Source organism: Pseudohaemophilus paraphrohaemolyticus, assembly GCF_003253115.1.
Taxonomy (GTDB): Bacteria; Pseudomonadota; Gammaproteobacteria; order Enterobacterales; family Pasteurellaceae; genus Haemophilus_A; species Haemophilus_A paraphrohaemolyticus_A.
On record NZ_QEQF01000002.1, the window covers coordinates 169,980 to 227,650 of the forward strand.

46 protein-coding genes and 1 pseudogene (2 of these 47 cut by a window edge) are annotated in these 57,671 nt (G+C 40.6%); 35 read left to right on the top strand and 12 right to left on the bottom strand.

What is annotated here, in order from left to right:
* The 8 genes from uvrC to trxA form a co-directional block, all read left to right on the top strand.
* Nucleotides 1–1,706: the 3' portion of an excinuclease ABC subunit UvrC gene (gene uvrC, locus DPV92_RS03735; RefSeq protein WP_111353744.1), read on the top strand. The gene continues 130 nt to the left of window position 1, outside the view; 1,706 of the gene's 1,836 nt are visible here — the last part of the coding sequence; its start codon lies beyond the left edge, outside the window; its stop codon occupies nt 1,704–1,706.
* A 47-nt stretch (nt 1,707–1,753) separates the two neighbouring features.
* Nucleotides 1,754–2,719: an o-succinylbenzoate synthase gene (gene menC / locus DPV92_RS03740; protein ID WP_111353745.1), complete on the top strand. Its 966-nt coding sequence runs from the start codon at nt 1,754–1,756 to the stop codon at nt 2,717–2,719.
* 42 nt (nt 2,720–2,761) lie between these two features.
* A complete protein-coding gene (gene rsuA, locus DPV92_RS03745) occupies nt 2,762–3,454 on the top strand; it encodes a 16S rRNA pseudouridine(516) synthase RsuA (RefSeq protein WP_111353746.1) in 693 nt (230 codons plus the stop codon).
* Nucleotides 3,454–4,650, top strand: a complete 1,197-nt coding sequence (locus DPV92_RS03750) for a Bcr/CflA family multidrug efflux MFS transporter (RefSeq protein WP_111353747.1) — start codon at nt 3,454–3,456, stop codon at nt 4,648–4,650. The genes rsuA and DPV92_RS03750 overlap by 1 nt, the downstream gene beginning before the upstream one ends.
* Before the next feature lie 86 nt (nt 4,651–4,736).
* On the top strand, nt 4,737–4,898 hold the full coding sequence (locus DPV92_RS09840; RefSeq protein WP_192574172.1) for a hypothetical protein: 162 nt from the start codon (nt 4,737–4,739) through the stop codon (nt 4,896–4,898).
* 261 nt (nt 4,899–5,159) lie between these two features.
* Nucleotides 5,160–7,814: a DNA topoisomerase (ATP-hydrolyzing) subunit A gene (gene gyrA, locus DPV92_RS03755; protein WP_111353748.1), complete on the top strand. Its 2,655-nt coding sequence runs from the start codon at nt 5,160–5,162 to the stop codon at nt 7,812–7,814.
* 141 nt (nt 7,815–7,955) lie between these two features.
* A complete protein-coding gene (locus tag DPV92_RS03760) occupies nt 7,956–9,248 on the top strand; it encodes a nucleobase:cation symporter-2 family protein (RefSeq protein WP_111353749.1) in 1,293 nt (430 codons plus the stop codon).
* Nucleotides 9,249–9,378: 130 nt separating this feature from the next.
* Nucleotides 9,379–9,696: a thioredoxin gene (gene trxA, locus DPV92_RS03765; RefSeq protein ID WP_005708771.1), complete on the top strand. Its 318-nt coding sequence runs from the start codon at nt 9,379–9,381 to the stop codon at nt 9,694–9,696.
* A 68-nt stretch (nt 9,697–9,764) separates the two neighbouring features.
* Here the strand turns inward: trxA and DPV92_RS03770 are convergent, their stop codons facing one another.
* A complete protein-coding gene (locus DPV92_RS03770; protein WP_111353750.1) occupies nt 9,765–12,053 on the bottom strand; it encodes a TonB-dependent hemoglobin/transferrin/lactoferrin family receptor in 2,289 nt (762 codons plus the stop codon).
* A 137-nt stretch (nt 12,054–12,190) separates the two neighbouring features.
* Between DPV92_RS03770 and DPV92_RS03775 the strand changes: the two genes are divergently transcribed.
* From DPV92_RS03775 to hutZ, 3 genes are read left to right on the top strand one after another with little or no spacing between them, the layout of a single operon-like run.
* Nucleotides 12,191–13,387, top strand: coding sequence for a transferrin-binding protein-like solute binding protein (locus tag DPV92_RS03775; protein ID WP_111353751.1), 1,197 nt, complete (start codon nt 12,191–12,193; stop codon nt 13,385–13,387).
* 21 nt (nt 13,388–13,408) lie between these two features.
* Nucleotides 13,409–13,903 carry a heme utilization cystosolic carrier protein HutX gene (hutX, locus tag DPV92_RS03780; RefSeq protein WP_111353752.1) on the top strand — a complete coding sequence of 165 codons (495 nt, stop codon included), beginning with the start codon at nt 13,409–13,411 and terminating at the stop codon, nt 13,901–13,903.
* A gap of 23 nt (nt 13,904–13,926) precedes the next feature.
* Complete coding sequence (hutZ, locus tag DPV92_RS03785) at nt 13,927–14,445, top strand: heme utilization protein HutZ (RefSeq protein ID WP_111353753.1); 519 nt, start codon at nt 13,927–13,929, stop codon at nt 14,443–14,445.
* A 64-nt stretch (nt 14,446–14,509) separates the two neighbouring features.
* Here the strand turns inward: hutZ and fdhD are convergent, their stop codons facing one another.
* Nucleotides 14,510–15,319: a formate dehydrogenase accessory sulfurtransferase FdhD gene (fdhD, locus tag DPV92_RS03790; protein WP_111353754.1), complete on the bottom strand. Its 810-nt coding sequence runs from the start codon at nt 15,317–15,319 to the stop codon at nt 14,510–14,512.
* Between the two features lie 259 nt (nt 15,320–15,578).
* Here fdhD and fdnG point away from each other — a divergent pair, with 259 nt between their 5' ends.
* From fdnG to fdhE, 4 genes are all read left to right on the top strand, one after another.
* On the top strand, nt 15,579–18,656 hold the full coding sequence (gene fdnG, locus DPV92_RS03800) for a formate dehydrogenase-N subunit alpha (RefSeq protein WP_145958652.1): 3,078 nt from the start codon (nt 15,579–15,581) through the stop codon (nt 18,654–18,656).
* The gene (gene fdxH, locus DPV92_RS03805; RefSeq protein ID WP_111353756.1) at nt 18,656–19,579 is read left to right on the top strand and encodes a formate dehydrogenase subunit beta; all 924 of its coding nucleotides are present in this window, start codon (nt 18,656–18,658) and stop codon (nt 19,577–19,579) included. The genes fdnG and fdxH overlap by 1 nt, the downstream gene beginning before the upstream one ends.
* A complete protein-coding gene (locus DPV92_RS03810; protein WP_005708747.1) occupies nt 19,572–20,252 on the top strand; it encodes a formate dehydrogenase subunit gamma in 681 nt (226 codons plus the stop codon). The genes fdxH and DPV92_RS03810 overlap by 8 nt, the downstream gene beginning before the upstream one ends.
* Nucleotides 20,253–20,404: 152 nt before the next feature.
* The gene (fdhE, locus tag DPV92_RS03815) at nt 20,405–21,316 is read left to right on the top strand and encodes a formate dehydrogenase accessory protein FdhE (RefSeq protein WP_111353757.1); all 912 of its coding nucleotides are present in this window, start codon (nt 20,405–20,407) and stop codon (nt 21,314–21,316) included.
* Nucleotides 21,317–21,393: 77 nt separating this feature from the next.
* On the opposite strand, the gene hrpA is transcribed toward fdhE, so the two are convergent.
* From hrpA to pepB, 3 genes are all read right to left on the bottom strand, one after another.
* Nucleotides 21,394–25,332, bottom strand: a complete 3,939-nt coding sequence (gene hrpA / locus DPV92_RS03820) for an ATP-dependent RNA helicase HrpA (RefSeq protein ID WP_111353794.1) — start codon at nt 25,330–25,332, stop codon at nt 21,394–21,396.
* Between the two features lie 300 nt (nt 25,333–25,632).
* Nucleotides 25,633–26,112, bottom strand: a complete 480-nt coding sequence (greB, locus tag DPV92_RS03825; protein ID WP_111353758.1) for a transcription elongation factor GreB — start codon at nt 26,110–26,112, stop codon at nt 25,633–25,635.
* Nucleotides 26,113–26,120: 8 nt separating this feature from the next.
* The gene (gene pepB, locus DPV92_RS03830; protein WP_111353795.1) at nt 26,121–27,416 is read right to left on the bottom strand and encodes an aminopeptidase PepB; all 1,296 of its coding nucleotides are present in this window, start codon (nt 27,414–27,416) and stop codon (nt 26,121–26,123) included.
* Between the two features lie 162 nt (nt 27,417–27,578).
* On the opposite strand from pepB, the gene sucC reads away from it, so the two are divergent.
* The 3 genes from sucC (at nt 27,579) to purB (ending at nt 31,116) form a co-directional block, all read left to right on the top strand.
* On the top strand, nt 27,579–28,745 hold the full coding sequence (gene sucC, locus DPV92_RS03835) for an ADP-forming succinate--CoA ligase subunit beta (RefSeq protein ID WP_111353759.1): 1,167 nt from the start codon (nt 27,579–27,581) through the stop codon (nt 28,743–28,745).
* Between the two features lie 26 nt (nt 28,746–28,771).
* On the top strand, nt 28,772–29,641 hold the full coding sequence (gene sucD, locus DPV92_RS03840; protein ID WP_111353760.1) for a succinate--CoA ligase subunit alpha: 870 nt from the start codon (nt 28,772–28,774) through the stop codon (nt 29,639–29,641).
* Nucleotides 29,642–29,745: 104 nt separating this feature from the next.
* Complete coding sequence (gene purB / locus DPV92_RS03845) at nt 29,746–31,116, top strand: adenylosuccinate lyase (protein WP_111353761.1); 1,371 nt, start codon at nt 29,746–29,748, stop codon at nt 31,114–31,116.
* Between the two features lie 60 nt (nt 31,117–31,176).
* Here purB and argA read toward each other — a convergent pair whose 3' ends face one another.
* From argA to DPV92_RS03860, 3 genes are all read right to left on the bottom strand, one after another.
* Nucleotides 31,177–32,487, bottom strand: coding sequence for an amino-acid N-acetyltransferase (gene argA / locus DPV92_RS03850; RefSeq protein WP_111353762.1), 1,311 nt, complete (start codon nt 32,485–32,487; stop codon nt 31,177–31,179).
* A gap of 68 nt (nt 32,488–32,555) precedes the next feature.
* Nucleotides 32,556–33,863 (bottom strand): 3-phosphoshikimate 1-carboxyvinyltransferase, encoded by a 1,308-nt coding sequence (gene aroA / locus DPV92_RS03855; protein ID WP_111353763.1) that lies wholly within the window; start codon nt 33,861–33,863, stop codon nt 32,556–32,558.
* 123 nt (nt 33,864–33,986) lie between these two features.
* Entirely contained in the window at nt 33,987–34,757 is a 771-nt protein-coding gene (locus DPV92_RS03860; RefSeq protein WP_111353764.1) for a Nif3-like dinuclear metal center hexameric protein, read from the bottom strand.
* 251 nt (nt 34,758–35,008) lie between these two features.
* Here DPV92_RS03860 and DPV92_RS03865 point away from each other — a divergent pair.
* Nucleotides 35,009–35,626, top strand: a pseudogene (locus DPV92_RS03865) (PTS transporter subunit EIIC); the annotation flags it as partial.
* Nucleotides 35,627–35,652: 26 nt separating this feature from the next.
* Here the strand turns inward: DPV92_RS03865 and DPV92_RS03870 are convergent.
* A complete protein-coding gene (locus DPV92_RS03870) occupies nt 35,653–37,365 on the bottom strand; it encodes a DUF3413 domain-containing protein (RefSeq protein WP_111353765.1) in 1,713 nt (570 codons plus the stop codon).
* A gap of 3 nt (nt 37,366–37,368) precedes the next feature.
* Nucleotides 37,369–37,590 (bottom strand): YejL family protein, encoded by a 222-nt coding sequence (locus DPV92_RS03875; RefSeq protein WP_005708797.1) that lies wholly within the window; start codon nt 37,588–37,590, stop codon nt 37,369–37,371.
* 115 nt (nt 37,591–37,705) lie between these two features.
* Here DPV92_RS03875 and DPV92_RS03880 point away from each other — a divergent pair, with 115 nt between their 5' ends.
* The 6 genes from DPV92_RS03880 (at nt 37,706) to DPV92_RS03905 (ending at nt 47,140) form a co-directional block, all read left to right on the top strand.
* Nucleotides 37,706–38,347 carry a TetR/AcrR family transcriptional regulator gene (locus DPV92_RS03880; RefSeq protein WP_225791955.1) on the top strand — a complete coding sequence of 214 codons (642 nt, stop codon included), beginning with the start codon at nt 37,706–37,708 and terminating at the stop codon, nt 38,345–38,347.
* Nucleotides 38,348–38,383: 36 nt separating this feature from the next.
* Nucleotides 38,384–39,589: an efflux RND transporter periplasmic adaptor subunit gene (locus DPV92_RS03885; RefSeq protein ID WP_111353767.1), complete on the top strand. Its 1,206-nt coding sequence runs from the start codon at nt 38,384–38,386 to the stop codon at nt 39,587–39,589.
* Nucleotides 39,590–39,601: 12 nt separating this feature from the next.
* Complete coding sequence (locus DPV92_RS03890; protein WP_111353768.1) at nt 39,602–42,727, top strand: efflux RND transporter permease subunit; 3,126 nt, start codon at nt 39,602–39,604, stop codon at nt 42,725–42,727.
* 129 nt (nt 42,728–42,856) lie between these two features.
* A complete protein-coding gene (glmU, locus tag DPV92_RS03895; RefSeq protein ID WP_111353769.1) occupies nt 42,857–44,224 on the top strand; it encodes a bifunctional UDP-N-acetylglucosamine diphosphorylase/glucosamine-1-phosphate N-acetyltransferase GlmU in 1,368 nt (455 codons plus the stop codon).
* 61 nt (nt 44,225–44,285) lie between these two features.
* Nucleotides 44,286–45,074, top strand: a complete 789-nt coding sequence (gene fabI, locus DPV92_RS03900; protein WP_111353770.1) for an enoyl-ACP reductase FabI — start codon at nt 44,286–44,288, stop codon at nt 45,072–45,074.
* Nucleotides 45,075–45,148: 74 nt separating this feature from the next.
* Nucleotides 45,149–47,140, top strand: a complete 1,992-nt coding sequence (locus DPV92_RS03905; RefSeq protein ID WP_111353771.1) for an exoribonuclease II — start codon at nt 45,149–45,151, stop codon at nt 47,138–47,140.
* A gap of 48 nt (nt 47,141–47,188) precedes the next feature.
* Here DPV92_RS03905 and DPV92_RS03910 read toward each other — a convergent pair whose 3' ends face one another.
* Nucleotides 47,189–47,932 (bottom strand): YdcF family protein, encoded by a 744-nt coding sequence (locus DPV92_RS03910; protein WP_111353772.1) that lies wholly within the window; start codon nt 47,930–47,932, stop codon nt 47,189–47,191.
* A 141-nt stretch (nt 47,933–48,073) separates the two neighbouring features.
* Here DPV92_RS03910 and DPV92_RS03915 point away from each other — a divergent pair, with 141 nt between their 5' ends.
* From DPV92_RS03915 to DPV92_RS03945, 7 genes are all read left to right on the top strand, one after another.
* Nucleotides 48,074–49,045 carry a polysaccharide pyruvyl transferase family protein gene (locus DPV92_RS03915; protein ID WP_111353773.1) on the top strand — a complete coding sequence of 324 codons (972 nt, stop codon included), beginning with the start codon at nt 48,074–48,076 and terminating at the stop codon, nt 49,043–49,045.
* Nucleotides 49,029–50,225 (top strand): lipopolysaccharide biosynthesis protein, encoded by a 1,197-nt coding sequence (locus DPV92_RS03920; protein ID WP_192574173.1) that lies wholly within the window; start codon nt 49,029–49,031, stop codon nt 50,223–50,225. The genes DPV92_RS03915 and DPV92_RS03920 overlap by 17 nt, the downstream gene beginning before the upstream one ends.
* Nucleotide 50,226: 1 nt before the next feature.
* Entirely contained in the window at nt 50,227–50,997 is a 771-nt protein-coding gene (locus DPV92_RS03925) for a glycosyltransferase family 25 protein (RefSeq protein ID WP_111353775.1), read from the top strand.
* A complete protein-coding gene (locus tag DPV92_RS03930) occupies nt 50,997–52,199 on the top strand; it encodes a hypothetical protein (protein WP_111353776.1) in 1,203 nt (400 codons plus the stop codon). The genes DPV92_RS03925 and DPV92_RS03930 overlap by 1 nt, the downstream gene beginning before the upstream one ends.
* Nucleotides 52,192–53,073 (top strand): glycosyltransferase family 2 protein, encoded by an 882-nt coding sequence (locus DPV92_RS03935; protein ID WP_005708900.1) that lies wholly within the window; start codon nt 52,192–52,194, stop codon nt 53,071–53,073. The genes DPV92_RS03930 and DPV92_RS03935 overlap by 8 nt, the downstream gene beginning before the upstream one ends.
* Nucleotides 53,073–53,873 carry a glycosyltransferase family 2 protein gene (locus DPV92_RS03940; protein ID WP_005708677.1) on the top strand — a complete coding sequence of 267 codons (801 nt, stop codon included), beginning with the start codon at nt 53,073–53,075 and terminating at the stop codon, nt 53,871–53,873. The genes DPV92_RS03935 and DPV92_RS03940 overlap by 1 nt, the downstream gene beginning before the upstream one ends.
* 113 nt (nt 53,874–53,986) lie before the next feature.
* Nucleotides 53,987–55,765 carry an AMP-dependent synthetase/ligase gene (locus DPV92_RS03945; RefSeq protein WP_111353777.1) on the top strand — a complete coding sequence of 593 codons (1,779 nt, stop codon included), beginning with the start codon at nt 53,987–53,989 and terminating at the stop codon, nt 55,763–55,765.
* 12 nt (nt 55,766–55,777) lie between these two features.
* On the opposite strand, the gene DPV92_RS03950 is transcribed toward DPV92_RS03945, so the two are convergent.
* On the bottom strand, nt 55,778–56,089 hold the full coding sequence (locus DPV92_RS03950) for a substrate-binding domain-containing protein (protein ID WP_111353778.1): 312 nt from the start codon (nt 56,087–56,089) through the stop codon (nt 55,778–55,780).
* Nucleotides 56,090–56,183: 94 nt separating this feature from the next.
* Between DPV92_RS03950 and DPV92_RS03955 the strand changes: the two genes are divergently transcribed.
* The 3 genes in view from DPV92_RS03955 to galK are tightly spaced (at most 19 nt apart) and all read left to right on the top strand, a layout consistent with a single transcriptional unit that may run on beyond the window.
* On the top strand, nt 56,184–56,342 hold the full coding sequence (locus DPV92_RS03955; protein ID WP_404810737.1) for a hypothetical protein: 159 nt from the start codon (nt 56,184–56,186) through the stop codon (nt 56,340–56,342).
* Between the two features lie 19 nt (nt 56,343–56,361).
* Nucleotides 56,362–57,414: a galactose-1-phosphate uridylyltransferase gene (gene galT, locus DPV92_RS03960; protein ID WP_111353779.1), complete on the top strand. Its 1,053-nt coding sequence runs from the start codon at nt 56,362–56,364 to the stop codon at nt 57,412–57,414.
* A gap of 11 nt (nt 57,415–57,425) precedes the next feature.
* Nucleotides 57,426–57,671, top strand: the 5' portion of a protein-coding gene (gene galK / locus DPV92_RS03965) for a galactokinase (RefSeq protein WP_111353780.1). The gene runs 912 nt beyond the window's last position; 246 of the gene's 1,158 nt are visible here — the first part of the coding sequence; it begins with the start codon at nt 57,426–57,428; its stop codon lies off the right edge, out of view.

The window sequence follows — 57,671 nt, forward strand, 5'->3', positions numbered from 1 at the left end:
GCTATTTTCGCACCAACCTCGCCAGCCGAAAAACGGAAGCATTAGTTTCACAAATTGCCCATATTGAAACCACCATTACCCATTCCGAAACAGAAGCCCTGTTGCTAGAGCACAATTATATCAAGGAAAATCAGCCTCGCTACAATGTGTTGCTTCGCGATGATAAATCTTACCCTTACATTTTGCTTACCAAACATAAGCATCCGCGATTAACGAGTTTCCGTGGCAGTAAAAAAATTGCAGGCGAATATTTCGGCCCTTATCCGAACGTAGGTGCAGTGCGAGAAACGCTGAATTTACTACAAAAAATTTTCCCAATTCGTCAATGTGAAGATAATTTCTACAAAAACCGCTCCCGCCCTTGCTTGCAATATCAAATTGGGCGTTGCCTTGCACCTTGTGTGGAAGGCTATTATTCGCAACAGGAATATGATCAACAAGTCAATCTGGTGCGACTCTTTCTGCAAGGCAAAGATAGCCAAGTGGTTGAGCATTTAATCGGCAAAATGGAAAAGGCTGCGGAAGATCTGGATTTTGAAGCAGCAGCACGTTTTCGCGATCAAATCCAGCAGGTGCGAGCGGTGCAAGAGAAACAGTTTGTCTCAAACGAACGTTTAGACGATTTGGATATTATCTCCATTGCCTACCAACACGGCATTGCTTGCGTGCATATTTTATTTGTGCGTCAGGGTAAGATTTTAGGAAATCGAAGTTACTTCCCGAAAGTGCCAAGCCATACCGAATTTGAAGAGCTGAGTGATACCTTTATCGGGCAATTTTATTTGCAGATGAACCAGCATCGCACCATTCCGAACCAGATTATTATTGATCATCAAGTGAGTGAAGCGAAGGCGTTGGAAGAGGTACTTTCTGAGCAATCAGGGCATAAGGTCAGTATTACCGCGAATGTGCGCGGCGAAAAAAACCGTTATCTTGCCTTAGCGAAAACCAATGCTCAAGCCGCACTCACACTGCAATTACAACAAGATGCTCACATTAAAACCCGCTACGAAGCCTTACAAGCGGTGCTTTCTTTGCCGAAAATTGCAAGAATGGAGTGCTTTGATATTAGCCATACGATGGGCAATCAAACTGTCGCGTCTTGCGTGGTGTTTAACGAGAATGGGCCACTTAAATCGGATTACCGCCGCTTTAATATTGAAGGTATCACAGGCGGGGACGATTATGCTGCAATGGAACAAGCCTTGCTGAAACGTTATGATAAGCCACTTGAGCCAGAGAAAATCCCAGATATTATTTTTATTGATGGTGGCAAAGGGCAACTAAACCGTGCGTTGGAAACTTTTGCCAATTTGAAGGTGTCGTGGGATAAATTAAAACCGCTTTTAATTGGTGTGGCAAAAGGTGTGGAACGTAAAGCCGGTTTGGAAACCTTGTTGATTAGTAAGTGGGATAAGGAAATTCATCTCCCGCCCGACAGCCCTGCATTGCATTTAATTCAGCATATTCGCGATGAGTCTCACAACCATGCCATTACAGGACACCGCAAAAAACGCCAAAAAGCCTTTACCGAAAGCGGTTTGGAATCCATTGCAGGCGTAGGAGCAAAACGCCGCCAAGCCTTGCTGAAATATTTAGGCGGAATGCAAGGTGTGAAATCGGCAACGTTGGAAGAAATTGAATCTGTACCAGGAATTTCCAAAGCCTTGGCGGAAGTGATTTTTGATACGTTGCAGAATGGGTAAATTAAACTCATTTCTCTATAAATAGTAGATATTCACAAGTTTATCAAATGAAAATAAAACTCTACCACTACACTATCCCTTGTCGCACAGGCGTCGTGCTTCGCAAACAGCCTTTAACCGAACGGCAAGGCTTGATTATTCGCCTAGAGAAAAATGGCAATATCGGCTGGGGAGAAATCGCCCCATTACCAACTTTTAGCTGTGAAACCTTGGCAGAATGTGAAGCCGATGTTCGGAAATGGCTTAAAAAGCCAACTGATTTGATGGATAACTTCGCCCCGTCTGTTGCCTTTGGCATCAGCTGCGCATTGGCAGAATTAAACGGAACATTACAGCCCGAAGGCGATTTTCGCTCTGCGATTTTATGCGATGGTGATGTTGCAAAATTTTCAGCAAAATTAACCGCTTGTCAGGCTCATTTAGGCAAAATCAAAATCGGGTTTAATGCAGAGAAAGAGGGCGAACTTGCCAATCAGTTGTTTATGCAGTTCCCTGATTTACAACTTAGATTAGATGCAAATCGAGCTTTCTCGCTCGAACAAGCGGTAAAATTTGCCGAGAAAATTGCAAAGCCACTGCGATCTCGCATTCAATTTATTGAGGAACCTTGCCAAACGCCAGCGCTTTCCCGACAATTTGCAGAGATCACAGGCATCAATATTGCGTGGGATGAAAGCGTGCGTGAGCCTCATTTGGGGTTAAAAGCTGAACCGAATTTGACCGCTATTGTAATTAAACCAACATTAACAGGTTCGCTTGAAAAATGCGTTTCACTGATTCAACAAGCCCATTCGCAAGGGATAAGTGCAGTAATTAGCTCCAGTATTGAAAGCAGTTTGGGCTTAACGCAGTTGGCACGCATTGCCAAACAATATACGCCTGACATGGTGGCAGGACTGGATACGTTACATTTGATGCAGCGGCAATTGTTACGGTGCTGGCAAGGATCAGATTTGCCTTTAATTGATGAAAACAGCGAATTTTTGCGTTTAATTTTAGAAAGTGAAGATTAGGGCGTATAATAAATTCAAATGAAATAAAAATAAGAGAATACAATGCGTTTAGATAAATTTATTGCAGAAAACACAGGCTTAACCCGCTCACAGGCAGTGAAGGCATTGAAAGGCGGTTTAGTGACCGTAAATGGTGAGATTGTAAAAAGTGGTTCGGCTAAAATTACCGAACAAGATCAGATTTGCTACGAGGGTGAGTCACTTGAGTGGATGGAGGAAGGGCAATATTTTATGCTCTACAAACCACAGGGCTATATTTGTTCGAATGATGATGGCGAATATCCAACCGTTTATCAATTTTTTGATTATCCGCTAATGACCAAATTGCACACCGCTGGGCGTTTGGACGTGGATACCACAGGCTTGGTACTTTTAACCGATGATGGCAAATGGTCGCATCGAGTGACTTCGCCGAAACATCATTGTGAGAAAACGTATTTGGTCACATTGGCAGATCCTGTTGAAGATTTTTATGCAGAAAAATTGGCAGAGGGGATTTTATTGCGTGGCGAGAAAGAACCGTGCTTGCCTGCTCAATTGGAAATTATTGATGACTATAATGTGAACTTAACCATCAGCGAAGGGCGTTATCATCAAGTAAAACGAATGTTTGCAGCCTTGGGCAATAAGGTAGAAGCCTTGCACCGTTGGCGAATTGGCGATGTGGTTTTAGATGAGACATTAGAAGAAGGCGAATTCCGCCCGCTTACAGACGAAGAAATTGGGAGTTTTTAATGAGTGAGAAAAAACCGCATCCGTGTTTTTTTATTATTTTAGGAATGATGGCAATGCTTCCACCGCTTGCCATTGATATGTATTTACCGTCGTTTTTGGATATTGCGAGAGATTTAGCCGTTTCACAAGAAAAAGTACAAACTACCTTGGCGGTTTTTACCTTTGGCTTTGCAGTCGGTCAGCTTTTCTGGGGGCCTGTTGCTGATAGCATCGGGCGTAAACCGATTATTTTGATTGGTTTGGCAGGTGCAGCATTAGCCGCCTATTTTTTAACGCAAGTAGAAGATATTAACACCTTCTATTTTTTACGTTTAACTCAAGGTTTGTTTGGAGCAGCACCCGCGGTAGTGCTTGGTGCGTTAGTTCGCGACTTGTTTGAGCGTAACCGCTTCGCACAAATGATGTCAGTGATTATGATTATTACCTTGCTTGCTCCGCTCGTTGCACCTGTATTGGGCGGCTATATCGCGAAATATCTGCATTGGCACTCTATTTTCTATACGCTGGTTGCAATGGGAATTGCTTGTGTGGTGTTGGTGACGTGGAAAATTCCAGAAACGTTAGTGCCTGAAAAACGCCAACCAATAAATTTTAAACAGGTTCTCATCAACTATGCAAAATTACTTTCGCATAAACCAACTTTGGGTTATGTGATGGTTGGCGGGCTTACTTTTGCGGGAATGTTCTGTTTCTTAACTTCGGGCTCGCTGGTTTACATTGGAATCTACGGTGTTTCGCAAGAGCACTTTGGTTACTTCTTTATGCTCAATATGGTGGTGATGATTTCCATGACGGCAATTAACGGTAAGTTAGTCACTAAACTTGGCTCTGAAACCATGCTCCGAATTGGTTTAATCACCATGTTAACAGCAGGTATTTGGTTGGCGATTGTGGCTACTTTTGAACTAAATTTCTGGCTAATGGTAGTTGGAGTGCCATTCTATGTAGGAATGCTTTCAACAGTAGGTAGTAATGCAACGGCAGCCGTGCTTGATAAATTCCCGCAAATGGCAGGCACGGCAAATGCGGTTGCAGGAACGGCTCGTTTTGGTATCGGCTCAGTGGTGGGTGCATTGCTTTCACAAATTACAGTAACTAGTGCTAAACCAATGCTTTATGCGATGGCTCTTTGCGTAGTTTTAGCTGCGATAATCTATTATGTTTGTTGTGTGAAAGCGGTTGAAAAAGCAGAGTAGTTTGCAAATTAACTCTATTAAGCTATAGAGGTTGAGAATTTACTATATAAACAATACAATGCCCTCAAATAACGGAGGGCATTTTTATGTTTAAAGAAAAAGGTTATGATGAAATTTTAGCTAATGTTTACGACTTTACAGGATTTGTTTCTACCCTACAAAAATCACTCGCTGAATTTAATAAAACTTTTGAATTAATTGCATTTATGCTTACGGCTATTAGTGGAAAACGAGAAGATGGAGAGTGAGAAGCATTTTGCTGTGGATATCGCATTGTTTATCAATAACAAAGTAATGATATTATTGTTATTTCCGTGATCCATTCTCGACGTTTATATCCTCGTCCATAAATAATCTTTTTATCTGTTTAATACTCAGAAACAGCAGTGTTTTCTATAATATAAAATCCCCTTTTGCTCCCTTTTTATGCTATAATCCGCTCAATTTTTGCCTTTAGAAATAAATGAAATGAAGGCTATCTTTTTCACAAACTTGATTAGGAAATTTCAATGAGCGAATTAGCCAAAGATATTACCCCCGTCAGTATCGAAGACGAACTGAAAACGTCTTATCTCGACTATGCAATGTCCGTGATTGTTGGGCGTGCATTACCTGATGTGCGTGATGGATTAAAACCTGTTCACCGCCGTGTGTTGTTTTCGATGGATCAAAACAACAATACTTATAATCGCCCACACGTTAAATCAGCGCGTGTGGTAGGGGATGTAATCGGTAAATACCACCCGCATGGCGATTCTGCGGTATATGACACCATTGTGCGTATGGCGCAGCCGTTCTCATTGCGTTATATGTTGGTAGATGGGCAAGGTAACTTTGGTTCGATTGATGGCGATGCACCAGCTGCGATGCGTTATACCGAAGTGCGTATGCAAAAAATCACGCAGGAATTGCTCACTGATTTAGATAAAGAAACCGTAGATTTCTCTCCAAACTATGATGGCAAAGAGATGATCCCCGATGTGCTTCCAACCAAAATTCCAGCCTTGTTAGTCAATGGTTCATCAGGGATTGCGGTGGGTATGGCAACTAACATTCCTCCACACAACTTAAACGAAGTGTTAGATGGCTGCTTGGCTTATATCGAAAATGAAGAAATTTCGATTGATGAGTTGATGCAATATATTCCTGGCCCAGATTTCCCAACTGGGGCGTTAATCAATGGTCGTAAAGGCATTGTAGACGCCTATCAAATTGGTCGTGGTAAAGTATATGTGCGAGCGAAAGCAAGCATTGAAACGACTGATAAAGGTCGCGAGCATATTGTTGTGACTGAGCTGCCTTATCAAGTTAATAAAGCCAAATTAATTGAAAAGATTGCTGAGCTCATTAAAGATAAAAAAATTGAAGGCATCAGCAAAATTGATGACTATTCCGACAAAAAAGGGATTTCTATTGTTATCGAAGTAAAACGCGATGCAGTTGCGGAAGTGGTGTTAAACCATCTTTACTCGCTTACGCAAATGCAGGTAACTTTTGGTATCAATATGGTCGCACTAGACAACGGTCAGCCAAAAGTATTAAATCTCAAGCAGATCATTGCAGCCTTTATCAAACATCGTCGCGAAGTGGTGACGCGCCGTACTATTTTTGAACTTCGTAAAGCACGCGAGCGCGCACATATCTTAGAAGGTTTGGCAATTGCATTAGCGAATATTGACCCAGTTATCGCCTTGATCCGTAATTCAAAAACGGCAGAAGAAGCGCGCGAAGGTTTGCTTTCTCGCTCTTGGGCACTAGGTAATGTAGCTGCAATGTTAGATGCAGCAGGTGTTGATGCCTCTCGTCCTGAAGATCTACCTGAACATTTAGGCGTGCGTGATAGTGAATATTACCTTTCTGAAGCGCAAGCTCGTGCAATTTTAGAATTACGCTTACACCGTTTAACAGGTTTAGAGCACGAAAAAATTGTTGATGAATACAAAGAATTACTCACTGAAATTGCGGAATTATTACACATCTTAAATAGTGCAGATCGCTTAATGGAAGTGATCCGTGAAGAGCTAGAAGCTGTAAAAGCAGGTTTTGGGGATGAACGTCGTACAGAAATTACGGCAGCTTCAGGCGATATCAATCTTGAAGATTTAATTGCCCAAGAAGATGTAGTGGTAACTCTTTCTCACGCAGGTTATGTGAAATATCAACCACTTTCAGACTACGAGGCACAGCGCCGTGGTGGCAAAGGTAAATCAGCAACGAAGATGAAAGAGGATGACTTCATCGAGAAATTATTGGTGGCGAATACCCATGATACCATCCTTTGCTTCTCAAGCCGTGGTCGCTTATATCAATTGAAAGTGTATCAATTACCGCAAGCAAGCCGTGGGGCACGTGGTACGCCAATCGTGAATATTTTACCGCTTGTAAAAGAAGAAAATGAACGTATTACCGCAATTTTACCAATTCCAAATGGTGAGTTCTCGGCAGATAAATTTGTCTTTATGGCAACCGCAAGTGGCGTAGTGAAAAAAGTTGCATTAGACGCATTTAGCAATGTGCGTGCGAACGGCCTTATTGCACTCACACTCCGCGAGGGTGATGAGCTTATTGGTGTTGATATTACTAACGGCGAAAGCGAAATTATGTTGTTCTCTGCACAAGGTCGCGTGGTTCGTTTCGAAGAAAAAGCCGTGCGCGCAATGGGACGAACCGCAACAGGGGTGCGCGGTATTAAACTGGCAACAACTGAAATCAGCGATGAAGTGGAAGAAGCGGAAATCGTTGATATTGAAAGCGAAGAGAGTGATGAAAGCATCAATCTCAACACCGATAAGGTTGTTTCACTTGTCATTCCACATACTGAAGGCGACATCTTAACCGTCACACAAAATGGTTATGGTAAACGTACTGCATTAACGGAATATCCTGTGAAATCCCGTGCGACCAAAGGCGTAGTTTCTATCAAAGTGAATGAACGTAACGGTAAAGTGGTTGCAGCAGTTCAAGTGGAAGAAACTGACCAAATTATGTTGATTACCGATGCGGGTACATTAGTGCGTACTCGTGTTTCAGAAGTAAGCCTTGTTGGTCGTAACACCCAAGGGGTTCGCATTATTCGCACTGCAGAAGACGAGCAAGTGGTAAGTCTTGAGCGTATTTGTGATGCGGATGATGAAGAAATAGATGAAACTGTATCGGAAGAGTAAACTATCTATTTTTATTCGTTAAATAAAATAGCCCGTAAAGGGCTATTTTTTAGCTAACGATAGCAAACGTTTGCGTAACCGTTTGCTTAAAAGGTTGCAAATCCGTATAATCCGCCTCAGTTTTTTTACTTTGAGGCTTATATGCAAACTTTACGTTATCCTGTTGATTCAAAACCTCCTTTCGGATTAACCCTTCTCTTAGCTCTTCAACATCTTCTTGCTGCACTTGGCGGCATCATCGCCGTTCCTCTTGTTATTGGCAACGTGTTAAAACTTCCAACGCCAGACACCATTGTACTTGTGAATGCTGCCCTCTTAGTTTCAGGCATTGTCACCATCATTCAATGCCGTGGGATTGGCCCTATTGGTTTACGTTTGCCAAGCGTAATGGGCACCAGTTTTACGTTTGTAGCGGCGGCATTGGCAATTGGTTTTAGTGAGCACGGTGTAGCGGGCATTTTAGGGGCTTCATTAGTGGGCTCATTGGTGATGATTATTGGTAGCTTCTTTATGCCTTATGTGCGTAAATTATTTCCACCAGTCGTAACTGGCGTAGTGGTGGTGATGATTGGTTTAAGTCTCATTCCTGTGGCGGTAGACTGGTTTGCAGGTGGTCAAAAAGGTGATGCTAATTATGCCGATCCCTCTAATCTTGCGATGGCAACTTTTGTGCTTGTGCTCGTGGTCATTTTGGTGCAATGGGGTAAAGGAATTTTCTCGGCTGCGGCTATCGTTATTGGGATGATGGTAGGTTATGTGGTGGCATTAACTTTAGGTTGGATCAACTTTGAAGCGGTTAAAAATGCAGAAATTGTTGCAATTCCTCAACCTCTGCACTTCGGTTTAGCGTTCCCAATTTCGGGGATTATTGGGATGTCGATTGCTTATTTAGTTACCATTGTGGAATCAAGTGGTAACTTCTTAGCATTGGGTAATGCCACTCAAACAGAGATTACAGGCAAGCATTTACGCGGTGGCGTATTGTGTGATGGGGTAGGCTCAGCCTTTGCAGCAATTATGTCTACCACTCCATTTTCATCATTCGCTCAAAATATTGGTGTGATTTCATTAACGGGTGTGGCAAGCCGCCACGTCGTGACGGTAATGGGCGTATTACTCATTTTCGCAGGTATTTTCCCCTGGTTTGGGGCGTTAATTGTTTCTATACCAAGTCCTGTATTAGGGGGCGCTGGCTTGATGATGTTTGCAATGATTATCGCCGCTGGTATTCAAATGCTCGATAAAGTAGAGCGCTCAAAACGTAATGGTTTAATTATTGCTATTTCCATCGGCTGTGGTTTAGCAGTTACCACTCGTCCAGAATTGCTTGATAAATTGCCAAGTTTCTTTAAAGAAGTCTTTGGTTCAGGCATTACCGTAGGTTCTGTGTTAGCTCTTGTGCTTAACCTAATTTTACCTAAAGATAAAGAGTAAAATTATCAAAGCAATTGGAAAAATAGACTTGAAATCAGTTGGTTGAAACCTTATCTTAACGCCAACCGAACACCACTGATTTCTCGGTGGTGTTTTTCTTTATTTAAATAATGTAAACAAGGAATTAATTATGACTTTACAAGTTACCGATGCAACATTTGAACAAGAAGTACTAAAATCTGATGTGCCAGTATTATTAGATTTCTGGGCACCTTGGTGTGGTCCTTGCCGCATGGTAGCCCCAATTTTAGATGAGTTAGCAGAAGAGTTTGCAGGTCGTGCGAAAATTGCCAAAGTGAACGTAGATGAAAATCAACAAGTGCCAGCCCAATTCGGTATTCGTTCAATCCCAACATTAATTCTTTTTAAAGATGGTCAAGTGGTTGCAACACAGGTAGGTGCATTACCAAAATCTCAATTAGCGGCTTTTGTTGAACAAGCGTTATAATTTCAGTAAAGATTAAATAAAAATAGCTAGGATTTATTTCCTAGCTATTTTTTTATGTAGTTGGCAAACTAGAAACGAATTTCAACCGCTCCTGCAAAATTGCGACCTGGGGCATAGAAACGTTCTAAGCCTTTGCGTTGTGGGTCAACGGCATCGGTTGTGCTGAATTGGTTGATGCCGCGTAATACGTCCCAAGTGTGGTATTTACGGTTTAGAATATTGTAGATACCTGCACGCAGAATGACATGTTTATTGATTTTATAGAAACCGTACACATCGAATAAAGTAGCAGAACCATTTAGATATGGATAGGTTTTGATCTCTTTATAGCGACGAGATGAATAGTCAATAACTTGAGCATCTTTTGCTTTTTTCGCCCCTAAATAGGTCATTCTTGCGTTTAATCCCCAACGGTCTTCAGGATCTTCATAACCAAAACCTAAAATTACTTTAATTGGTTGAATAGAAAGCATGCTTGCTTCAGTGCCTTTTAAGCGACCTTTTGAATAACCTAAATTCGCCAAAAATTTCCAGCCTTCAGGAATAAAAGAAATCACCTGATCTAAGTTTGTTTTAGTAGTTAGTTCCACGCCCGAAACAGTGGCTCTATCAATATTAACCGCTTGTTGAGCAATTGTTGTATAGAACGGTTCTCCACTTCGAGAATCTTCAAAATAGTAAGAGTTAATTTTCTCAAAAAGAGATTCTTGCTCAGTTAAGAAGTTTTTATAACGACTATGGTAAACATTCAAATTATACGTACCAACAGAATGTTCGGCTTGAATATGAATTGAATTATTTAATGCTTGCTCCGCTTTTAATTTTGGATTTGGGAACCAGTTTCCTTGCGGATGCTCAAATGAGAAATACATCTCTGAAGCAGTTGGTACTCGATAACCGGTTGAAATATTGTAGCCGACTTTCCAAGTTTCATTAACTTGAGCATCAAGCCCTAATGAGCCGCTTACGCTTTGGAATGTGTTAGAAGCAGGTTTTGCGGAGCAAGCTCGGCAAGTTGCTTTTAGATCTTGTGGTACAAGTTGATCCCAATCATAACGTACACCCAATTGGCTTGAGAAAATCTCATTCCAAATCACATTATCCTGTAATTGAGCCATAAAAGAGCGTGTTCTTACTGGGTGCTGGATACTTTCTTCAGTTCGTTCTCCAGTATAAAAAGTTTTGTTATTTTCATTTTCAAAATCTTTTTGTGAAACTGAAGTTCTTACTGTGAATTGGTGTGTTCCCCATAAAATATCTAAAGGTACAGAATCTACACGTAATGAAGCTCGTTTGAACTTGTTTTTCATATTCGTGGTTTGAATTTCATCTGCTTTTCTTTCAGGTTTAAGAGGTTTTGGCCAGTAAGGTACTGAGAAATCATATTGCTGATTCCCTTTCGTATTTTCAGAACCAATTTCCGTTTTTTGTAAATCAATATCCGCTTTAATGTAGCTTAACAAGCGGTTATTTTCTGGAAAATATTCGTAAGCAAGGTTACTGTTATAACGCTTCCCAAAATCTCTGACTTCACGCCATGAACTTTGTGTCAAGCTGTAAGACTCTTCATCCACCCAATTGTTATCACGTTGAGCATTAAACGAGAGGCTTACTTTATGCGATGGCGTAATAAAATAGCCAAATTTTGCTAAATAACTGCGGTTTTTGTGTGTGGCAGGATCAGGTACACCACGTTCACGCCCCCGAATAGCCTCACCAGCGCCATTACTTTTCATCTCATGACCATCACGATAAGAATAGAGTAATGCCATATCAAATTTTTCATCTTTATAGCCTACCCCTGCCGTATGTGTCCATTCACGGTTTTTGCTTGTATAACTATTTTTCAGCAATATCCCCCAGTTGTTTTCAGGGAAGACAATATCATCCGCCCCCAGCGTACGATAGTTAACCGAACCACCTAATGAGCCACTGCCCGAATTAAACGAATCTGAACCTCGCATAATATCAATGCCTTGAACCAATTCAGGATCTATCGCTAAACGTGAGCTGTTGAAGTTGCCATAACGGGCATAAAGAGAGTTTTCTTCAGAATCAGGTAAATTTACGCCATCAACGCTAATCCCTACACGATTACCCTCAACACCTCGCATTGCAAAACCTTTTGCTCGACGACCATTATCGCTAATCCCAACATCCGTTGTATAACGTACTAAATCGTGGTTATTCGCAATCAGTTCTTCTTGAATTGCCTTACGCGTTTTTTTAATTTGATTCGCTTTTACTTGCGTACCCTCTACATGCACAGTGCCAAGCGTTGTTTCTTCTTCTGCATAGCTATTTAATGCTACTGCAACACAGATTGCACCCAATGAAAGAGCAAATTGACGAGCCATATTTTCACCTAAAATGTAAATAAGATATGAAACCAGTTTACGAAAATTTAATAAGTTTTACAAGAAGTATTGAAAATCATTTTTATTTGTTTTATTCTAATTAAAATTTTTCTCTACTCTCAAAATAGGTCTTTACTATGAATAAATTTAAACTCTCTCTCATCTATCTCTCTTGTTCTGTTTTTTTAGCTGCTTGTTCTTCAAGTTCTGGTGGCGGTTCTGATAATTCTGAACAAATTCGCCAAACTGAAACTGCTCTAACTAAAAGACTGGTTGAATTAAATCAACAAGTAAAAGCAGCACAAACTCAAGCACAACAAGCGCAAGCTAAGTATGACGAAGCTCGTAAATTATCTAATGCTTCAGAAACCCAAGCTGCCAAGCTAGCACTTGAAGTAGCAAATTTGAAAAAAGCTCAAACTGAACTAGCTCTTGCTCAAGCCGAACAAAGCAAAGCAAGTGCACAAGATATTCAAAAATTAAAAGCTGATCTTGAAAAAGCTAATCAGTCTGTAAATGATGCAAATAAAACTATCGAAAAAGTCGCTGAAGAAAGCAAGAAAAAAGAAGCGGCTGCTCAAAAAAGAATTGAGGATCTTGAACGTTATAAAAATCTTCAAGATGCAGAAAAAGCAAGAATTCCAATTAGCCCTATAGCTTTTGGTAGTATTAGTGGTTTAATGACAGATGAGATATCTGGAATCAATTTAAGTTTAAAAGATGGTAAAGAGGTTATATCAATTCCAACTTTAACTACCTATTATAAAGCAATTGTTGTAGCTGATGATAATGGTGCAAGAGAACAAAATTTATCAACTGCAGATTCTGATTTCAATACTTATTTAGGTAAGTCAGGAAATCAAATTCTCAATACTAATTTATTTGATAGAGATGTTTCCTTTGGCGTGTATTATTCTGATCCTTATAATACTCAAAAATCCGCTAAACTAATTTATGTGCAAGGTAAGCCTACAGACATGTCTCAAATTCCTAGTGGAAATGTTAAATATACAGGTGGATTGGCTTACATAAAAGATGGTCAACGAGCGGATTACGTTACTGATGAGGGCTTAACTGCAAATGCTGATTTCGCTAATAAAACTATTAGTATTGATGTAGAGAAAAAAGAAACAACTCGTAATGGATTAGAAATACCAGAAATGCATTTTGGTGGCAAAATTACAAATAATAGCTTTGCAGGCAACGTCAACAACATTAAGACCCAAGGTGGTTTCTTCGGCGAAAATGCAAGAATACTTTCTGGGGTATTTACCAATGATAACGATAAATCACGCGGTGTATTTGGTGCAATTAAACAAGAGGCAGCTCAATAAGTGGTAGGATTTTATTGAAAAATGACAAATCTCACAGAAAAGATCACCGCTTATATTGCGGAAAATCCACAGGCGATCACTCTTGATATGGCAGCTCATTTTGGGCTGCCTGAAGGTAAAATTTTAGTGGCACTGCCAGAACAATTTGTGCGTGTGTTTGAGGCAAATCGTGCCGAAGAGATTTTTGCCCAAATCGCCCAATGGGGCACGTTTACCACCATTATTGAAAAATGCGGTTCGATCTTTGAAATTAAAGATCGTTTCCCAGAAGGTATTGTAGGACGTGGCTACTACAATCTGAATATGAAAGGCGACCAAGGTGCACTGCACGGGCATTTGAAATTAGATGGCATTGCTCAAATTGCCTTTGTTAGCCTGCCTTTCCGTGGTAAAGAGAGCTACAACATCGCTTTTATTGCTCATAACGGCGAAACCATTTTTAAAGTATATTTAGGGCGTGATGAGCAACGCCAACTTTTCCCTGAACAAGTGGAAAAATTCAATGCCTTTCAATAGGGATTTTTATTAAGGAGAAAATAATGACTGCTCGTCAAGAAGTACTACAGAACCGCTTAGGACCACAAATTCAAGAGTTGAAGGAACAATGCCGTACGATTATGTTGGCAACCTTAGATGAAGAAGGCAACCCAAACGTAAGTTATGCACCGTTTGTGATTCATAATGGCAAATATGTGGTGTTAATTTCAGAAATCGCTCGCCATGCCCGCAATCTGCAAAAAGTACAGAAAGTATCGTTGATGTTGATTGAAGATGAGAGCTTAAGCCGTCAAATTTTTGCCCGTAAGCGGTTAAGTTTTGATGCAACTTCGCAAGTGATTGATAAACTTTCAGAAGAAGGCCAGGCTTGTTTAGCAGAACTTAAAGCCCGCCACGGTGATTTAATTGATGAATTAGCACAAAATGCCGACTTTAAAATCTTTGGCTTCACACCAAGCCAAGGCTTATTCGTTAAAGGGTTCGGTCAAGCGTTCCAAGTGAGCCCATCTGATTTAGTGGATGTGGTGCATTTAGAGATTGGTCATCTTAAAGAAGAGTAGAGAAAAGAATTTACTCAATGTAAAGGCTGGATGCTATATTTTGTAGCATTCAGCCTATTATTTTTTAAATAATCAATCGCCCAATTCCCGAATAAACCGTTGCTTTGCCTTTTCGGGTAAAGCCGAGTAAAGTCAATCCGTTTTCTTGTGCCATTTGGGCTGCCATTTCGGTGGTGGCGGAAATGGCGCATAGCATTTCAATGCCTGCTGCAACGCATTTTTGCACCATTTCAAAACTGGCTCGGCTGGTGACAAACACAAAGCCAAGTGGTTCGTTATTTGAAACGTACCAACCGATAAGTTTATCTAAAGCAACGTGTCTGCCGACATCTTCTCGAATGGCAAGTAATTCACCCTCGGGGCTAAAAAATGCGGCGGCGTGGCTTGCCCCCGTTTCTTTGGAAAGTTGTTGCATTTGTTCGAGTTGCTCAAGTGAGTGGTTAAAAATAAGTGGGTTGATATTCGACAAGCGGTCAGATTTTTTAGCTAAATTGCAACTCTGTTTTACCTGTTCTAATTGTTCAACGCCACAAATGCCACAGCCAGTTCTGCCTGTCATTGAGCGGCGTTTTTCTTTTAATTCAACAAAACGACGAGTGCTAATTTCTAATTGCACTTCAATACCATCGCATTGTCCAATAATATCGATGCCATAAATTTCTGATTTGCTAGAAATAATTCCTTCCGAAAGCGAAAAGCCAATCGCAAAATCTTCTAAATTATTTGGCGTACACATCATCACCGCGTGAGAAATGCCGTTATAAACCAGAGCAACAGCAATTTCACTAATTAGGTTATCTTCGCACGGTTTGGCTGTTATGAGTTGATCAATTAAGGTTAAACGGGTAGCATTTATTTTGTGTAAAATATTCATATATTTTTTAATATTTAATTTTAATAAATAAGAATTATTCTCAATAATTTAATTTTAATAAATTAAATTTTAAATAGATCAAAAAATAATTAGATTTATTAAATTTACTAAAGATGGGGTATGGTTTATTATAGCCAAAGGTAAAATAATTGTTAAATAATACAACTCGATACAATTGGGGTTGTAATATGACGATGTATTTTACATTTTAAACATCACATTGGCAAAATGTTGCTAATGTTACTAGTAGGAGTGATTTATGCAGGTCTCAAGACGTAAGTTTTTCAAGATCTGTGCAGGTGGTATGGCAGGGACTTCTGCAGCAATGCTTGGTTTTGCACCAAGTGAAGCGTTAGCAGCCCCTCGCGAGTACAAGCTTTTACGAGCTAAAGAAACTCGCCAATCCTGTACTTATTGTGCCGTAGGCTGCGGTATGTTGATGTATAGTCTCGGTGATGGGGCAATGAATTCACGTGGTAAATTGTTCCACGTGGAAGGTGACCCAGACCATCCAGTTAGCCGCGGGGCATTATGTCCAAAAGGTGCAGGGGTGTTGGATTATGTAAACAGTCCAAACCGCTTGCAATATCCAGAATATCGTGCGCCAGGTTCTGACAAGTGGGAACGCATTTCTTGGCATGATGCGATTCATAAAGTTGCGAAATTATTGAAAGAAGACCGTGATGCCAACTGGGAAGCCACCAATGCGGAAGGTACTCCAGTTAATCGTTGGGCAACCACAGGTTTCTTGACAGCTTCAGCTGCAAGTAATGAAACGGCTCTTTTAACCCAAAAATTTGGTCGTGCCTTTGGTATGTTGGTTTTAGATAACCAAGCGAGTACCTGACACGGACCTACGGTAGCAAGTCTTGCTCCTAGTTTCGGTCGCGGTGCGATGACCAACCATTGGGTTGATATTAAAAATGCGGACGTTGTGGTGGTAATGGGCGGTAACGCTGCAGAAGCTCACCCAGTTGGTTTCCGTTGGGCTATTGAAGCGAAAAAACAAAATGGTGCGAAGTTAATGGTGGTTGATCCACGCTTTAACCGTACGGCTTCAGTGGCTGATTTCTACTCTCCAATTCGTTCAGGTACAGACATCACCTTATTATTAGGTGTGATTAAGTATCTTTTAGATAATGATAAAATCCAACACGAATATGTAAAACATTACACCAATGCAAGCTTCTTAATTCACGAAGGCTTTGGTTTTGAAGATGGCTTATTCACGGGCTATAACCCTGAAACACGTTCTTATGATAAATCAACGTGGTCTTATCAATTGGATGAAAATGGTCAGCCAAAACGTGATATGACACTTCAAGATCCACGTTGTGTCATCAACTTATTGAAAAAACACGTGGAACGTTATACGCCTGAAATGATTGAGCGTGTTTGTGGTACAAAACAAAAAGCATTCCAAGAATTTGCAGAAACCATTGCTTCAACTGCTGATCCAAAACGTACGACGACATTCTTGTACGCATTAGGTTGGACGCAACATACGGTGGGTGCACAAAATATTCGTTCAATGGCGATGATCCAGTTGCTTTTAGGTAATATCGGTATGTCTGGCGGTGGCGTAAACGCATTGCGTGGTCACTCGAATGTACAAGGTACAACAGATATGGGCTTATTCCCATCTATGTTACCAGGCTATATTCCATTACCAATTGAAACAGATACTACTTTAGATGCTTTCCTAAAACGTATTACACCAAAAACAGCGGTAGATGGTCAGACAAACTACTGGCAAAACACCCCGAAATTTATGGTGAGTATGCTTAAAGCCTTCTATGGAGAGAATGCTACTAAAGAGAACGAGTTCGGTTACCACAATTTACCGAAACAATATAAGAAAAAAATGGATCATATGAGATTTATTGAATTGATGGATCAAGGCAAAATCAATGGTTATATCTGCCAAGGTTATAATCCATTAGCCTCTTATCCAGATAAAAATAAAATCTCAAGTGCGTTACGTAAATTAAAATTCTTAATTGTTTGTGACCCATTAGCGACTGATACTTCAGAATTCTGGCAACATCATGGTGAATATAACGATGTAAATCCTGCTGATATTCAAACTGAGGTTATTCGTTTACCAACCATCTGTTTTGCTGAAGAAGATGGCTCAATTGCAAACTCTGGTCGTTGGTTACAATGGCACTGGAAAGCGGCTGAACCGCCAAAAGAAGCAAAACCAGATGTGGATATTCTTGCAGAAATCCGTGAAGTGATGCTTGAAATGTATCACGAAGAGAAAGCACAAGGTAAAACACCTGTTTCGCTTGAAACCATTGAGGCAATGACCTGGGATTATAACAACCCATTAGAGCCGAAAGCGGATGAACTCGCGAAAGAGAATAATGGTTACGCATTAGAAGATCTTTATGATGCAAGCGGTAAATTAATTGCGAAAAAAGGCGAATTGCTTTCAAGCTTTGCTCAACTTCGCGATGATGGTTCAACTTCATCAGCGATTTGGATCTACACCGGTCAATGGACAGAAAAAGGTAACCAAATGGCGAACCGCGATAACAGCGACCCATCTGGTTTAGGTAATACATTAGGTTGGGCATTCTCATGGCCTCTTAACCGTCGTGTACTTTATAACCGAGCCTCTGCAGACTTATCAGGTAAACCGTGGAACCCGAAACGCCAGCTTGTAAAATGGAATGGCAAAAACTGGAACTACATTGATGTGGCAGACTTCGGTACTGCACCACCAAATAGTAATGTAACGCCATTTATTATGAATAATGAAGGTGTTAGCCGTCTATTTGCATTAAATAAACTGACAGAAGGTCCATTCCCTGAACACTATGAACCGATTGAAACGCCAATTGGCACGAACCCACTTCACCCGAATGTGGTTTCAAACCCAACAGTTCGTATTTTAGAGAGCGATAAAGACCGCTTTGGTGATGCAAGTCAGTTCCCTTATGTGGGTACAACTTACCGCTTAACTGAGCACTTCCACTTCTGGACCAAACAATCTAACCTCAATATGATTGCTCAGCCAGAACCGTTTGTGGAAATTAGTGAAGAGTTGGCAAAAGAGAAAGGCATTGAAAATGGTGATGTGGTAAAAGTAACTTCAAAACGTGGTTATATTAAAACCAAAGCCGTTGTAACAAAACGTGTTCGTTCAATTGATGCTGACGGTAAACGTATTCACACTGTGGGTATTCCACTCCATGGTGGTTTCGCAACAGTAGGCAAAAAATCATTCTTGGCGAATACCTTAACGGGACGTGTAGGTGATGCAAATACGCAAACCCCTGAATATAAAACGTTCCTTGTGAACATTGAGAAAGTAACGGAGGCAGTATAATGTCAGGTGTACAAGATCAAAACATTATTAAAATATCTGCAACTTCGTTCGTAACGCCACCACCACAAGCACGTGAGCACGTGGTGGAAGTTGCAAAGCTCATTGATGTTTCAGCCTGTATCGGCTGTAAGGCATGTCAAGTTGGTTGTTCTGAATGGAACGACATTCGTGCTCCGCAGGAAGAGTGTGTGGGGGTTTATGATAACCCTCGCGATCTGAACGCAAAACAGTGGACGGTGATGAAGTTCAACGAAGTGGAAGAAAACGACCGCTTGGAATGGCTGATCCGTAAAGATGGTTGTATGCACTGTGCTGAACCAGGCTGTTTGAAAGCGTGCCCATCACCAGGTGCGATCATTCAATATGCAAACGGTATTGTGGATTTCCAATCTGATAAATGTATCGGCTGTGGTTACTGTATTGCAGGTTGTCCGTTTAACATTCCACGTATGAATGATGAAGATAACCGTGTGTATAAATGTACCCTTTGCGTGGATCGTGTGAATGTGGGTCAAGAGCCAGCTTGCGTGAAAACCTGCCCAACAGGTGCAATCCGATTTGGTTCGAAAGATGAGATGCTTCACTACGCAGAAACACGCGTGAAAGATCTGAAATCTCGCGGCTATCCAAATGCAGGCATTTATAACCCTGAAGGTGTGGGCGGAACACACGTAATGTATGTGTTGCACCATGCAGATAAACCTGAGCTTTATTCTGGCTTACCGAAAGATCCGAAAGTTGATGTGACGGTTGAGCTTTGGAAAGACATTCTCAAACCAGTTGCGGCTGTTGCGATGGGTGGCTTAGCACTTGCAGAAGTGGCTCACTATGTGACCGTTGGACCAAACATTGAAGAAGATGTGGAAGATCACCACGAACACGCAGAAGGTGAACATCAAGAAAAAGGAGGCAAAGATGAGTAAAAAAGTGGAAATCACGAATGATACCCGTATTATTCGCCATAAACCTCTTGCTCGTGTGAGCCACTGGTTCTTGGTTATTTCATTCTTTATGACAATGTTCACAGGGGTTGCATTCTTCTTCCCTGACTTCGCGTGGTTAACTGAAATTCTCGGTACACCACAATTAGCTCGTGCAATCCACCCATTTACGGGGATTGTGATGTTTATTGCCTTTATCATTATGGCGTTGATTTATTGGGATCATAACATTCCAGAAAAAAATGACCTAAAATGGGCAATGAACGTGCACGAAGTGTTAAAAGGGAATGAACACGCAGTGGCTTACAATGGTAAATATAACTTTGGTCAAAAAATGTTATTTTGGACATTAAATTTGGCAATGTTTACCTTGTTGATCACAGGGATCATTATGTGGAGAAAATATTTCTCGCATAACTTCTCTATCCAAACATTACGTATTGCGATTTTACTTCACTCTGCCAGTGCCTTTGCGTTATTTACAGGGATTTTAGTCCACATGTATATGGCATTCTGGATTAAAGGCTCAATTCGCGGTATGGTAGAAGGTTGGGTAACGGTTCGCTGGGCGAAAAAACATCACCCAAAATGGTATAATGAAGAAGTGAAACCTGAGCTCGAAAAAGAGCTCGCTGAAGAAGCAAGCAAAGGATAACTTCTGATTAAAGTGCGGTATAATACCGCACTTTCTTTTTAAGTAGGGTGTGAATAGTATTCATGCACGCAAGCGGTTAATTTTATTCAATATTTTGCAAGCGTGTGTCCATTGTTCCAGTTCATCCCCTACCTTTCATTTAAGGACACAAAATGAGCATCCGAATTTTACCTGATACTGAAATCAAACAAGCTGCAAGTTCCTTCGAACATCCACCACTTTTGTTCGCTAACCCTAAAAACTTATACGCACGTCGTGCAAAACGTTTACGTCAATTAGCGGCAGATAATCCGTTCAAAGATTATTTAGAATTCGCTGCAAATTTGGTTGAAGTGCAATTAGATCTGCTTGAAAATCACCCTATTGCAAATGAACAAGAAAAGTTGACCGCTTGCATTACTCAAACGCAAGGTAATAAACCACTGAATGCCAAAAATTTTCCACGTTCAAACGAATGGCAGAAACTTTTACTTGCACTCATTAAGAAGTTTAGACCTTACGCTAATGAAACTACCTTACCAACATTGGAATGGCTAGAAAAAGCGGCGTCTTCTGAGCTAGAAAAATTAGCGACCGATTTGTTTAATGAACGTTATGAACAAGTTGGTGCAGATAAAGCAGTCTTTTTATGGGCAGCACTTTCACTTTATTGGGTGCAACTCACTCAACAACTGCCACGTAATACCATGACCGAAGTAGGCGAACGCCATACCTGCCCTGTATGCGATGCAGCACCTGTGGCAAGCGTGATTCATTTTGGCAGTGAACAAGGTTTACGCTATATGCACTGTTCGCTTTGTGAAAGTGAATGGAATATGACCCGTTCACAATGCTCAACCTGCGATCAAAGTGGCAAATTAGATTACTGGAGTTTTGATAATGTCGATGCAGGCGTGAAAGCCGAAAGCTGTGGCGATTGTGGAAGTTATTTAAAAGTAATGTATCAAGAAAAAGATGCCTATGTTGAACCTGTCGCAGATGATCTTGCTACGATTTTGCTTGATGCTGAAATGGAACAAAAAGAGTTTGCGAAAAGTGGGTTAAATCCTTTTCTTTTTCCTTAATGTTAATTGATTTATAAAATAAGGGGTTGTACCTAAATATTGTTGGTGCAACCCCTAAATCATTATAAATATTAGAATTATTTAAATTCTCCAATCACATTCAAAATCCGCTTATCGGAAATCGGGTATTTGGTGCCGATTTGTTGGGCAAATAAGCTTACGCGGAGTTCTTCGATCATATAGCGAATTTCTAGCACTTCTGTTGGAATTGCTTTCGATTTTGGCAGTTTAGCAAGCAGCTGTTTGTAGGCTTCTTGAACCTGCTCAACACGTAGCATTTTAGTACGGTCAGTGTTGGTATCTGTGCCGAGTTTATCTAAACGTTTGTCAATAGCTGTCAAATATCGGTAAAGATCTGAAAGACGTTGATAGCCTGTTTGAGTTACGAAATTTGGATACACTAAGCCTGCTAACTGGGTTTTAATATCCGACAACGCAAACGCCATCGTGAAGTCCATTTTTCCTTTCATTCGCTTGTTGAGTTCAAATGCTAAAGTTAAGCATTTTTCCACTTGCAGGGCAATTTCTGCGGTGGTGTCGTTCAGATTGGCACGCACAAACTCTTGCAGTTCACGGAATTTTTCTTCCGTCCACACAAAACCGCCGAACTCATCAATCAACTTATCCACCGCACAGGAAATACAGTCATCAATCAGTTCTAATACCTTGCCAAACGGGGCGAAATATAAGCCAAGTTTAGCTTTATTCGGCAATTTTTCGTGTAAGTATTTAATCGGCGAAGGCACGTTCAGTAACAACAAACGACGTAAGCCTGCTTGCATTGCTTGCGTTTGTTCCGCCTCAGTTTCAAACAATTTGATTCCGACTGAAGTCTGCTCATCAACAATCGCAGGATACGCCTTAACGCTGAAATGCTGTTTTTTCTGCTCGTAGCATTGCGGTAAATCAGCGAAGCTCCAGAGATGCAAACCGCTTTGTTCAATGCCATCGTCAGCAATGTTAGAAAGTGTACTTTGCACCCGATCTTTGAGCTGGAATTTTAGTGCGTCTAAATCACCACTTTCGGCAATTTTTTTACCTTTTTCATCTACCACGCGGAAAGTCATTTTTAAGTGTGCGGGCAGTTGCGAATAATCCCACAATTCAGTCTCAACCGTTACGCCTGTCATTCTGCGAAGCTCGTAAGTCAGGCTTTCCAGCAATGGTTTAACTAACGGTTCGGCACGTCCTAAAAAAGCATCGGCATAGTTCGGTGCAGGCACAAAATTACGACGCATCGCTTTCGGCAATGATTTAATCAAACTTACCACTAACTCGTGGCGTAGCCCTGGTATTTGCCAGTCAAAGCCTTCAGGCTCTACTTGGTTGAGCAGTGGCAATGGAATATGAACGGTTACGCCATCGGCTTCTGAACCTATTTCAAATTGATAAGTAAGCTTCAATTTGAGCTTACCTTGATACCAGAAATTCGGGAAATCCAATTCTGAAACCTTATTCGCCCCTTCGTTCATCAGGAACGATTTTTCAAAATTGAGCAATTCAGGATCGGCTTTGCTTGCCTTTTTCCACCAGCTGTCGAAATGGCGGCTAGAGACCACTTCCGTACCTATGCGTTGATCGTAGAAGTCGAACAATACTTGCTCGTCCACCAAAATATCGCGGCGGCGAGATTTGTGTTCAAGATCTTCCACTTCCTTGATCAAGCGGTTATTTTCTTTGAAGAATTTGTAATTGTTGATCCATTCGCCTTCCACCATTGCCGAGCGAATAAAAATTTCGCGGCTCACCGTTGGGTCAATGCTGCCATAATTAACCAAGCGTTTTTGCACAATCGGAATGCCATAGAGTGCGACTTTTTCATACGCCATCACAGCCCCTTTGGACTTCGCCCAATGTGGCTCGCTGTAACTGCTTTTCACCAAATGCTGTGCTAACGGCTCGACCCATTCAGGTTCGATTTTTGCTACCGTTCTTGCCCACAGTTTAGTGGTTTCAACCAGCTCGGAAGCAATGATCCATTTCGGCTGTTTTTTGAAAAGTGCGGAGGTCGGAAAGATGAAAAATTGTGCATTTCTCGCCCCTAGATAGTGCATTTTTTCGCTATCTTTTAAACCGATATGAGAGAGCAAGCCTGCCAATAAAGCGGTATGAATTTGCTGATAATTTGCTTCAAGCGTGTTAATCGGCAAGCCCATTTCACGTACTGACAAACGGAGCTGATGATAAATGTCTTGCCACTCACGCACGCGTAAATAGTTGAGGTAATCTTTCTGGCACTGCTTGCGGAACTGGTTTTTACTTAGCTCTTTTTGCTGGGTTTCAATGTAGTGCCAAAGGTTCACAAATGCCAAGAAGTCCGAATCTTTGTCAGCAAAACGGCGATGTTTTTCATCTGATGCTTGCTGTTTTTCCTGCGGGCGTTCACGCGGATCTTGAATCGAAAGTGCGGAGACAATCATCATCACTTCGTGCAAACTGCCATTTTTCGCCGCTTCAATCACCATTCTTCCTAAACGTGGATCGATAGGTAATTGTGCTAATTGGTGACCGATTAGGGTGAGTTCACGTTTTTCGCCAAATTTAGTTTTGCGAATGTGAAACGCTTGTAATTCTTCAAGCAAGCGAATCCCGTCTTGCACTTGGCGAACATCGGGCGAATCCACGAATGGAAACGCAGTAATATCGCTCAACCCAAGCGATGCCATCTGCAAAATAACCGAAGCTAAATTGGTGCGTAAAATCTCAGGATCGGTAAATTCAGGGCGGCTGTTAAAATCCTCCTCTGAATATAAACGGATACAAATCCCCTCAGACACACGTCCGCATCGCCCTTTACGCTGGTTGGCGGAGGCTTGTGAAATCGGCTCAATCGGTAAACGTTGCACTTTAGTACGATAGCTATAACGTGAAATACGTGCCGTCCCTGTATCAATCACATATTTAATATTTGGAATGGTAAGCGATGTTTCTGCCACGTTGGTGGCTAAAATAATACGGTTCAAACTACTCGGACGGAAAATGCGTTGTTGCTCTTCTGCAGACAAGCGAGCGTAAAGCGGCAGAATTTCGGTAAAACGCAGATTCTGCTTTTGTAACGCTTCAGCGGTGTCGCGAATTTCTCGTTCACCGTTCATAAAGATCAGAATATCGCCTCGTCCTTCAGCTTGCAGTTCGTCTACCGCATTTAGAATACCTTGCAGTTGGTCTTGATCGTCTTCTTCCACAATCGGGCGATAACGTACTTCCACAGGGAAGGTTCTGCCTGACACTTCAATAATCGGTGCATTATTGAAATGGCGTGAAAAGCGTTCCACATCAATGGTCGCCGAGGTGATGATCACTTTAAGATCAGGGCGTTTGTGTAGAATCTGTTTGAGATAACCCAAAATGAAATCGTTGTTAAGGCTGCGTTCGTGGGCTTCGTCGATAATGAGCGTGTCGTATTGGTTTAAATAGCGGTCGTTCTGAATTTCAGCCAGCAGAATCCCGTCGGTCATCAATTTGACTAACGTATTTTCGCTCACTTGATCATTAAAACGCACTTTATAACCGACCGTCGATCCCATCTCTGATTGCAGCTCTTCTGCAATACGGCTTGCCACCGAACGTGCAGCAATACGGCGAGGTTGGGTATGCCCAATCAAGCCTTTCACGCCACGCCCAAGCTCTAAACACATTTTGGGCAACTGGGTGGTTTTGCCAGAGCCTGTTTCTCCTGCAATCACCACCACTTGATTCTCTTCAATCAGTTTGAGAATTTCCTCACGCCGTGCTGAAACAGGCAAGTCAGGATAGCTGATTTTCAGACTTTCTTGTTGTGCTTTTCGAGCCTGAAAATAGGCTTGAGCGGTCAAAATATCCTGTTCAATTTCTGTTTGAATCGCCTGTTTTACCTCTGTCTTTTTCACATTCGACAATCCATAAATGCGTGAACGCAAACGGTGATAATCGCTAGTAGTCAGAGCTTTTAACTGGGCAATCAGAGCCTTTTGTGTGTTATCAAGCGGTTGGTTTTTAGGATTTTTTTGCGAAGATTTCGGCGAGTTTGGTTTCATTTTACGTTTAAGCATTAGATAGAAAAATTGGTATTATTCTAGCATAAATGCGAGATCGGGCATATAGCTCCACTTGTTACTCCTCTCCCTCCGAAAATCCTAAGGATTTTCTTCCCCCTCTCTCGAAAGGGAAGAGAGTATAGTTACGAACGTGGTTTTATTGTTTTCTTCCCTTATGGGACAAACGCTTGCGTTTGAACATTGCCTTTGACAACGGCTGCGAAGCGAATATTGAGACAGCTTGACACGATGTTCAGTCGTGGCAAGCAGAGAGAGGTGAGAAGACGAAGAACAGAGCGGTTACTCTTTTTCATACCAAATACGGTTAATAAACCACATCACTTTACCCGTTGGCGTTTGAACGGTAATTTCATCATCTTCCTGTTTACCTATTAAAGCTCGGGCAACGGGTGAATCAATCGAAATCCAGTTTTTCGCAGGGTCAAATTCATCGCATCCCACGATGCGATATTCTGCAATCTCTCCCGCTTCGTTTTCCAATTCCACCCAAGCACCAAAAAAGACTTTGCCCTCTTGTTGCGGATGGTAATCGACGATTTGTAGCACTTCTAACCGCTTGGAAAGAAAACGCACGCGACGGTCGATTTCACGCAAGCGACGTTTGCCGTAGATGTATTCTGCATTTTCGCTGCGGTCGCCAAGGGCAGCTGCATCAGAAACGGCTTGGGTCACTTTCGGGCGTTCTTCTTTCCATAAGAATTTCAGCTCTTGGTCTAACATCTGCCAGCCTGAGCGGGTAATATAATTTGATTTTGCCATTCTTTTCCCTAAGCACTGAGCAATAAATTTGCTACTGTTCTTACACCAAGCCCTGTTGCACCCGCTGCCCATAAATCACTTGCTGTCTTACGGAAGGTAGCGGAAGCATCAATATGTAACCAATTTTGTTGATAATTTTCCACAAAATAAGAGAGAAATGCACAAGCTGTGCTTGCACCCGCTCCAACAGGCACAGAACCAATGTTAGCAATATCCGCAAAGTTTGAGCTAATTTGTGAACGATGGAACGGCTCAAATGGCAAACGCCAGAAAGGTTCATTTTGATTTTTTGCGGCAGTGAATAATGCTGAAATCCAGTTTTCATCCATTGAAAGCACACTGTGATAATCATTCCCCACCGCCACTTTTGCTGCACCTGTGAGTGTTGCTGCATCTAAAATCAACTGTGCATTTTGCTTGCTTGCTTCAATTAAACCATCAGCCAACACCAAACGACCTTCCGCATCGGTGTTTAAAACTTCAGCCGTAACACCATTGCGATAGGTAATAATATCGCCTAATTTAAAGGCGTTATGGCTAACCATATTTTCCGCACAACAGACATAGAGCTTCACGCGTTTTTGCAAGCCTTGTGCGATCGCTAAACCTAATGCACCTGTAAGCATTGCCGCACCGCCCATATCGGTTCGCATGGTAGACATTGAATCACTTGGTTTCAAGCTATAACCGCCTGTGTCGAAGGTGATGCCTTTGCCGACTAAACAGGCTAATACAGGCTCATCTGCCTTACCCGTTGGGTTGAAGTCTAACGCCAAGAAAGCAGGCGGATTTTCAGAACCTTTTCCCACCGTCCAAATGCCTGAATAACCTTGTTTTTTTAAATCTTCGCCTGAAATAATTTCCGCAGAAATTGCAGAATTCAAGCCTTTTTTAACCGCTTGTTGAGTAACAAACTCGACCGCTTGTTCAGCTAATTGTACAGGTGTTAATTGGTCAGAGGGTTTATTGATGATCGTGCGTGTAAATGTGGTGCATTCAAGGCGAGCATCAAATTCTGTTTGTGCTTCGCCCAAATTGGGATATTGCACTGTGCCTGCATTTTTCACGCTGACGTATCCTTGATGAAATGCCCAGCATTGTTCTAAATCCCAGCCTTTGCCTGCAAGCGTTACCGCTAAAATACCTTGATTTTTAATTTTACGAGCGGCTTGCTGAATAGTGATAAATGCTTCGCTCTCAGGCTTTTCGTTAAGATGAATCGTCATTCCATTTTCATTGGCAGAAAGAATGGCTTTTTTGCCCCACTTTTCGGATGCGGGCGTATTTGACAGGGTAATTTGCATTGACATAATTATTCCTTATTCTGTAAATTGAATGAATCGGTCGAATTTTAACAAGAATTTGTTAAATGTTCCTATTCATTTTTCCTTCATTTTCGGGTAATCTCGAGCTATTCTTTCTAAAATATCTCAAACACAATCCTACTCTATACAGGAAGAAAGCATATGAATTTGCACGAATATCAAGCAAAACAACTCTTTAGCCAATACGGGTTACCTATCAATCGTGGCATTGCCTGCCATTCTATTGAAGAAACAGAGCAAGCTCTCAGCCAGCTAAGTGGTGATATTTTTGCCGTGAAATGCCAAATCCACGCAGGTGGACGGGGGAAAGCCGGAGGGGTGAAGTTAGTAAAAAATGCCGAGCAAGCTCGCCAGTTTGCGGAACAGTGGTTAGGCAAAAAAATGGTGACTTTCCAAACCAATAGCAGAGGCTTGCCTGTGAATACCATTTACGTGGAAGAAACTTGTGAGATTGAGCGTGAACTTTATCTTGGAGCTGTTATTGACCGTAGCTCGCAAAAAGTGGTGTTTATGGCATCGAGTGCGGGCGGAATGGATATTGAAGAGATCGCTAAAAATACGCCTGAGCTTATCCATAAAATCCATCTCGATCCTCTCACTAATGCTCAACCTTTCCAAGCACGTGAACTTGCCTTTAAGCTTGGTTTGAAAGGGACAGAAATCAAACAATTTACCGCGATTTTTCTGAATCTTGCTAAATTATTCCTTGAAAAAGATCTTGCTTTGCTTGAAGTGAATCCGCTGGTGGTAACTAAACAGCAAAACCTTATCTGTTTAGATGCCAAAGCGGTTATTGACAACAATGCTCTTTATCGTCACCCTGAACTGAAAGCACTTGAAGATGAAAGCCAAGAAGATCCGCGTGAAGTCTATGCTTCTCAATGGGAATTGAATTACGTCGCACTAAACGGCAATATCGGTTGTATGGTAAATGGTGCAGGGCTTGCAATGGGAACTATGGATATGATCAAATTACAAGGTGGAGAACCTGCGAATTTCCTTGATGTAGGCGGTGGTGCAACTAAAGAACGTGTTGCTGAAGCATTCAAGTTGATTTTATCTGACAGCCAAGTAAAAGCAGTACTTGTTAATATTTTTGGCGGTATTGTACGCTGTGATCTGATTGCTGAGGGGATTATTTCTGCGGTGAATGAAGTAGGTGTAAAAGTCCCTGTAATCGTGCGTTTAGAAGGTACGAATGCGGAGCAAGGCAGAGCCATTTTAGCAAAAAGCAGGCTGAATCTAACGGTTGCTGAAACCTTAACACAAGCGGCGATTTCTGCCGTGAATTTTGCAAATCAAGCGTAAAGACTAAAAAAGAGAAATGATATAAAATGGCGATTTTAATTGATAAAAATACGAGAGTGATTTGCCAAGGTTTCACGGGCAGTCAAGGCACATTTCACAGCGAGCAGGCTTTAGCCTACGGCACACAATTAGTGGGAGGCGTTTCACCAAATAAAGGTGGCACAATACATTTGGGCTTACCAGTGTTTAATACAGTGCGAGAAGCGGTCGAAAAAACAGGGGCAACTGCAACCATTATTTACGTACCTGCCAGCGGTTGTAAAGATGCCATTTTGGAAGCCATTGATGCAGGTATTCAACTGATTGTGTGTATTACTGAAGGTATTCCAACGCTCGATATGCTTGTTGTTAAACAAAAATTAAACGAGACAGGCGTGCGAATGATTGGCCCAAATTGCCCTGGAATTATTACGTCTGATGAATGCAAAATGGGCATTATGCCTGCCAATATTCACAAAAAAGGCAAAATTGGTATTGTATCGCGTTCAGGCACGCTGACCTATGAAGCGGTTAAACAGACGACAGACGAAGGCTTTGGGCAATCCACTTGCGTTGGCATTGGCGGTGATCCAATTACAGGTTCCAGTTTTATTGATATTTTACGTCTGTTCCAAGATGATCCAGAAACCGAAGCTATAGTGATGATTGGCGAAATTGGCGGTTCTGCGGAAGAAGAAGCGGCTCAATTCATTAAAACTCACGTGACCAAACCTGTGGTGAGCTATATTGCAGGTGCAACCGCACCAAAGGGCAAACGAATGGGGCACGCGGGTGCAATTATCAGTGGCGGAAAAGGCACGGCAGAAGAGAAGTTCCAAGCCTTAGAAGCAGCGGGTGTTACTTGTGTAAGAAGTTTAGCGGAAATAGGTAAGGCATTGCGAGAATGTTTAGCCTAAAATGAGCACTCTTTTATTTAGCCCGTGAAATATGCGTAAAAAAATGCTATATTTCTAGGGCTATATTTTGGCTTTATTTTTATTTATCTTACGGAGAAATCTCAATGGAACTTAACGCTTTAACAGCATTGTCCCCAATTGATGGTCGCTATCAAGACAAAGCGGCATCCCTTCGCCCAATTTTTAGTGAATTTGGTTTATTAAAATTCCGAGTGACGGTAGAGGTTCGTTGGTTACAAAAGCTCGCTTCTCACGCACAAATTGAGGAAGTTCCAGCTTTGTCTAAAAACGCAAACGATTACCTTAATGATATTGTGGCGAATTTTTCTATTGAAGATGCAAACCGTATCAAAACCATTGAACGCACCACAAATCACGATGTAAAAGCGGTGGAATATTTCTTAAAAGAGAAATGCGAAGCCTTGCCAGAGCTTCACAAAATCAACGAATTTATCCACTTTGCTTGTACATCAGAAGACATCAACAATACCTCGCACGCATTAATGCTTAAAACTGCTCGTGAAGAAGTGTTATTGCCAGAGTGGAAAAAAGTGATTGATGCAGTAGTTGAACTTGCTGAGCGTTACAAAAACATCCCATTGCTTTCTCGCACACACGGTCAGCCAGCCAGTCCAACAACGATTGGTAAAGAGATGGCAAACGTAGCTTACCGCCTAAAACGCCAATATAAACAGCTCGAGAATTTAGAAATTTTAGCGAAAATCAATGGTGCTGTAGGTAACTACAATGCTCATTTATCGGCTTATCCAGACATCGACTGGCATACTTTCAGCCAAGAGTTCATCGAACAATCTTTAGGTGTCACTTGGAACCCATACACAACCCAAATTGAACCGCACGATTACATCGCTGAGTTCTTTGATTGTGTCGCTCGTTTCAATACTATCGTGATCGACTTCGACCGTGATATGTGGGGTTATATCGCATTAAATCATTTCAAACAACGTACTATTGCAGGCGAAATTGGTTCTTCAACCATGCCACACAAGGTAAACCCAATTGACTTCGAAAACTCCGAAGGTAACTTAGGCTTAGCAAATGCAATTATGAGCCATTTAGGTCAAAAATTGCCAATCTCTCGTTGGCAGCGTGACTTAACTGATTCAACTGTATTACGTAACTTAGGCGTCGGCTTAGGTTATGCATTAATTGCGTATGCTTCAACCTTAAAAGGCATTAGTAAATTAGAGGTGAATGAGCAGCACTTACGTGATGAATTAGATCAAAACTGGGAAGTGTTAGCAGAGCCAATTCAAACAGTAATGCGTCGCTACGGCATCGAAAAACCGTATGAGAAACTGAAAGAACTCACCCGAGGCAAACGTGTAACAGGCGAAGCAATGCGTGAATTCATTGATGGATTGAGCTTACCAGAAGCTGAAAAAGCTCGCTTAAAAGAGATGACACCAGCAAGCTATATTGGCTATGCGGTGGAGTTGGTTGAGAAACTCTAATTAGCAAAACATTAAAAGAAAATCACCGCTTGACTTAGAACAAGACAAGCGGTGATTTTTTTATTTTAAATTCAACACCAAAACCCGCGACTTCCGCTGATGATCATAATGCTCGCGTTTATAGGCTGGCAAATCTTCTGTACCTTTAATTTCAAAGCCTCGTTCTTGGAACCATTGTGTTGTACGAGTAGTGAGTACAAAAAGTTTTTCGATGCCCATTTGAATCGCACGGCGTTTAATAGCGTCTAGCAACACATCGCCACGGGAAGAATCGCGATAATCTGGGTGCACAGCTACACACGCCATTTCTGCCATTTTTTCATCTAAGTAAGGGTTCAATGCCGCACAAGCAATCACAATGCCATCTCGTTCGATGATAGTATAACGGCTGATTTCAACTTCTAATTGCTCGCGAGAACGTTTTACTAAAATGCCTTGTTCTTCAAGCGGTCTAATCAGGTTAAGTAAACCAGGGATGTCGTGCGAAGTTGCAATGCGGATATGCTCAGAACTCTCTTCAGAAAGCTGTGTGCCGATACCATCACGAGAGAAAAGTTCTTGCAAGAGTGAACCATCTTCTTTATAGCTAAGCAAATGTGACCGTTTGATCCCTGAATAGGAAACTTCGATCGCCGCTTGTAAGAAACGAGCGGCAGAGTTGTGATAATCGTTATTTTCAATAAATTTATTCAGGTAACGCTTTGCCTCGCGAGGGTGAATATCAGAAATCACTTCACCATTTTCATTCAGCAAACCTTGCTCGCTACAAAAACCAATTAGCTTATCGGCTTTCAGTTTAATCGCAATTTGCGTTGCAATTTCTTCAAACGGGAGATTAAACATTTCGCCCGTTACTGATGGGGCAATTGGTCCAATCACGACAATCGCATCTTGTTCCAACTGTTGCTGAATGCTTTCAACATTGATACGACGAATTTTACCGCTCAAACCAAAGTCGACACCATCAATCACGCCAAGCGGTTGAGCTAAAATAGCATTGCTGCTAACCACATTCAACACGGGCGAGTTTGGCAGGCGAAGAGAGAGTTTGGAGAAAATATCGTAATGCAAACCGCCAATCGCTTGCTTCACGTATTCAAGTGTTTCAGGATCGGTCACGCGAATATGGTTGTGGTAGTGAGACAAGCGGTTGTTTTTTGCCAATAATTCGTCAATTTGTAGCCGCCCGCCAAATACAATGACCAACTTAATGCCTAGACTGTGCAGTAGGCTGACATCGTTGGCGATACTCACAAAATTGGAATGAGCAATTGCGTTGCCATCTAGCATAATGACGAACGTTTTGCCTCTATGCATATTCACATAGGGAGTGGATTGTCTAAACCATTGGACTAATTCAGTATTACGCATAAGATTTCCTCTCAAATTTTGTGAGTAGTTATAGCTCAGTATGAATAATTATGTAAATAAAATGAATATTATCTCGCTGATAACTTCTCAAATTCCGCAAAATAAGTTGGGAAGGTTTTTGCGGTGCATTTTGGATCTAAAATCGTTACAGATGTATTAGATAACGCAATGAGTGAGAAACACATCGCCATTCGATGATCGTTATAAGTAGCGATCTCAGCATGTTTGAATTTCTCTAATGCAAGCGGTTGAATTCGGATGAAATCTTCTCCCTCTTCCACTTCAGCCCCCACTTTGCGAAGTTCTGTTGCCATAGCATTTAAACGGTCGGTCTCTTTTACACGCCAGTTATAGATATTGCGAATAACAGTTTCGCCTTGTGCAAAGAGAGCCGTAGTCGCAATCGTCATTGCTGCATCAGGAATATGGTTCATATCCATATCAATCCCGTGCAAATCGCCCTGTTCGGCTTGAATAAAATCGTCGCCCCACGTGATTTTTGTGCCCATTTTCTCTAAAACATCAGCAAACAAGCGGTCGCCTTGGATAGAATTTTTACCAATGCCGGTCACTTTCACATTGCCTTTAATTGCCCCAGCCGCTAAGAAATAAGAAGCAGACGAAGCATCGCCTTCTACTAAATATTTATTGGGCGAAATATAACGCTGATTGCCTTTAACGAAGAAAGTTTGGTAGTTTTGGTTTTTAACAGTTACGCCAAAATCTTTCATCATCGCAAGCGTGATGTCGATGTAAGGTTTTGAAACCAGATCACCAATAATCTCAATCTCCATATCGTCTTCTGCAAGCGGCGCTGCCATCAATAATGCCGTTAAGAATTGGCTAGAAATTGAGCCGTCAATTTTCACTTTACTGCCTTGCAAGCCTTTATTACGGATCGCAATAGGTGGATAGCCGATATTTTCTAAATAGCGCACATCAGCCCCAACCTGTTGTAGCGCATCAACCAAGTGCAAAATTGGGCGTTCTTTCATTCTTGGTTCGCCTGTTAAGATCACTTCAGCTTCCTGTTTGCCTTTTAAGCAGAGAGCCGCTGTTAATGGACGCATCGCTGTGCCCGCATTACCTAAAAAGAGCGATAAGCCATTTTGCCAATCAAATGCACCACCAACGCCTTCAATAGTGCAAACGGTTTTATCTTCTGAAAGTTGATACTTTACGCCCAATGCTTTGATGGCGTTTAGCATATGGCGGATATCATCGCTATCAAGCAAGTTGGCCACGATCGTGGTGCCCTGAGCTAATGCAGCAAGTAGCAAAGCACGGTTTGAAAGGCTTTTTGAACCAGGTAAGTTGATTTCGCCCTCAACGCGAGCGATAGGTTGGAGTGTGATTTGTTCGAGTTGTTTTGTCATAAAGATCTAGTGATTAAATGTTGTGTTTGTATACATATCTCTTTCTGGCTACATATTCTGAACGAATCCGTAGCCTGTCTCTCTCCCACCAGGGAAGAGAGTGAGTAAAAAGTAAGACTAAATTTATGCTGGGTTATCAATATCCACAAAAGTGACATCCAGTTGATACTCTTTAGCAAGCCACTCACCGAGGGCTTTCACGCCATCGCGTTCGGTAGCATGGTGTCCTGCTGCAAAGAAATAGATCCCTTGCTCGCGGGCTGAATGTGTGGTTTGTTCAGAAATTTCGCCTGTAATAAAGGCATCAATGCCTTTAGCTGCGGCTAAATCAATATAACCTTGTCCGCCACCTGTGCAGATTGCCACGGTTTTGATCAGTTTATGCGGGTAATCCGCAATAAACTCATCGCATACCGTTGGTTTACGGTTTAATGCTCTCTCAATTCGAGCAGCCATCTCTTTGGCAGAAATCGGCGTTTCCAGCTCGCCATAAACAGGGATTGAATTTGGCTTATCTTCCAAACCGACCAGATTATGCACGCCTAAATAGTTCGCAAGTTGGGCATTATTACCCAATTGAGGATGAATATCGAGAGGTAAATGGTAACCGAAAAGGTTGATGTCGTGGATTAAAAGCTGCTTGATGCGTTTACCTTTCATACCACGAATACAAGGTGTTTCATTTTTCCAAAAGTAGCCGTGATGAACCAAAATCGCATCGGCATTGAGCTCAATGGCCTTTTCAATCAGCGGAAATGTTGCAGTAACGCCTGTGACGATTTTTTGTATATGTTTACGCCCTTCGACTTGTAAACCGTTAGGCGCATAGTCTGCAATTTGTTTAGCGTTTAGTTTGGTATCTAAGATTTGTTCAAGTTCGAGATTGGTTAGCATGGGAATCCTTTATCTTTTATTTTATATAGCGTGTTTTATTTTATGCATATTAAAATGGAAGAATTATAACATAGCTTCAAATTAGAAGGATGAAAATTGCCCTTTTTAGCTATATGAAATAGTGGGGGAAAGTCTACTGCTTGTTGTTCAAGGTCTGAGCTTGATCACATTTCTTCGTCTTCACTTGAAGTAAGATTTTGTTAGATTTTTAATTTTGTAAGAAAAATAAACATACAAGCTAGGAAGCAAATATGTTTAAACAACTTCAACAAGTCGGTAAGGCATTTATGTTGCCAATTGCCATTCTTCCTACCGCAGGCTTATTGCTCGGTATTGGCGGGGCATTATAGAACAAAGCGACGGTGCAAGTGTATCCGATTTTGGATAATTCATTGTTGCAAGGCATTTTACAAATTATGTTTAGCTTTATTGCTATGCATCGGTTTGGGAATCGGCTTAGCCAAACGTGATAAAGGCATAGCAGCCTTGGCAACTGTAGTTGGTTCTCTGATTATGACAGGAACAATTGCCGCTCTTATTCCGCTCTTCTCGCCTGAAACGAAAAGCATTGATACAGGGGTAATTGGGGCGCGCGTGATAGGCTTGATTACCATTAAGCTTCACAACAAATATCACAATATTCAATTACCACAAATCTTGGGTTCTTTGGTGGCTAGCGCTTTGTGCCCATAGTGACTGCCTTTTCAGCCATTTTTGTGGGGGCAATTTTCTTCCTCATTTGGTCAACATTCCAAAATTGGTTGGTCTCAGTAGGTGAACATATTGCCTCAATAGGGACAATTGACACTTTCTTCTATGGTTTCTTAATGCGTTTATGCGGAGCGGTTAGCTTACACCATATGATTTACTTTGTTATGCTTGTTTATCTTTAAGGTTATTTATTCACGAACTGATTACTCAATTTAATCATTTGCAAGAACAATGCAAGAGGTGGTTTTTCGCTTTTTATTTGCGTGCCTTCTGCGTTAAAGTTCTCAACTTGTCCACGACGATCTAGATGGAATTGTTCGCCGTCTGGCATAATCGCAACATTCCATTGATGGTTGGACGCCAGTACCCAAAGGCGGTTATTCGGTTTAGATAAATCAATGCCTTGAGTGTAATCATTTGCAGGATTAAGTACGCCAAAGAACTGGCTAAAGAGCGTTGGCATAATATCTAAATGGCTAGAGAGTTGGTTATAGAGCCGTCCTTCGCCTTGCCAATAGAACATTAGTGGCACTTTTAATCGTGCTGCAGAGAAACTGTTTTTCATTTTCTCGGTATGAGCTAAATCTGCAGTAAGAATGATTAAAGTTCTGCCCATTAAGCCACGGTTTTCAAGCTGTTGCCAGATGCGTTCAATTTGCTGATTGAGTTGGTTTTTGCTTGTCATATTTAACTGTAAATAGCTAAAGAACGGCTTGTTTGCTCCCTGTTTTGTCAGCCATGTTTGCCACGCCTTCAGTGCTTGTTCGTTATCTTCCGTTTTGGCTAAAGGCATATTTGCAAATAACGCACGGCGATAGAGCGGTTCAGCAAAATTGTTTGCAGAGAATAAGCCGAATTGATAGCCATATTGTTTAAATGCGGTCATTAACGGCGAACTAGTTTTTTCGTTCAATACCGCATCAATATATTTTCCGCTTAGTCCGTAGAAAATGCCCAGCGTGCTTTCCATTGGCGTATCGCCACTCGCATAGTGGTGCATAAAGCGGTAGGATTTTCCCGCTATGTTGCGAACAAATGGCATCTGCTCGCCATCAATCGCTTGATTGGTTAAGCCTGAGACGTTAATCAACAACACATTTACTTCAGGCGTTTTGGTCATTTGAAGCATCTGTTTCGGATAGTCCAAGTAGAAAGTATCTAAACGCCCTGTTTGCTCAATGGTTTGCTCCATTTTTTCCATATCGACTAAGCCGTGTTTTTCTAAGAAACTACGTGCTGTCATCGGGTAGGAAAGCGGGTAATTTGCTTTTTGCGAAGTAATTGGGCGGTTGATGCTCATATCTGCCCACGCATAAATAAGATGGGTCGCGATAAAGCAACTCAAGAAAAACATCGCAACATATTTGCCCCAAGTTTGGCGGTTGAAACTACGTAATTTTTGCCAACACCAACGGGAGTAGAGCATTTCTGCAAGTAAAATTAGTGGCATTGGTACGAACAGCAATTGCCATTGGCGTGAGAGTTCGCCGTTGTCAGGATTGACTAATAAGTCCCAAACAAGCGGTGATAAATGTAGATAAAATTGTTTAAAGATTTCGGTATCAACCAAGAGCAACGTTTGTCCAATGGTAGCAAAAATGACCGAAAAGCCACGGAAACCGCGTTCGTTGCGGATTAAAAAACTAAGTGGGAAAAGGCAGAGTAGATAAAAGGCAAAAACAACGAAGCTGAAATGACCAAAAAGGCTGATGAAAAAATAGAGTTTACCGACCAACGTATTCGGCCAGTCGGCATTAAAAGCATAACGAGAGGCAATTAAAATCGCCACGACAATATTAAAAAGTGCAAACCAATGCCCCCACGTAATACGCTGCGAGGTTTGTTCGCGGTATTGGAGTGTATTGGTTGGAAATAATTGACGTAGGCGATTAAGCATAGGTTATTTTGCTTTTAAAGAGTGTTTTAACGAATTGGCAAAAGCCTCAGCAAGGCGTTCACGCTGTTGTTCATCTTGCACACGGTTTTGGATAATGTTAGTAACCATATTGCCAAGCACCATAAGTGATAAATCAGCAGGTGCTTTGTGTTGTTCTAATACGATAAATAAATCTTGTAATAAGGTATCGAATTGATTGTTTTGATATTTAGATTTTACAGCCATGTTGATTTTCTTGAGTGAATAATTGGGCAAATACTAGCATATTTTTAGCAAAATAGAGAGAAATAAGCGGTCGAAAATGGATTTTTCTTTGCAAAAAGAGGTGGAAATCTATAAAATGAACAACTGTTCATTTTGGAAAATGGAGAGTGAAATGCAGAAAACGGAAATACAAAAAAACGAAGTGCAAAGTTCATCAAAAGATGAGATGGCTCGCCAAATTCTTTCCGTAACTGAAATACTCATCGCAGAGATTGGCATTCAAAACCTTTCTATGCGAAAAATTGCAACCAGAGCGAACCTAGCCTTAGGGACACTCTATTTGTATTTTAAGACCAAAGACGATTTATTAAATAAGCTGGCTTACGATTTATGTGACCGTTTTACGCATTATGTGCAAGATGGCTATGATGAAACTGACACGCTGTTTAATCGTTACCGCAAGATGTTTGAAAATAAGTTGGCATTTTTGCGAGATAACCCAACGCTCGCAACGAATTTATCGCAATATCAAGCGATGCTCGGTTTTAACGAGATTATTGAGCGACTGATTCACGATGATGATTTTATCTGGAATAAATTTGTGCGAGATGGGCAGGAGCAGGGCATCATCGCTCAAATGCCTGCGGAATTATTATACGTTTTGGGCATTGGTATTGTGGTGGAAATTGCTTATTTACAGCAATTGACACAAAAAGAGTATTCGAAGGAGACAATAGAACAAATGCTATTGTGTTCTTGGAAAGCAATTACGGTGTAAATTGTTTATTTTTTATTTAAATATATTGGAGAAAACATGACAACAGAAAACCAAAAGCCTTCTCGTGGCAGAAAGTTTCTTATTGTAGTAACGCTATTGGTTGTGCTTGTTGCTTTTGCGGGCGTGGCGGGAATGCAACGTTTTATCGCAGGCAAGAAAGCGGAAGCTGCAGCGAATATGCCTGAAACGGTGAGTGAAATTACCGCAATGCAGGTACAACCTCGTGAATGGACGCCTTATCTTTCAGCGGTAGGTTATATCCGCCCGAACCAAGGGGCGATGTTAAGTGCTGAGGCTTCTGGTACGGTGAAAAGTGTGAACGTGAAATCAGGTCAACATGTCAATAAAGGTGATTTATTGGTGGAGCTTGATGATGCTGTTGAAGTGGCGACTTTGAAAGCGTCTCAAGCACAATTACCAAACGCAAAACTTACGTTAGATCGTTATCGTAACTTGGTGGCATCTAACAGTGCTTCAAAAGCAGAATTAGACAGTGCTCAAGCAACCTATAATCAATTAGTAGCAAATATTGAGTCATTAAAAGCTTCAATTGCACGCCGTAAAATTTATGCTCCATTTAGCGGTTTTGCAGGTATCGTAAATGTGAACGTAGGTCAATACATCACAACCGGTACAGAAATCGTGCGTGTTGAAGATCAAAGTTCAATGAAAGTGCGTTTTACGCTTCCTCAAACCGATGTTGAGAATATTTTTGTGGGGCAAAAAGTGACTGCAGAAGTGGATGCGTTGGTGGGGCAAACCTTCCCAGCGGAAATTGTAGCAATCGATCCTGCAGTTGATCGCAATACAGGTTTAATTAACGTAGAAGCAGTGATTACTGAAGGTGGCAACAAATTGCTTTCAGGTATGTTTGTGCGTTTAAATGTGGCATTGCCAACTGAAAAAGCACAAATCGTGGTGCCACAAATTGCGGTTACTTATACGATGTATGGCGAAACCGTTTATGTGCTTGAGCAACTTTCAGATGAAGATAAAGCACTTGTAAGCAAAATGGCAGAGCAAAATCCGAAATTAGATGCAAATAAAATGTATCGTGCAAAACAAGTGGAAGTAAGAACGAAAGACCGTAACGGTATCTACGCACAATTAGCGAAAGGCGTGAAAGCGGGTGATGTCATCGTAACGGGCGGTTTCCAGCGTTTAAATAACCATTCGCTTATCATTGTTTCTGATCAAGAAGCTGTTGGTGTAACCGTACCTGCGAAAAGTAGTAAACTTTAATTGAGGTAATCAATGAAATTTACCGATCTATTTATTAAACGCCCTGTACTTGCGGTGTGTATTAGCTTGCTGATTACGATTCTTGGCTTGCAATCCATCAATAAGTTACAGGTGCGAGAATACCCAGAGATGACCATCTCAACCGTAACTGTGAGTGTGAACTACTCAGGTGCAGATGCAAGTTTGATGCAGGCACTCGTAACTTCCCAAATTGAAGAAGCGGTTGCACAGGCGGATAACATCGACTATGTGACTTCTTCAAGTGGACCAAGTACTTCAACTACTACGATCAAGATGAAATTGAACACCAACCCACAATTGGCGTTGGCGGATATTTCTTCGAAAGTAAGTGCGATTCGTTCTAATCTTCCAAGCGGGATTGATGATCCATCAATCAGCGTTTCATCAGGTTCGAACGATGCGTTGATGTATATCCGATTTGTCTCTGATGAGTTAAATACAGCCCAAATTACCGACTATATTAACCGAGTGGTTAAACCACAATTCTTTACGGTAAATGGGGTATCAAGTGTTGATATTTTCGGTGCGACGACTTTTGGTTTACGCATTTGGTTAGATCCTGACAAAATGGCGGGAAATAATCTCTCTGGAGCACAAGTGTTAGCTGCTTTAACAGCAAACAACTTAAACACTGCCGCAGGTAATGCGAATGGCTACTACACAGTTTACAAAAACAAAGTAGAATCAAGTACGCCATCTGTTTCAGAACTTGAGAACGTAACGATTTCAACCACATCAGACGGTAAAACCATCAAGTTAAAAGATATTGCAACGGTTGAACTCGACAAATACCAAGATGCTTCTCGTACGGTGGCTGATGGTAAAGAAGCGGTCGTTTTAGGTGTTTCTGCTGCAACTACAGCAAATTCCATCACCGTGGCTAAAGATATTTATCCTGTATTTGCACAAATGCAGAAAAATTTACCAGAAACAATTAACGGTCAGATTTTATACGACAAAACGATTGCCATTAATAGCTCTATCAATGAAGTTTATAAAACAATTATTGAAGCAACGGTAATTGTATTAGTAGTAATTATCCTATTCTTAGGATCATTGCGTGCAATGATTGTGCCAATTATCACGATTCCAATTTCGCTTATCGGGGTATTATTCTTCCTACAAATGTTTGGCTTCTCGATCAACCTTTTAACCTTATTGGCGTTAATTCTTGCGATCGGCTTGGTGGTGGACGATGCGATCGTCGTACTTGAGAACGTAGAACGTCACGTAAAAGAAGGCAAGTCACCGTTTGATGCGGCGATTATTGGTACGCGTGAAATTGCAATCCCGGTTATCTCAATGACTATCACACTCGGGGCGGTATATTCCCCAATGGCATTGATGGAAGGGGTAACAGGTTCACTTTTCAAAGAGTTTGCCTTAACTCTTGCGGGTGCGGTATTCATTTCAGGGATTGCAGCATTAACGCTTTCGCCAATGATGTCGAGCCGTGTGTTAAAAGAACACAACGAAGAACACGAAAGCCGTTTTGCAAAGTGTATCAACGGTATGTTGGATAAAATGACCTCGTGCTATACCAATATGTTACGTGGAGTTATGGCGGTGCGTTGGGCTATCGTGGTGTTTGCGGTAGTGATTTTTGGTACTTTACCAACCCTTTTAGGCTCACTTTCAAGTGAAGTGGCTCCAACCGAAGACCGAGGCTTTGTCGTAGGTATCGGTAGTGGCCCATCAAATACCAACTTAGATTACACCCAAGCAGCAACAGAGAAGTTCAACAAAGAAGTTGCTGAAATTCCAGAAGTCTCTGCAATGATGACGATTTCAGGCTTTAATGGTTCGAACAGTGCACTCTCTATCATCTCATTAAAAGATTGGAGTGAGCGTACTCGTGAACGAGCAGAAATTTCAAAAGATGTAGCCACGATTGCAAAAAATATTGTTCCAATGGACATCAATGCTATCGCCTTCCCTGAAATTTCCACAGGTGAAAGTGGTTTACCGTTCTCATTGGTCATTACTACAGCAGATAACTACACTAAGTTAGCCGATGTGGCGGGTGAATTCCTGAAAAAATCACAATCATCGGGTCAATTCTTCTTTGCAAACTTAGACTTGAAATTTGACACGGTGACGATGAAATGGAAGTTTGATCGTGAAAAAATGGGCGTTTACGGTATCACGATGCAACAGGTGAGTAACACTCTTGGGGCTTATCTCTCTGGTGCGATTATTACCCGTGTAGATATTGATTCCCGTGCGTATCCGATCGTATCACAAGCGGTTCGAAAAGATCGTTTAAATCCAGAAGATTTAACGAAATATTACGTGACAGCTGCAAACGGCGAAGCTGTACCATTAAGCTCAATCGTAAGCTTAGAGCTGACCACAGAACCATCTTCATTACCACGTATGAGCCAGCTAAACTCAGCAACGATTGGTGGTGTTGTGTCAGGCTCAATTGGTGATGCAGTAAACTGGGCAAAAGCGGAATTAGATCGCACGCTTCCACAAGGTTATCAATACGATTTTAAATCAGAAGCACGCCAATATGTACAAGAAGGTAACGCAATGGTGATGACCTTTGGCTTAGCGGTAATTATTATCTACCTTGTACTTGCGATTCAGTTCGAATCTTGGCGTGATCCAATGGTAATCTTGGTATCTGTACCGTTAGCCGTGAGTGGTGCGTTATTAGTGCTTAATGTATTAGGTATCGCCAAAGTGGCAGGGGCAACCTTGAATATTTACTCTCAGGTGGGTTTGGTAACTTTAGTTGGCTTAATCACCAAACACGGGATCTTAATGTGTGAAGTAGCGAAAGAAGAGCAGTTAAACAACGGTTTATCTCGTTTTGAGGCAATTGTTCACGCCGCAACTATTCGTTTACGTCCGATTATGATGACGACAGCTGCGATGGTGGCAGGTTTAATCCCGTTATTGTTAGCTTCTGGTGCAGGTGCAATTGCACGTTTCAGTATTGGTATTGTGATCGTGGCAGGCTTGAGTATCGGCACGCTCTTTACCTTATTCGTATTGCCTGTGATCTATACCTTCTTAGGTCAAGAACACAAACCTTTACGCGAATTTGATGAAGAAAAATATGAGACACAAGCGGTCGAAAAAATCGAAAATCATGTAAATGAAGCATAATTGTTAAATTTGTATTAGTTTCACAAGCGGTCAATCTTTTGCAAAATTTTGCAGGAAATTGCCCGCTTTTTGTTTTCATTTATTTTTCTGATAAAATACGCCTAATTTTTCTTTTAAAAGGACATTTCTATGACACAACCATTAAGCGTGGTGATTTTAGCCGCGGGCAAAGGCACGCGTATGTATTCTGATTTACCGAAAGTCTTGCACCCAATTGCAGGCAAACCGATGGTAAAACATGTGATCGATACAGTAAAACAGCTTGATGCTCGTCAAATCAACTTAATTTACGGTCACGGCGCAGATTTATTAAAAGATTGTTTAGTTTCTGAGCCTGTAAACTGGGTTTTCCAAGCTGAACAGCTTGGCACAGGACACGCAATGCAACAAGCTACGCCTTTTTTTGCTGATGATGAAAATGTGTTAATGCTTTATGGAGATGCACCGTTAATCCAAAAAGAAACATTAGAACGCTTAATTGCGGCAAAACCTGAAAATGGGATCGCACTTTTAACGGTGAAATTAGATAACCCAACGGGATACGGGCGTATTATTCGTGAAAATGGTTCTGTGGTTGCGATTGTGGAGCAAAAAGATGCCGACGAAGAGCAGCTGAAAATCCAAGAAGTGAATACAGGTGTGATGGTGGCAAGCGGTGCGAGCTTCAAAAAATGGTTGGGTAATTTAAATAATAACAACGCACAAGGCGAGTATTACATTACCGATGTAATCGCAATGGCAAATGCAGAGGGCTTCCAAGTGCAGGCTGTTCAAGCTACAGAATATATGGAAGTAGAAGGTGCAAATAATCGTTTGCAACTAGCTGCATTAGAGCGTTTTTATCAGAAAAAACAAGCTGAAAAATTGATGCTTGCAGGTGTGACTTTACTTGATCCAACCCGTTTCGATATTCGCGGAACAATTGAACACGGTAAAGATGTGACTATTGATGTGAACGTGATTTTAGAAGGCTCGGTAAAACTGGGTAACAACGTGAAAATCGGTGCAGGTTGTGTGCTGAAAAACGTAGTAATTGGCGATAACGTCGAAATCAAACCTTATTCTGTGTTGGAAGATTCTGTGGTGGGTGCGAAATCAGCGATTGGTCCGTTCTCTCGTTTGCGTCCAGGTGCGGAATTAGCAGAAGAAACGCACGTCGGTAACTTCGTTGAAATTAAAAAATCAATGATCGGTAAAGGTTCGAAAGTAAACCACTTAACCTATGTGGGCGATGCAGAAGTGGGTAGCAATGTGAATGTCGGTGCAGGCGTGATTACTTGTAACTACGATGGAGCAAACAAATTCAAAACCATCATCGGCGACGATGTATTCGTTGGTTCAGACAGCCAATTAGTTGCTCCTGTTGAAATTGCCAAGGGTGCAACCATTGGTGCAGGAGCGACCATTACCAAAAATGTGGGCGAAAATGAATTAGTGATTACCCGTGTGGCACAAAAACATATTCAAGGTTGGAAACGTCCGACCAAGCAGAAATAATCCCCCAAGCGGTCGAATTTTCGGTATAATTTACAAAATTTTTCAAGAGGATAACTAAATTATGGGTTTCTTAACAGGTAAACGTATTTTAATCACAGGTTTAGCAAGCAATCGTTCAATCGCATACGGTATTGCACAAGCGATGCACCGTGAAGGGGCAGAACTTGCATTCACTTATTTAAACGATAAATTAAAAGGTCGTGTAGAAGAGTTTGCAAAAGAGTTCGGTTCAGACATCGTATTACCAATGGATGTTGCCGAAGATCAAAACATTACAGATTGTTTTGCACAATTAAGCCAACGTTGGGAAAAATTTGATGGTTTCGTTCACTCAATCGGTTTTGCACCAGCGGACCAATTAGATGGCGACTATGTGGCAGCGGCAACCCGTGAAGGTTTCCGCATTGCACACGATATCAGTGCATACAGTTTTGTGGCAATGGCTCAAGCAGCTCGTCCATTCTTAAACCCAAATTCAGCACTTTTAACTCTTTCATACTTAGGTGCTGAGCGTGCAATTCCTAACTACAACGTAATGTGTTTAGCAAAAGCGTCATTAGAAGCAAGTACTCGTGTAATGGCGGCAGATTTAGGTAAAGAAGGCATTCGTGTGAATGCGATTTCTGCAGGTCCAATCCGTACCTTAGCTGCTTCTGGTATTAAAGATTTCAAAAAAATGCTATCGAATTTCGAGAAAACAGCACCTTTACGCCGTACCGTAACCATTGAAGATGTGGGTAACTCTGCAGCGTTCTTATGCTCAGACTTAGCTGGTGGTATCACTGGTGAAGTGGTGCACGTAGATGCTGGTTTCAGTATCGTGGCAATGGGTGATATTAGTGCGGAATAATTGCCTAAGTTGAACTAAAATTAACCATTTTTGCCCGCCCTTGTACAGGGTGGGCTTTTTATTAAGAGAGAATTATGTTTTCAAATAACCCACTTTTGGCTCAATTAAAACAGCAAATGGAAGCTAATAAAGAATATGTGGAAGGACGCGTTAAAGCAACCGATAAATCTTATGGCTTTTTAGAATGCGAAAAAGAGAGCTTTTTTATTCCGCCTACGGAAATGAAAAAAGTGATGCACGGTGATACCGTAAAAGCGGTGGTAAAACGTGAAGGTGATAAGGCTTCAGTAGAAATTGATAGCTTAATTGAACCGATGTTAGAGCGCTTTATCGCTCAAGTTCGCTATAACCGTGATGGCAAGTTACAACTTGTGGTAGATCATCCAAGCATTAAAAATAATATTCCTGCGAATACGCATAAAAATGTTAAAGAAAAATTAGCAGAAGGCGATTGGGTCGTGGCACAATTGAAAACGCATCCATTGCGTGATGATCGCTTTTTCTTTGCCCAAGTGACACAATTTATTTGTGCTGAGAGTGATAACTTTGCCCCTTGGTGGGTAACGCTTGCTCGCCACGAACAACCGCGAGAGCCTGTGGCAACCGAGAAAAGTTATAGCTTAAACGATGAACTAACACGCCAAGATTTAACCGACCTTTATTTCACCACCATCGACAGCGAAAGCACGCAAGATATGGATGATGCTTTATTCATTCAGCCAATTGAAGAAAATGGCACGCAAACTGGCTGGCGTTTGGCGGTGGCGATTGCTGATCCGACAGCCTATATTCCAGAAGATTCAGCGATTGAAAAAGCTGCACGTCAACGTTGTTTTACCAACTATTTGCCAGGCTTTAACATCCCAATGTTACCACGTGAGTTATCGGACGATCTTTGCTCGTTAGTGCCAAATGCAAAACGCTCTGCATTGGTGAGTTATATTGAAACGGATTTGGCAGGCAACATCAGTAAAGAAGTGGAATTTGTTTCTGCATGGGTGGAGAGCAAAGCTAAATTAGTTTACGACCACGTTTCAGACTATCTAGAAGGCGTAGAAAATGCGTGGCAGCCTGAAAATGAACAAGTCAAACAGCAAATCGACTGGTTGCATCAATTCACGCAAGCCCGTATCAACTGGCGTAAAGAAAATGCCTTGATGTTCAATGAACAAGGCGATTATTCATTCGAATTGAATGAAGATGGCTCGGTGCGAGAAATTCATTTGGAGTTCCGCCGAATTGCAAACCAAATCATTGAAGAATCGATGATTATCGCGAACATCTGTGCAGCACAATTCTTAGCAAATCATGCTAAAACGGGGGTATTCAACACCCACGCAGGTTTCGACCCGAAAAATATGGAAGCCGTTAAAACCTTCTTGTTAAAGACTTTAACCGATGAAACCACAGAAGAAGATCAGCTTGCTGAGCTTAATGCTCGTTATTCTGCAGAAAAATTGGCAACATTAGAAGGCTATTGTGCAATGCAACGTGATGTGCGTGAGTTCCCTGAAAACTTCTTGGAGCTACGTTTGCGTCGTTATCTCACTTTCGCTGAATTTAAATCTGAAGTTGCTCCGCATTTTGGCTTAGGGATTAGCCATTACGCGACTTGGACTTCGCCAATCCGTAAATATGGCGATATGGTAAACCATCGTTTAATTAAGCAAGTATTGGCAGGTAAAGAGGCAAATTGCGTTGAACAGGGTATTTTAGACCGCTTGCAAGAAGCACGTAAGCAAAACCGAATGGTAGAACGCGATATTGCAGATTGGCTTTACGCTCGCTACTTGCATCCAATGGTGGAACAAGCGGTTGAATTTGAGTGCGAACTTGCCGATGTTTCTCGTGGAGGTTTACGTGCAAGAGTGATTGAAAACGGTGCTTCTATCTTTGTCCCGTTCTCAACCCTTCATGATGAGAAAGCCGAAATGGATTTCCTCCCTGGAGAGTTAGCGATTTACATTAAAGGCGAAAAAACCTACCAAATCGGGCAGAAAGTGAAAGTAAAACTCACGGAAGTGCGTTTGGATACCCGCTCGATTGTGGGGCAGTTAGTCGGCTAGCATACAAAAACCTCGCAACTGATTGCGTTTGCGAGGTTTTTTAGAGGTTTATTTCTCTTTCCAATACCCCAACCACTCTTTAAGCAACTGCATCATATTGTCCATTGCACCCGATTGCGGGACAAAATACATAAAATTGATATATTCCCAAGGCGTTTTGCCATAGCCTACGCCAGCTGGTAGCACTTTAAAACCTTGCTGTTCATAGAGCATTTTTGCTCGTTTCATATGCCAATTTTGTGTCACTAAAATGATTTTATTGATGCCTTCTTTTTCAAGCATTTGCTTGGTATAGAGAGCATTCTCTTTGGTCGTTTTTGCCTCACTTTCTTCCCATTTGGTTGGCACATCAAAGAATTGTTGGAACTCTTTGGCAATCACTTTTGCTTCTGAATTACCATTTGGCGATCTGCCAGTGGCTAAAATCGGCAAGCCAGTTTCGTTGTGTAAAAACGCAGCATAACGCATTCGTTCAAGTTCGTTATTGGTCACAGTAATATTTCCATACAACTCTGTGCTATCGCGTAAACCACCACCAAGCACGACTATCGCTTGCGCTTGTTGGTAATCTTGCAGCGTGAGTTTATTCTCTTCAATCAAAGAATTGCTGAGCATCGTTGCCATAAAAGGCGTGCTGAAAAGATAGAGCATTGCAATGCCAAAAATAGTCAGAAAGCGGCTTATTTTCTTGTAATGCAAGCGGTTTAAAATGAGCGAAAAAATCCAAATCACCGCAATGTTAAAGGGAGGAAGGGCAATTGCGGTTAGAATTTTAGTTAGATAAAAAAACATAGACACCTCAAAAAGATTTTTGCGTATTTTGCGTGAATTATTGTTAAAATGCACCATTATTTTGAGAGTTTTTAGAACGCTTTTGCGTGAGTGTGGTCTTATCCTCGCTCATTTTTTTATTTTACTTTTTGAGAGATTACGATGAACCAAGTGCTTTTAGCATTAAAACAACAATTAAAACAGATTGAAGAAAAAATTATTGATAAAAATGATGTGCTTTATTTTGACTATCCGCTACATCAAAATGTCGGGGATCTACTGATTTATGCAGGCACAGAACAATTTTTCAAGGATTACCAAATCAATATTCGCTTACGTCGCTGTTTGCAAGCTTTTAACTTAGAGGAAGTGCGTAAATTCGTACATCCAAATACGACAATTTTATGCCACGGTGGTGGTAACTTTGGCGATCTTTATCCAAGCATTCAACAAATGCGTGAAGATTTGGTGCAAGCTTTTCCAAATAATCGTATTATTTTGTTGCCACAAACAGCACATTTTTCAAATGAAGCTGCGATGCAAAAATCAGCATCTATTTTTTCTCAGCACAAAGATTTGCATCTTTTTTCTCGTGATACAAATACTTTTGAGATGATGAAAGCATATTTTTCACCCAATGTCGCATTATCGCCTGATATGGCTCACCAGCTTTATGGCTCATTACCACAAAAAGAAAAAACTTCTGGCAATAACACGCTTTATTTCTTACGTAAAGATATTGAAAAGAGCCATATTGAGTCGGAAATTCAAGCGACATTATCTGATTTAAATAATGTTAAAGATTGGGATGATCTTTTATTACCTTCTGATATGAAATTTGAATTATGGTGTAGTCGTTTTTCTGTTTTAGCGAATAAATTTAATTTAGGTTTTGTAAAAGATAAAATTAATGATGTGTGGTATCGTCATTCAATGGATGTTATTACCCGTTGTCAAAATATCTTTTTAAACTACGATAATATTATAACAAGTCGTTTACACGGACATATTTTTGCTTGCCTTTTAGGTATCCCAAACGAAGTTTGTGATAATTCTTATGGAAAAAATTCTGGGTATTACAACCAATGGACAAAAGATATTTCTTTTGCAAAATTATATGAGCACAAATCGTAATCTAATTCATCTCATTATTGTTACCCTATTAGGTATGGGATTAACGATGGTAAGTACGTTGATACTTGCCCGATTATTATCAGTTGATGACCGCGGAGCTCATCAACTCTTTATTACATCTGTATCTTATGCGGTGACTTTTGCAACAGGCGGGGCAGGATTCTCATTTGCTCTTTCAATGCGAAATCAACAATATTGGGGATGGCGAAAATATTTTATCGCATTCCTATTATTAGCCTTAATTGCTTCTACAATCGCAACAACATTTTTTAATATAACAACATTTCATTTATTATTTGTTATCAATGTTTTATTAACAGCGATTATTACCATTACGCTAGAAAAAAGTAAAATTGATGAAAGCCTAAAAATTTATCGTGCAATCAATCTTCAGCAACCGATATTTTTAGTGCTTGTTTATGGAACGGCTTATTTATTTTGGAGTGAGCAACCTCTTGGAGTTGTTATTTATCTCTTAACTTTATATAGCATTATTCAATCTATTACTTGCTTATTTTATTTACATAAAATAGAAAGTAAATTCAAAAAGAAAGAAAATATACAACCTATAGAGCGTAAATTTTTCTTAAAAACGTGGATTAAACAGAATTTATATCAAACTTTTGGCGCAACTACTGCAAGCATTGATAAGTTTTTAATTGTTGCTCTGCTAGGTCATTATACTTTGGGACTCTATACTGTTTGTATTACATTTGATGCATTAGTTACAAAATTTATTAATATGCTGACTGATTACTATTATTCAGGCTTGTTAAATAACTTAAATAGATTAAAAACAGTATTGGCAATTATTGCTTTGATGAGTCTTGGCGCAATTATTCTTGTCCCTCTTTTAGCAGAACCCGTGATTAAGTTCTTTTTTAGTGCTAAATATATAGAGGTTGCACCAGTCCTTATTTTCTTTGTTATCAACTCTATTATTGCAGGCTTATCTTGGCTATTTTCACAAAATATGCTGATTCAAGGAAAACAAGTTCTGTTATTTATTAGCCAGATTATTTCCATTGCAGTCTTTGTGAGTTTATTCTACCTATTCAAAGGACATCAATTATATGGCGTAGCCTATGCCTTGTTGGGGGCAAGTCTTACGAGACTGATCATCTCAACTATTTATTATTTTAAATATCCTATCGAAAAGAATAAAATTCTAGGCAAATAAAATGAAAAAATATTTAATCTCATTAGAGAAAGATGTAAAAAGACGAGAACTATTTTTCTCTCAACCTGACACTTCTGATTTTGAAGTCTTTCGCGCTATCAATACAATGGCGTTAGAAGAAACAGAGTTACAGAATAGATTTAACTTTGAGCAGTTTAAGCAACGCTATCACCGCCCTGTCACTAAGGGGGAAATTGGTTGTACTTTAAGCCATTTAGCCGTTTATAAACTGATTGCAGAAGATCAAACCATCAGTACTAACGATTATGTTTTACTGTGTGAAGATGATGCTCTCTTCGCTGCAAATTTTCAGCAAAATTTAACCGCTTTATTACAGCAAAACCTACAAGCAGATATTGTTTTAGTGGGGCAATCAAAAATCCTTACCTTTAATGATGTAGAGCTAAAAATTAACTATCCAAGTACATTTAAATGCTGGCAAAAACGAATTGAAAATACAGGCTACACTTATTCTTATCCTTATAAAAATTATTTTGCAGGCACAGTAGCTTATTTAATTAAAAAATCGGCAGCATTACGTTTTCTTGCAGAGTTAGAAACGCATAAGCCATATTGGTTAGCGGACGATTTTATTCTATTTGGACAAGATTTTAATTTAGATATTTTAGTTATTCGCCCATTAATGGTTATTGAAAACCCAAATCTTACGAGTAATTTAGAAGACTTACGTGGTTCTTTAAAAAATAATCTATTTAAAAAATTACTAAAACTACCGCTTAAAAAAGTGTTAGCCATTAAGAGAAATTTATAATGAGTGCTTTAGTAAGTCTTTTTTATTTATACGATCCGTGGTTTTTACATTTTATCCGAATGGGGCTAATAACAGGCTCCATCGCACTGCTATTTTTAGCTTATAAATGGTGGAATAAAAGTCAAAAAAGTGTGGTTATTCCGCAAGATAGCCTGATTGCTTGTATCGCATTGCTAATTATTTCTGCGATTCCGCTCATTATTAACGGCACGAAAGAGATAGGCGTATTAAGTATGTATGCCAAATCGTTGTTTGTGTTTATCTTGGGGATGACGATTTATAATCTGTTCTACCAACACGAAAATGGCAAACCGCAACTTATCCGCGACCTAAAAATTGGTATTGGCGTGCAAGCATTTATTGGATTTTTTGCTTTGGTTGGCGTGCCGTTTATGATTGATTTTGCGATTAACACCAATTCCAATATGGGCGGGCATTTTGCTCGTTTTATTGGTTCAGAACAGGAATATCGGCTCTATAATTTAACCTCAGCGGCATTTTTCCCGCTTAGCGTGTTTTACGTGCTGTTGCTTCACTTTATGCTTGCTTATCACGCAAAAACTCAAGCATTAAATCCAATCTGGCTATTTTTACTTTTGTGTATCGGGCTGATTGCGGGGCGGTTATTTTTAACTTTTTCATTAGTTAGCTGCTTGCTCTACTTCCGCTGGCGTTATCTGCCTGCGTTACTCGCATTTGTCGCATTAGTGCTCTATTTGGCATATTTTCATGCAGAAAATCGCTATGTTGAACACGCACTCGAACCCGTTATTAACCTGATTAACGGCGGAGAACGACTAAGTTCTTCAACCGATACTCTTATGAACAAGCATCTTTTTATGCCAACAAATAAACAGCTCTTAATGGGTGATGGCTTATATTATCAACCGAATGGTTGGAGCTATTATGGTGGCTCTGACTCTGGTTTTATTCGCCAAGCCTTATATGGTGGCGTTGGTTATATGCTCTCTTGCTTTGCTTTCACCGCTTATTTTGTGAAAAGAGTTGCTGATAACTGGTTTAACGGTAGTTGGTTGTTTATTTTATCAACATTAGGCTTAATGACCATTTGGAACATTAAAGCAGATACTTACGCTTATCCAAGTGTAATGTTTGGCTTGCTGATGTTCCTCTCCTTATTTGGTACAAGCGGTAAAAATTTTATTATTTATTGCAAGAAAAAAGAGGAAGAAAATGTTTAGTATTATTGTCCCTTCCTATAGTCGCAACAGGGAAGTGCTTGAATTACTTGAGAGTTTAAAGGCTCAAACGGTTTATAATTTTGAAGTGATTATTGTTGATGACTGCTCCCCACAAGCTGTTGTTATTGAGCCAAACTATCCTTTTGAAGTGAAGGTTTTTCGTAACGAAACAAATCAAGGGGCAGCTGGTAGCCGTAATGTTGGTGCACAACTCGCTTCACAAGAGTGGCTCTTATTTTTAGATGACGATGACCGCTTTGCCAATAATAAATGTGAAGTGATTAGCCAATATATTGAACAATATCCACAAATAAATTTTATTTACCATTCTGCTCAATGTGAAATGGTAAATGAAAAATTCCAATATTTTACAAGCCCAATTGAACCAAATAAAATCAATTTAGATCATATTTTATTAGCTAATAAATTGGGCGGAATGCCGATGATGGGGATTAAAAAATCCTTTTTCATTGCCTTAGGGGGATTAAATTCAGAATTAAAATCATTGGAAGATTATGAATTTGTGTTAAAAGTAGCAGATAGCCCCAATTTAAAAGCAGGATTTATTAATCAACCTTTGAGTATTTGTTACTTCCATACTAAGCGTTCAAGTGTTTCAACCAATACGGAGAATACCGAAAAGGCAATTGAATATATTGAGCATAAATATGTCAAAACAGAAAAGCAAAAACAAAACTTTGCCATTAACTCACTTTATATTCTCTCTTATATTTATGCGATGAATTTATCTCGCAAGGCGGCAAGTTATTATTTTAAAATATTTAAACGTAGCCATAATATAAAGCATTTTGCTATTGCAATTATTAGCTTTATTTCGCCTAAATTAGCAATCAATATGAAAAGGTTTTTCTAATGGAATTTTCAGTATTAATGTCTCTTTATATTAAAGAGAATCCACAATATCTTAAAGAATGTTTTGAAAGTTTAAAAAATCAAACCCTACCCGCAACCGAAATAGTCGTATTATTTGATGGTGCTGTAACAGCTGAATTAGAAGCAATTGTGACCGAATATGAGGCAATTTTACCGATAAAAGCGGTGAAATTTCCTCAGAATCGTGGTTTAGGTAAAACGCTTAATGATGGCTTAAATTATTGTAGCCACGAATGGGTTTTCCGTATGGATACCGATGATATTTGCGTGCCAGAACGTTTTGAAAAACAAGTAAAATTTATTCAGCAGCATCCAAATGTCATTATGCTTGGTGGGCAAATTGCTGAATTTGGCGAAAATATCAATGACATTGTGGCTTATCGTAACGTGCCCACCACGCAGAAAGAGATTGTGCGTTTTACCCGTTTACGTTGCCCGTTCAACCATATGACTGTGGCTTATAAAAAATCGAAAGTGCTTGAATGTGGTGGTTATCAAGGTTTGCAAGAAGATTACACGCTTTGGATTAAAATGGTAGCAACAGGCTTAAATGTAGCAAATTTATCAGATATTTTAGTTTATGCTCGCGTGGGAAATGGAATGGTTGGTCGTCGTCGTGGTTGGAAACAGTTCCAATATGAATGGGAAATTTATAGGCTTAAAAACCAAGTAAAAATCCAAAATCCAATTTCAGGGCTTGCGATCTTCTTAATGCGCGCAATTCCAAGAATTTTGCCGCTGAGTTTACTTCAAGAGGTTTATAAGCTCCTAAGAAAATAATCTAATACCTTTTCTGTTTTTCAGCTTACACTTGTTCTCTTTTTCTGGATTTCTCATTTCAAATCCAGTATATTAGCGAACAATTGTTAGCTGAAATATTAAGGTATTATTAGATGTCTGCTTTAGACTTTCACTTTGTTAATCGTCTTCGTCTTCAAGCAAAAAATTTCGCAAATCGCACCGCTTTACGCTTCCAAAAACAGGGAAAATGGTGTGATATGCAATGGTCTACCTTTCAACAAGAGATCGATAATCTCTCACTTGCTTTAATTGCTCAAGGTATTGAAATTCAAGATAAAATTGGCATTTTTGCTCACAATATGCCTCGTTGGAGCATTGCCGATTTTGGGGCAATGCAAGCACGTGTTGTGACCGTGCCAATTTACGCCACTAACACACCTTCTCAAGTTGAATATATTATCAACGATGCCGATATTAAAATTCTCTTTGTGGGCGAACAAGCTCAGATGGATTGTGCGATTCAAATAGCGAACAGTTGTACACAATTAGTTAAAATTGTGGCGATGAAATCAAGCATCAATCTTCATAATCATCCGCTTGCTTGCCATTGGGAAAGCTTCATTCAAGTAGACAAAAATATGACAGAGCTTGAAGCTCGTATTGCATCAAAACGTTTAGACGATCTTTTTACGCTAATTTACACCTCTGGTACAACAGGCGATCCAAAAGGTGTGATGCTAGATTATGCGAATTTAGCCCATCAACTTCAATCACACGATCAGGCACTCAATATTACCGAGCAAGATGTCTCACTCTCATTTTTACCACTTTCGCATATTTTTGAACGTGCTTGGGTTGCCTATATTTTCCATCGTGGGGCAACTAACTGCTATTTGGAAGATACCAATCAAATCCGCCAAGCCTTAGTTGAAACCAAACCTACGGTGATGTGTGCTGTACCTCGATTCTATGAAAAAATTTATGCAGCGGTGTTAGATAAGGTTGAAAAAGCACCATTTATCCGCAGAACGCTTTTCCATTGGGCGATACAAGCGGGCGAAAAACATTATCAATCTGCAATCCCTTCTCGCTGGTTAAAATGGCAACATAAATGGGCAGACAAACTTGTGCTTTCAAAACTACGTGCCTTATTAGGTGGACAAGTACGAATGATGCCTTGTGGCGGAGCGAAATTAGAACCTACCATCGGTAAGTTTTTCCATAGCTTAGGCGTGAATGTCAAATTAGGCTATGGAATGACTGAAACCACCGCAACCGTTTCTTGCTGGGAAGATCACGGTTTCAATCCAAATTCCATTGGCAAACTGATGCCAAATGTAGAAGTGAAAATTGGCGAAAACAACGAAATTTTGGTCCGTGGCGGAATGGTAATGCGAGGCTATTATAAAAAGCCTGAAGAAACCGCTAATGCCTTTACAGCCGATGGTTTCTTAAAAACAGGTGATGCAGGCGAGATGGATGAGAATGGCAATTTGCACATTACCGACCGTATTAAAGAGTTAATGAAAACTTCAAATGGCAAATATATCGCACCACAATATATTGAAGGAAAAATTGGCAAAGATAAATTTATTGAGCAAATTGCGATTATTGCCGATGCGAAAAAATATGTTTCTGCTTTGATTGTACCGTGCTTTGATAGTCTTGAAGAGTATGCGAAGCAGTTGAATATTAAATATCAGGATAGATTAGAGCTGATTAAACACTCTGAAATTATCCAAATGTTTGAAAAACGGTTGCAGGAAGTACAAAAAGAGCTAGCAAGTTTTGAACAAGTTAAAAAATTCACACTTCTGCCTCAAGCTTTCAGTCAAGCAATGGAGGAGATCACACCAACGCTGAAATTACGTCGTAAGGTAATTATGCAGCGTTATCAAGAGCAGATTGAACAGATGTATGAGAGAGTATAAATATAAGCCTCTTTATAAATAGGATCCACAAGACTCCCTGACAATTAGCGGGCATTTAATTGGGGAAATTTCCGAGCCTTTGCGGTTTTCAATCAGATGCAAGGCGGCTTGTTTACTCATTTCGTAGTGGGGGAGTTGCACGGTGGTTAGTAGTGGCAAGAATAAATTTGCCACACCAACCATATTATCATATCCCACTACGGCGACATCTTTGGGAATGCGAAAGCCTTGCGAGAGTAGCAATTGATAGGTGAGTATCGCGATATGGTCGTTCCCGCATACAATCACATCATAATAAAAATAATCTTTGCCTTTAGCGAGCATTACTTTGTGTTTGCCTCTATGTCTTTCTTTGCGCTCTGTTTCCAACCGATTTTGGGATATGTGACCGATAAACGTGGTGTTGAAAATCTTGCATATGTTTGAAGTGCCGTTCTACCTCGTGGGCTTGTTCAAATATATTGGAGCGAAAATAACCAATTTTGTAAATTTTCCTCTAAATTTAATTGCTTATTGTGAAGTTCGTCACATATTTTTTTTCATAAATCTTCTATACTCACTCCAAAATTCCAACTAAATTCTATAGGTATATGATTATGAGTGAGCAATTTGTCTTAAACGACCATCCGCATCGTCGTTTTAATCCATTAAAAAATCAATGGATCTTAGTCTCTCCGCATCGTGCAAAACGTCCATGGCAAGGGCAGCAAGAAGAAGTGGTGGCAGATAATAAACCAAGCTACGATCCAAATTGTTATCTCTGCCCTGGCAATAAACGCATTACAGGTGAGCAAAATCCGCAATATACTAAACCGTTCGTGTTCAAAAACGATTTTTCAGCCTTGCTTGCAGATACGCCAGCACCAGAGAAAAACGATGATCCACTGTTCCAAATTTCGCATACGCAAGGTGAAAGCCGTGTGATCTGTTTTTCTCCAGACCATAGCAAAACCTTACCGCAGTTAACTGTGCCAGAAATTGAGCAAGTGATCCAAGTGTGGCAAGAACAGGCTTGCGAGCTTAAACAACGTTACCAATGGGTACAAATTTTTGAGAACAAAGGCTCAATGATGGGATGTTCAAACCCTCATCCACACGGTCAAATTTGGGCAAGTAATTTCCTACCGAATGAGATTGCGATTGAAGATGAATGCCAAGCAGAATATTTCAAAAAATATGGCTCGCCATTGCTAGTTGATTACGCGAAACGTGAATTAGAAAAACGCGAACGTATTGTTGCTGAAACTGAAAATTGGATTGCAGTTGTGCCTTATTGGGCAGCGTGGCCGTTTGAAACCTTGCTATTACCAAAAGCAAAACAGTTCAAATCGATTGAAGATTTAAACCAAGCGGAACGCGAAGATTTAGCCTTAGCGTTGAAAAAATTAACCACGCGTTACGATAACTTATTTAACATCAGCTTCCCATATTCAATGGGCTTCCACTTTGCTCCGTTTAATGGCGAAGAAAATGGACACTGGCAATTGCACGCCCACTTCTATCCACCGCTTTTACGCTCAGCCACTGTGCGTAAATTTATGGTAGGTTATGAAATGATGGCAGAAAGTCAACGCGATTTAACCCCAGAACAAGCCGCTGAACGTTTAAATGCAGTAAGCGATAGCGTTCACTATAAAGATAAAAAATAAGGAGATAGCCAATGACCCCACAACAAATTTCTCAACAAAAATTCACTGAGCATTATGGCTATAACGCAGAACAAACCGTTTTCGCACCAGGTCGAGTAAATATCATTGGCGAACACACCGACTACAACGATGGCTTTGTTATGCCTTGTGCGATCAACTACGGTATGGCAGTGAGTTTCTCAAAACGTGACGACAGCATTTGGCGTGTTTACGCAATTGATATTGATGAGCAAGATGAATTTGATTTAAGCCAAGAT

Excerpts from the sequence above, each read along its gene's own strand:
- menC (WP_111353745.1), top strand. The coding sequence starts at position 1,754 with ATGAAAATAAAACTCTACCACTACACTATCCCTTGTCGCACAGGCGTC.
- rsuA (WP_111353746.1), top strand. The coding sequence starts at position 2,762 with ATGCGTTTAGATAAATTTATTGCAGAAAACACAGGCTTAACCCGCTCA.
- DPV92_RS03750 (WP_111353747.1), top strand. The coding sequence starts at position 3,454 with ATGAGTGAGAAAAAACCGCATCCGTGTTTTTTTATTATTTTAGGAATG.
- DPV92_RS09840 (WP_192574172.1), top strand. The coding sequence starts at position 4,737 with ATGTTTAAAGAAAAAGGTTATGATGAAATTTTAGCTAATGTTTACGAC.
- gyrA (WP_111353748.1), top strand. The coding sequence starts at position 5,160 with ATGAGCGAATTAGCCAAAGATATTACCCCCGTCAGTATCGAAGACGAA.
- DPV92_RS03760 (WP_111353749.1), top strand. The coding sequence starts at position 7,956 with ATGCAAACTTTACGTTATCCTGTTGATTCAAAACCTCCTTTCGGATTA.
- trxA (WP_005708771.1), top strand. The coding sequence starts at position 9,379 with ATGACTTTACAAGTTACCGATGCAACATTTGAACAAGAAGTACTAAAA.
- DPV92_RS03770 (WP_111353750.1), bottom strand. The coding sequence starts at position 12,053 with ATGGCTCGTCAATTTGCTCTTTCATTGGGTGCAATCTGTGTTGCAGTA.
- DPV92_RS03775 (WP_111353751.1), top strand. The coding sequence starts at position 12,191 with ATGAATAAATTTAAACTCTCTCTCATCTATCTCTCTTGTTCTGTTTTT.
- hutX (WP_111353752.1), top strand. The coding sequence starts at position 13,409 with ATGACAAATCTCACAGAAAAGATCACCGCTTATATTGCGGAAAATCCA.
- hutZ (WP_111353753.1), top strand. The coding sequence starts at position 13,927 with ATGACTGCTCGTCAAGAAGTACTACAGAACCGCTTAGGACCACAAATT.
- fdhD (WP_111353754.1), bottom strand. The coding sequence starts at position 15,319 with ATGAATATTTTACACAAAATAAATGCTACCCGTTTAACCTTAATTGAT.
- fdxH (WP_111353756.1), top strand. The coding sequence starts at position 18,656 with ATGTCAGGTGTACAAGATCAAAACATTATTAAAATATCTGCAACTTCG.
- DPV92_RS03810 (WP_005708747.1), top strand. The coding sequence starts at position 19,572 with ATGAGTAAAAAAGTGGAAATCACGAATGATACCCGTATTATTCGCCAT.
- fdhE (WP_111353757.1), top strand. The coding sequence starts at position 20,405 with ATGAGCATCCGAATTTTACCTGATACTGAAATCAAACAAGCTGCAAGT.
- hrpA (WP_111353794.1), bottom strand. The coding sequence starts at position 25,332 with ATGAAACCAAACTCGCCGAAATCTTCGCAAAAAAATCCTAAAAACCAA.
- greB (WP_111353758.1), bottom strand. The coding sequence starts at position 26,112 with ATGGCAAAATCAAATTATATTACCCGCTCAGGCTGGCAGATGTTAGAC.
- pepB (WP_111353795.1), bottom strand. The coding sequence starts at position 27,416 with ATGCAAATTACCCTGTCAAATACGCCCGCATCCGAAAAGTGGGGCAAA.
- sucC (WP_111353759.1), top strand. The coding sequence starts at position 27,579 with ATGAATTTGCACGAATATCAAGCAAAACAACTCTTTAGCCAATACGGG.
- sucD (WP_111353760.1), top strand. The coding sequence starts at position 28,772 with ATGGCGATTTTAATTGATAAAAATACGAGAGTGATTTGCCAAGGTTTC.
- purB (WP_111353761.1), top strand. The coding sequence starts at position 29,746 with ATGGAACTTAACGCTTTAACAGCATTGTCCCCAATTGATGGTCGCTAT.
- argA (WP_111353762.1), bottom strand. The coding sequence starts at position 32,487 with ATGCGTAATACTGAATTAGTCCAATGGTTTAGACAATCCACTCCCTAT.
- aroA (WP_111353763.1), bottom strand. The coding sequence starts at position 33,863 with ATGACAAAACAACTCGAACAAATCACACTCCAACCTATCGCTCGCGTT.
- DPV92_RS03860 (WP_111353764.1), bottom strand. The coding sequence starts at position 34,757 with ATGCTAACCAATCTCGAACTTGAACAAATCTTAGATACCAAACTAAAC.
- DPV92_RS03870 (WP_111353765.1), bottom strand. The coding sequence starts at position 37,365 with ATGCTTAATCGCCTACGTCAATTATTTCCAACCAATACACTCCAATAC.
- DPV92_RS03875 (WP_005708797.1), bottom strand. The coding sequence starts at position 37,590 with ATGGCTGTAAAATCTAAATATCAAAACAATCAATTCGATACCTTATTA.
- DPV92_RS03880 (WP_225791955.1), top strand. The coding sequence starts at position 37,706 with ATGAACAACTGTTCATTTTGGAAAATGGAGAGTGAAATGCAGAAAACG.
- DPV92_RS03885 (WP_111353767.1), top strand. The coding sequence starts at position 38,384 with ATGACAACAGAAAACCAAAAGCCTTCTCGTGGCAGAAAGTTTCTTATT.
- DPV92_RS03890 (WP_111353768.1), top strand. The coding sequence starts at position 39,602 with ATGAAATTTACCGATCTATTTATTAAACGCCCTGTACTTGCGGTGTGT.
- glmU (WP_111353769.1), top strand. The coding sequence starts at position 42,857 with ATGACACAACCATTAAGCGTGGTGATTTTAGCCGCGGGCAAAGGCACG.
- fabI (WP_111353770.1), top strand. The coding sequence starts at position 44,286 with ATGGGTTTCTTAACAGGTAAACGTATTTTAATCACAGGTTTAGCAAGC.
- DPV92_RS03905 (WP_111353771.1), top strand. The coding sequence starts at position 45,149 with ATGTTTTCAAATAACCCACTTTTGGCTCAATTAAAACAGCAAATGGAA.
- DPV92_RS03910 (WP_111353772.1), bottom strand. The coding sequence starts at position 47,932 with ATGTTTTTTTATCTAACTAAAATTCTAACCGCAATTGCCCTTCCTCCC.
- DPV92_RS03915 (WP_111353773.1), top strand. The coding sequence starts at position 48,074 with ATGAACCAAGTGCTTTTAGCATTAAAACAACAATTAAAACAGATTGAA.
- DPV92_RS03920 (WP_192574173.1), top strand. The coding sequence starts at position 49,029 with ATGAGCACAAATCGTAATCTAATTCATCTCATTATTGTTACCCTATTA.
- DPV92_RS03925 (WP_111353775.1), top strand. The coding sequence starts at position 50,227 with ATGAAAAAATATTTAATCTCATTAGAGAAAGATGTAAAAAGACGAGAA.
- DPV92_RS03930 (WP_111353776.1), top strand. The coding sequence starts at position 50,997 with ATGAGTGCTTTAGTAAGTCTTTTTTATTTATACGATCCGTGGTTTTTA.
- DPV92_RS03935 (WP_005708900.1), top strand. The coding sequence starts at position 52,192 with ATGTTTAGTATTATTGTCCCTTCCTATAGTCGCAACAGGGAAGTGCTT.
- DPV92_RS03940 (WP_005708677.1), top strand. The coding sequence starts at position 53,073 with ATGGAATTTTCAGTATTAATGTCTCTTTATATTAAAGAGAATCCACAA.
- DPV92_RS03945 (WP_111353777.1), top strand. The coding sequence starts at position 53,987 with ATGTCTGCTTTAGACTTTCACTTTGTTAATCGTCTTCGTCTTCAAGCA.
- DPV92_RS03950 (WP_111353778.1), bottom strand. The coding sequence starts at position 56,089 with ATGCTCGCTAAAGGCAAAGATTATTTTTATTATGATGTGATTGTATGC.
- DPV92_RS03955 (WP_404810737.1), top strand. The coding sequence starts at position 56,184 with ATGTTTGAAGTGCCGTTCTACCTCGTGGGCTTGTTCAAATATATTGGA.
- galT (WP_111353779.1), top strand. The coding sequence starts at position 56,362 with ATGAGTGAGCAATTTGTCTTAAACGACCATCCGCATCGTCGTTTTAAT.